The following is a 54,496-nucleotide window of genomic DNA, read 5'->3' on the forward strand; positions in this document are numbered from 1 at the left end:
TGATCGGCTTGTTGGTGATCACTCGAAGTCGGGGGACGCCTGCCCGTCGGGCGCCAGCGGAGCGGACGTCCCCTGTCCTGCCCAGGTCATCCGGCCGGCGATCTGAACGGCCCGGGCGCCACTCGCCGGCTGTCGCAGCGGTCCTACGACAACGGCCCTCGTAACGGCTGGTGAATGCCGCCCGGATCGCCGTCCAGCCTGGTCAGATGGGCACGGTGCACGGAACCAGCCCGATGAGGAGGGCGGAGCGGTGGCCGGGGCGTCGGGCGTCGGTCGCCCGGACCGGGGCGACGTAGTGGCTGACCCGGTGATCGACCACGGCGTAGGAGTCGAGGGGTTCGGTGAGGGTGAACCGGGCCGCCTACATGGACCGGTGTCTCCGTGGGCGTGCCTGTCAGGCCCGCGCGGTCGAGGTCGAACAGGATGAGGCTGGTCAGGGTGGGATCGGCGAGGAGCTTCCGGCTGGCGGTGTTGCTGCCCGCGTTCCCGGGCCGTAGCGGGCCGCCACCGGTTTCCCGCTCCCACCGCTTCCGTGATCGACGAAACCCATGAGGGGGTGATGTCCGAAGGTCTTCTTCCAGGTCGCGGTGGCGTCGTAATTGTCGGAGTGGGCGAGCACGAGCACTCCGGCCAGGTCCACGATCACCTGCCCGCCCGCGTCCGGTGCCGATGGGCCGGCCAACTTCCTGTCACGGCTCGTCGCCGGTGTCCGGGTCGCGCAGCGGGCGCAGGGCTCGGTGCGGCCGGTCCGGACGGCCGCCGCGGCGGCGGATGAGCCGGTGGCGCTCCTACGCGGGCATGTCAGGGGCGTGTGTTCTTGGCCGCGGGGCGGCGGCCGCGGCGGGTCTTGCCCCAGGGCTTGTAGATCGACAGTGCCGTCGCCGTGACCAGCAGCCCCAGGGCGATGCTCATGACGATCACCAGCTGCAGGCTGAGGGATTCAGTGGCCTTGCCCACCTCTGCCTGTTCGCGCAGCCAGTGCTGGAGGAAGAAGTGGCCGTTCAGCATCAGGGCGACGGTGATGACGAGCTTGGTCATGATCCAGTAGTGCTTCAGCAGGCCCCACTGCGTTGCCGCCGCGAGGAGCAGGCCGGTCAGCAGGGTCGTCCAGGCGATACCGGCGATCAGTTCGATCCCGAGGATCTCCATGACGACGCGGGTTGCGCGGACGACTCCGGCGTCGTCGGTGGTGAGGCCGACCAGCCCGAGGATGAGCTGGGCGATCTCGATTCCCACCCAGCCGACGGCCACCGTCACATGGAGGGTGAGGATCGCCTTGCGCCATCGCTGGGGCAGGCGCCGCACCTTTCCGGCGGCGGGCGGTGTCCGCGGTGTACGGGGGTGGGGTGCCGGGCGGGCTGCGGCCGCTGCGCTGCCCGCGCTCGCGACGGTCCCGGGGTGCTTCCTGCTCGCGGTCCGCGTCATGTGTCATGCCTCCGGTCGTCGTCGTCCTGGCCGCCGGCGAGGGGGGCGCGGTGCGAGCCATGGGTGGGTTCCCGGTTGCCGGGCCTGGTGGAGCTGCGGTTCTCACGTGCGCCCGGCGCTACGCCGAGCGCCAGGAACGCGCATGCGGGGGCCATCGTGACGCCCGCGCTCACCACGGCTGTGGTGGCCGGGGTGGCGAAGCTGAGGCCGGCCGCGGCCGCGGCGGTGACCAGCGCGACGACGGCACCGTACGCGGCGACGGTGAGGCGGATCAGGCGTAGCCGCTCCGCCTCCGGTCGTCGGGTACGGCTCAGAAGCCAGGCCAGGGAGGGCAGCAGCAGGACGGCGTGCATGGTGACGGCATGGGCGGGGCGCAGGAAGCCCGCCGCCTGGTAAGCCTCGGCCGTGCGGCCCGCTCCCTCCAGCGTCAGCCCGTAGGCGATCATCACCGCTCCGGCCGCCATGGAGCCGGTGAGCGCCACCAGTCCGGCGCGGAGCGCGAGCCGCATGCTGGGGGCGGCTCTCGGGTGGGGGCGCAGTGCGGCGACGGTGAGTGCGACGACGACCACGATGAGGGTGACGCCGCCGGCCGCGAGGGCGCGCGTGACGAAGGTGTCGAAGGTGGTCTCGGTGTTGAAGTGCGAGGGGACACCGCGCCACGCCTGCAGGGTGATCAGACCGGTCTCCAGCAGGGACGCCGCGGTGAACGCGCCCAGGAGGAGGGTGCGGGTGCGCGCGGCGAGCGGGAGGAGCCGGCAGATCCAGGTGACGGTCAGCACGCTGACACCGAAGGACAGCCCGAAGGTGATCGGCTTCCGCCAGGAGACGGGGCCGTCCCACGGGCCGCCGGCGAGCAGGAGGACGACCGTGTGGAAGGCGGCGGACGCTAGCAGGAGAAGGGCCGCGCCGACGGGGATCTGCCAGGCCGAGCGCGATCGTACGGGCGAGGTGGCGGTGATGCGTTCGTCCGCGGTCATGTGCTCGCCTGCGGTCGTGTACTCGCCCGCGGTCATGCGTTCGTCCGCGGTGAGGTCTGGCGCGCGCGGAACAGTGCGAACGCGGCCCACACCAGCCATGCCGTGCCACCGAAGCGGACGACGGGCAGTAGGTAGCCGAAGTCGATGGCGAGGAGCGTGAGGGTGGCGGCCAGTCCGGCGGCGGCGATGACCAGCCCGGTGGTGGCGCAGGCGCGCGGCAGGAGCCCGCTCTCGCGGGCTGCCAGGCAGGTGCCTGCGGCCAGGAGAGCGAAGGACACGGCGTATCCGACACCGCCGGCGAGGAAGGACAGGTCCGCCAGGGAACGGGCCAGGGCTGCGGGTGCGTCTTCCGAAAGCCGGCCGAGGGTCCAGGTGAGCGCGGCGCTGGAGGCCAGTGCGCCACTGGCCAGCAGTCCGCCGGCGAGGACTGTTGCCGCTGCGGCGCCTTGGTCCTGTCCCTGCCCCCGCCGCACCAGCCGGGCCAGGGTTGCGGCCACGGGCACCAGGAGAAGGGCGGCGACGACCAGCAGGAAGGCGCCCAGGTCGATCGCCGTGCCGTGGTCGCGTACGTACTGGCTCAGGATGTCGCGGCCGGAGGCGTCGGGCTGCGGGGTGTCGCGGTTGGTGACGACGTACGCGGCGGTGAGTGCGGCGTAGGAGAGCGTGCCGGTGAGCAGCGCAACGGTGCCGCGCGGGCGCGGGGCCGCGCCCCGGAGCGAGGTCGCGTGGGACTCATGTGCTGATGTGAGCATGACATCTCCTGGATCGACGGTGAAGGGATTCGGCGTGGGATCCCGGCGGGTGGTGTGGGCGTGGAACCCCGGTGCGCGACAGCCAGAATGCCGCTGCGGGGGCGCCATGGTCGTCCCGCAGCGGAAGGCGGTACGACTACTCCGTGGGGAGTAGCCGCACCGGGATGTCTCCACAACGCGGCGGGGTGCGGTGCCGGGCGGCGCGGGTCACGCAGGATCAGGAAGAGACGGCCTGGCGGCCGGCGCACCCGCCTTCGCCGGGACGGGGTCCTGCCGGACCGCCCACAGCCAGGCCGGCCCGTACCCGGCGAAGATCGCGTCGAAGATCCGGCCCAGGCTGTCCGGAGTCGGGCAGGCGTCGGCCTTGCCCGGAATCGCGGCATTGCCGCCGACCACGTGGAACGGCCCGATCGGCGTGCAGGCCAGGCCCATCACCCATGCGAACACCCGGAGTGCCTTGGCCATGACTCCACCCGGTTCTGTGCGAGAGCGTCGTCCAGCACTGCGATGTGATCGGCGGCGTATTGCTCCGGCGTTCCCGGGCCGTGAGCGCCCGGCCATGCCCTCACCGGTGTTGGCCAGGACACACCAGGGGGGTGGAACCCGAAGCCGCCTTTGTAGGTGGGTGCGGCTGGCCTGGTGTCGGCGTACTCGTGAACGCGGCTCTGGCAAGATTTTCGTAGCCGGAGATCATCCCCATCAGCGATCATGTGCTTCCCCAGCGTCAGTGTCAGTTCTTCGCGCGGACGTTCGGGCTCAGGCCCGTGGCTGCACTCCGCTCTCCGACCGAACAGCTGGCGAAGCGGTGCTAGGCGGATCAATCCCAGTCGGACCGCGGCTGGTCGACCCGGCCGCCCTTGTGCGGCGTGGGGATGTAGTCGGGTGCACCGCCAGGTAGCGCGGCGACACACTCCGACGAGCAGGCGTTCACCAGCAGGGGCAATACGTCAGTGGCCACACGCAGCGAGATCCACATCTGGTGGAGCCTGGACTGTCCGATGGGGCGGTCGCAGACGCTGCAGCTGTGGATGGTGGTGGTGGCCCAACGCCGGGGGGCCAGGTTTCCCAAGTCGGGATCTGTTACGGAGTCAGGGGAAGACTGCAGCCGCGGGAATGGCGGTCGCAACTTGCAGTTGCCGAACAACGCGCGGGTGCTCACCGTGCTGCGGGTCAGCTTCCGGCAACGGGTGATCTCGTAGGGGAACCAGTGCAGCCGGTAGGAGGTGTAGGGCGTGAACTCCTCCAGGTTGGTCATTGCCCCGATCTCGGGCGGGATCCGGACCAGGTTGCTGCCGTAGAGCACGAGGTGCTTCACCGCGGTCAGCCTGGCGATGCTCGGCGGCAGGGTGACGATCTGCCGCCGCTCTTCGGGGCTGAGCTCAATCAGGGGGCGGAACTCTTCGCGCCCATCGGCGGCGGCCTCGTCGATCAGCTCCAGGAGACGCCTCCAGCCCGGAGCGGAGTTGTCCTGGTGCTCGGTGTGAAATCCGACCCGGGCTCGCGGATGAGGCATCGCCTGGTCAAAGCACGCGCAGACGTCCTGGCGGGACCCGCGCCGCTCCGGCGCCGCATCCGATGTGTCGCCCCAGCGGTTCACATAGAGCCACGGCTCTCTCTCGCTCGTCATGACGTCAAGATATGAGGACTGCCGCAGACTGCCTCAGTCATTATTACGGTGAGCTCACGGAGGACATCGCCCGCCGCACTCGAACGTTGGACAGGGAAGCTGGCGCTGTAGATGGGGAGCTACGTGACGTTCCACAATCCCGGGCTGGTGGTCGCTCGGTCCGCGTAGCGGCGGCGTAGGTGGGCGATCAGGACGACGCGGTGGCGGAGGAGTGGGACGCCGGCACGTCCGGCCATGAGGCGTGACCGAGCCCGGCTACCAGGGACGCACGTATGCCTTGACCGGCCCAGAGCCGGTGACCGCCCGACAGCAGGTAGAGGCCATCGCGGCGGCAGTGGGTCGGCCAGTTCCCTTCGCCGAGATCAGCCGCCAGCAGGCCCACGCGCAGATGGCCGGGGTCTTCGGGGCCGAGGCCGCGGACGCGGTGCTCGACGTCACGGGCGGAGACGTGAACGACGAGCTGCTGATGGTGCGCGACACGGTTTCACAGATCACTGGAACACCGGCGCGGTCGTTCCAGCAGTGGGCATCAGAGAACGCCAACGCCTTCCACTGAATCGCCTGGGCCTGAGCACAGACGGTCCCGTACGCGTTCGTCGACAGCGGCCGGAAGCCGCCAAGCAGTCGGTGTCGAGGCGACCGGGCCGAGCACCTCGCCCTGGTCGCGCAGCACGGACGGATCCGTGATGGCCACGCCGCCATCAGCGAGCATCACCGCGAGGTCGGTGGCGATCCGGCCCAGGTTATGGCCAGTGCCGCGTGGCCGAAGTGGCCCCGACGCGGTGGAGTACGAGTTGGTCAGTCCGGTGGCATCGGCAAGATCAGCCAGTAGCCCGTGTTCCGGCGTGACCAACCACCCCCGCACCGACAGTGGAGACGTGGAGCCTGGGACGCGAACTGATACCCCGCACGCGGAAAGCGCGTTCCACTTGGACCGACAGAGTCCCTCGACAAGGTTCATCGTCCCAGCTGAGAAGGCAATTTCGAGTTCCCGGCCAGCAACCGGTCTCACGCCAAGTGAAACGGCGGGGCTAGGGCGTGTGTCGAAAGTCCCGCCTGCCCGGCGGGCAGACGGCGCTACTTTCGACACACGCCCTAGGCGGCGTCCCACACGCCGGTGCGGGCGATCTCGGCCACCCAGTCCGCGAAGTCGCGGGGCTTGCGGTGGAGGGCGCGCTCGACGCCGTCGGCCAGCGAGCTGTTGCGGCCGTCGAAGAACTCGGAGATGAGCGTGGCCAGCGGCTCGGCGAATTCGCGCGGGGCGCCGTCGTTGACGATGGCGTCGGCGAACTGGTCCCGGGTGATTGGCTCGTAGCGGAGAGCGCGGCCCGTCGCCCGGGCGATCTCGTCGACGCCTTGGGCGAAGGTCCACAGCCGGGGGCCCGTCAGCTCGTAGCGCTCGCCCACGTGGCCGTCCTCGGTGAGGGCCGCCACCACGACGTCGGCGATGTCGTCGGCGTCGACGAACGGGTCGGCGTTGCCGCCGGCCGGCAGGGCCAGCACGCCGTGGCGCAGCGGCTCCAGGAACACGCCCTCGTCGAAGTTCTGGTGGAACGAGGACGGGGCGACGATGGTCCACTCGACCGGGAGGCTCGTCACGGCGTTCTCACACCGGACGGCCTCGTCCTGGTTGCGGGCGGACAGCAGGACCAGGCGCTGGACGCCGGCGTCGACCGTCAGCCGGGCCAGGGCGGCGATGGCGTCGCCGGCGCCGGGCCACTCGACCTCGGGGTAGTACATCAGGTAGGCCGACCGGACGCCGGCGACGGCGTCGGCCCAGGTCGAGGGGTCCTCCCAGTCGAACGGGGGCTCACCGGTGCGAGAGCCGACCCGCACGTTCACGCCTCGCCCGATCAGCCTTTGGGCCACCCGGCGGCCGACCCGGCCGGTACCGCCGAGGACCAACGTCGTGTGCTCGTTCGTTGTCATGCCAGCAGTCTGAGCGACGAGGCGTCGACCCCGCCGCAGGTCATCGTGCATCCCGGCCAGCAGTGCGTCACGCCCGACGGCGTCGAGCTGCGTGAGCGGATGGCTCTGGGGGTGCGCACGTGGGGCAGCAACCCCGACGGGTCGGTGCAGATGCTGCTCGGCGTGTACGAGGAGGTCGGCGCCGTCGGCCAGCGCCTGCTCGACGTGCTGCCGCCGGCGCTGGTCGTGTCCGACGACACGTGGGACTCGACGCTCATCCCGGTGCTGGCCAAAGAGGCCACCAAGCAGGGGCCGGCCCAAGGCGTCATGCTCGACCGCCTGCTCGACCTGCTGCTCATCTCGGTGCTGCGAGTGTGGTTCGACCGGCCCGAGACCGAGGCCCCGGCCTGGTACCGGGCCCACACCCATCCGGTGGCCGGCGAGGCGCTGCGTCTGTTCCACGAGGACCCGGCGAACGACTGGACGCTGGCGCGGGTCGCCGCCGAGGTCGGCGTGTCACGGGCGACGCTGGCCGAGTGCTTCCGCAACGCCGTCGGCACGCCGGCGATGACCTACCTGACCGAGTGGCGCCTGGCCCTGGCCGCCGACCTGCTGCGCCAATCCGACGCCACGCTGAACACGGTCGCCCGGCAGGTCGGCTACGGCAGCGGATTCGCCCTCAGCTCGGCGTTCAAGCGGGTGTACGGCATCAGCCCACAGGAGCATCGCAGCGCCGCGCCAGCACAGTGAGCGCGGGGGCCACCGGGCTGAACACCTCCGGTTGGTCACGCAGCACGGCCAGGTCGTTGATGGTCTCGCCGCCGTCGACGAGCATCACCGCGCGGTCCGTGGCGAGTCGGCTCGGAGGGTATCCAGTTCCGCGTGGCCGCAGCGGCCCCAGCGCGGCACCGTACACGGCGGTCAGCCCGGTGGCATCGGTGAGACCGGCCGGCAACCGCGCGCCGGCTCGCCCGATCACCCCCCATCAGCGGTGACCTGGCTCCTGGGGGGCAACCCGATGGCCTGCGCGTAGCCATGGAGAGGCGGTGGTTGGGGTCAGGCGAGGGGAGCGGTGCTGTCGCGGGCGATGAGCCGGGGGCAGGAGGCGCCGCTGTGGCTCGTCGGACGACGGCGCGGTGCGCGAGGTGCACTCACTCAAGCGCCGTGCGGCTGCTGCTGACCCGGCAGGAGCGCAGACCGATGGCCAGACCGACGAACTGCCAGCGAGCGGTGGCGACGTACCAGCTGTCATCCCCGAGCCGATCCCCCTGATGTCCTGCACCTCGACAAGCTGTCTCTCGACGACGTCCGGGAACGCCCAGGCCCGGCCCCCTCGAGTTCGCCGCTCTGGGTCATGACCTGGAAGGCCGAGATGCCTCCCGAATTCCTCTGCGCTGCCTGGCCTGGCCCGACTGCTCAGAAATGGCCGACTGGGCGACCGCAGACTCACCCCCCGCCACGTTCGCCCCTCAGTGCGACGACAAGGCGGCCCGCTGGACCCGAGGGACGACGACGTCACACGGGCAAAGCGCCTGCGGGGTGGCCGTGTTCTCGGCCGCATGCGGTGAGGGCGAGGAAGCCTTGGCCCGAGGTCCTGGTGTGCGCACCCAGTGTTCCAGGATCGACCGAAAGTCGCGCTGCGATGTCGTTCGCGTAGCAGGTGTCGGGGATCTGGAGGTCTTCCTTGATCTGGCGGTACCGGGCGGTGAACGATCCTGAGTCTGTGGGGCTCACGCCGTCGAAGGCGTCTTCGGGGAAGCCGTCCTGGTGCGGCAGGAGGTAGCCGGCTTCGGCCGGGTGTGCGAATCCCCTGTCGTCGTCCTGCTCGGCGTCGTACGCGTCGTACGCGTCGTAGTGACGCAGGATCTCGCCGTCTTCGGCGATGCACCAGGCGGTCCAGTCGTCACCGCAGCTCATCCCGTACCACTGGGCGGATCCGAAGCGGCGGCTGAGGTCGGTGCAACGTTGGCTCACGACGAGGGCAAGGACCTCGTCCCGGTCGTCCGCGTCCTCGATGCGGTGGGTGTCCTGGGAGGAGTGGCCGAAGACGAGCGTCCAGCCGTCCAGAGCGGGACTGACGAAGACGCGCGAGCAGGCGGCGTGCGTGCCGCCCTGGCCCCAGTTGTGATGGTCGTGGTTCCAGGCCGCCGCGCCGGTTCGAAGCGTGACCGGCTGTGGGCTGCCGAGATCGAACGCTTCGAGTACGGCATCCTGGTCGTCGGTCGGCACCACGTACCAGGACCCGCACAGGTGCATGCCGTCCGGGACCTCGGCCAGCAGCTTGATCTTCGTCAGCCGGCGCCAGGCGTCCTGGTCCTTGGAGCTGAGGCCGTCGGGGACCGCGATGGCAGCGAGAGCCTCCAGCGCACCTGCCCGCACCCTGGGGCCGGGCGCCGGCAGGCGGCGTACGCGCTGCAGGTCGGGCACGGCTGCGGTACCGATCGCCTGGAATGCCCAGACCGCTCGTCGGCGGACCTCGGGCTCCGGGTCTCCCAGCAAGGGGATCAGCCGGGCGACGAACCTCTCTGCCGCCTCGCCGCGGGCCTGGAAAGCGAAGAGAGCGTCGCTCCGGACCCGCGGGTGCGCATGATTCAGCAGTGGTTCGTAAGCCCCTGGATCGTCCACCTTCAGCCGTCCCAGCGCCCACCCGGCTCTTCTCGCGGTCTCAGGCGAGTCCGCCGCCGCGGAGGCGTGTGCCAGGGGCTGGAGTGCGGGCTCCCCGATCCTGCACAGCACATCCGCCGAGACCGTCCACTCGACGGGCGACTGCTCGTCGCAGAGCAGGTCCAGTACTGCCCCGACGGCAGCGGCCCCCTGTTCCACAAGCGCGTCACGCGCAGCGCGAGTGTGCTCCCAGGATCCAGAGAGGGATTCGGTCAACAGTCCCATGTCCATGGCGGGCACCCTAACCGGGTGCACTGACACCCCGACTCCCGCTCAACGGCGACGGGCGTCGATCGTTTCGTCGTCGTTCCAGAGAGCCGGCATGGCGCCAGCGGGCCCGAACCGGATCAGTGGGAGCGTCGCTCTGGACCAGGTAGATCAGATTGCGGCGTAAAACCATCTCGACCACGACGAGAGGCCCGGACGGAGGTTCGTCGAGAGAGCGCGACCGCTCGGCATGGTCGGACTGCCAGCGGAACGCCGGCCAGTAGTGCTCGAAATCGGGGTCTGCCTCCGGCAGTACGCGAGCCCGTCCAACGAGGTCGATCTACTCGCCCCGTACCTCAATCCGGAGGCCGAGCCGCGGTGAACGTGCCGGCATCGCCGTTCGGGGCAGCCCACCCACCCACCCGACCAGCAGGTTGGCGGTGAAGACGAACTCCGGCCGCCAGCCGTCGCACTTTGCTGCTCAGCGCCGATGGGCCAGGGTAGGCGGTCCTGAGCCGGGTTTCGCCTCCCGGGACTCGCGCGGTCGTGCGGCCGGCTCACCCACCCCGCTCACGCGGGGACCACAGGACACGGATCCGCGTGCCATCACTCCTCGTCCTCGTCCTCGCCCCGGCACCGACGCTCGTAGTCGTCCAGTTCGCTGCGCAGCGAGCCCGGCCCGGCCGTGGGTTGCTCTCGGAGGAGGCTGAGGAAGCCGCTGTCCATCGGACCGTGGGGCTCCCGGGGGAAAGCACTGTGAAGCCGGCACGAATAACACGCCGCTGGCGTGCACTCAGGAACAGCCTGGTAGCGCTCGCCTGCGCCACTGTCATGACCCTCACCGGGCAGCCCGTCATCGACATCGCCGAGGCCGCGCCCAGGCCACCGAAACCCGGCAAGCGCTGTGACGAGATGTACGGGGTGAAGAACGTACCCACCGGCGGTCTGCCCCAGGGGGACGCCTCCCGTGCGGTGGACCGTTGGGACACGTACGACTACACCAACCCGGGTCTCCAGTTCGACGGCCTCAACCCCACCCAGGCCGAACTGGACGCCGCGGGCAGTGACTACAAGAAGTACGACCACAGCGACCCGCGCCGCATCTACGCCCGGTACAACGCGCAGAAGCGGTGGAAGAGCTTCAGCGACTACCTGACGAAGGTCTACATCCCGAACCAGGGATACGACGCCCGCGGCGAGGCGTTCATGGCCAAGGTCGTGCGCGAGATGGGTCTGACGGGTCCGGACCGGATCTGCGAGAAGGAGTTCTACTTCGTCGACCCCGACACCGGCGGACGCCACCTGCGCAGGCTGGACGCCTACAACAAGCGCACCCGGGAGATCGTGGAAGTCAAGTCCAACGGAAGCCCCGACGGCCGCGAGAAGCCCGCGGACCGGGCCTGGGCCAAGAACAGGGGCTGGCGCTCCTACAAGTACACCTACGTGTTAGCCGAGAACCAGACCGGCGACGCCAAGAACTTCATGAAGGAACTGAAGGACAGCGCGGGCAAGGACTCGCTCGGCCGCGACCGGGTCCGTTCCTACAACTACCAGTCCCATCACAGGGGATTGCCCCCCCAAGGGCACCGAGAACGGCCCGTACCGTGCGAACAGTACGACGATGTCGCCGGGCAACGGCACCTCCACCGGCTCCCGCGGCTCCGGCAACCAGGTGGTCAACCAGTCACCGCCGAACCCGCAGACCCTCAAGGAGCAGTTCGACCGGCTGGGCAAGACCGGGCAGCGGGCATTGATGAACCGTGGCCTCGGGGGCATCGACTTCACCACCCTCGACCTGCGGTACATCGGCAAGGGCAAGGGCAAGGGCAAGGGCAAGGGCAAGGGCAAGGGCAAGGGCAAGGGCAAGGGCAAGGGCAAGGGCAAGGGCGGTGAGGGCCTGGACTACGGCTTCTCCGCCAAGTCGGTGGAGGACGAGTACGCGGCCGGGTAGGGCGGCCAGGAGAAGGGCAACCTGATCTCCGACGCCTTCTTCACCTGGCTCGCCCTGGACCCGTCCACGTTCTGGGTGAATCTCAATCCGGACGAGCCGAACCGCATCATCGACGCCGATTTCGGCAAGACCGACGCCGGCCGCGTGCTTCTGGAGGCGGACCTGGAGCTGAAGCACGACATCTTCAAGGCCATGGACCCCGAAACGGAGGTCGGCCGCAACTTCATGAACGCCCTGCCCAAGCGCGACGGCTTCCCCTGCTGGGCCGGTTTCCGCTACTGGATCGAGCCGGAGACCGCCGTCGTGCGCGAGCAGGACGGCGGCATCCACATCCTCGACACCCCGCTGAAGCTGTCCACGGTGCCTCAGGAGACCGACACGCAGCCGCCCGGCGGCAAGGGCTGCGACCTCACCGAGGCGGAGACGCAGCAGTCCGACCGCGTTCTCGACCGCTACATCACCCCTCTGGTCGAGGAGAAGGTCAACAACGGCGACTACTACGCCGACCTGCGCCGCGTCTACACCGCCCGCGTCGCCGCCGAGTGGGTCCGTCAGAACGCCTCCGACATGCCCGCCGAGTACCGCGAGATCATCAACAGCAACGACGTGAAGCGCTGGTCACTGCGCGCCCCGCATCAGAACTGGACCGGAAAGCAGGTCTGGGACCGCTACTACAAGGCCTTCACCGAGGGCACCTTCAAGTACAAGTGGTCCAACGGCGAGGACGTCTACGTCTACACCGTGGGCGGGGTCGACTTCTCCAAGCAGCCCAAGCGCAACATGAACCCGGTGCGCTTCCGCACCGAGCAGCGCTACAAGCCCCGCACGGTCGGCTACGCGGTCGACACGATCGCGGACGACCCGCACAAGGAGGGCCACCTGATGTTCGGTGGCAACAGCGCCGGGCACTCCGATGGCGGCACCCCCACCCCCACCCCTACGCCCACGCCCACGCCCACCCCGACCCCGACTCCGACTTCGACTCCGACCCCGTCCCCGACCGGTACGGGGAAGCCGGAGCCGACCGGGACGCATCCGACACCGACGGTCAGCCAGTCCCTCGAACCCACCACTCCGCCGGGCCCGAAGGACCCTGACGGCGACCTCGCCGACACCGGCAGCGACACGCCCGTGGCCCTGATCGGCGGCATCGCCGCGGGTGGCGCGCACTCGTGTGGTGGCGCCGCCGCCGGACGCACACCGAGAGCTGACCTGCGCGGCATCTGTGGAGCACCGGAGGGGCCCTTCCCGGGTTGGGGAGGGCCCCTCCTCGTCTGTCGGAGCCGGCCGGCGCGGCCCGGGTCGGGTACGGAGTGCGAGACCGGGCCGAGGAGACCGGGCTGGGGCACACGTACGGGGAGGAGGCTTGCAAGGCCTCCGCCCCCTGGACGGCGACTTCGACGGCGAATGAGATCATGACGGCCGGAAAACGTCGCTGTGCGGAGACGTGGGAAAGGACCGAGCGTGGCCCAGGGACAGATGGCGTACAACGTGCGGTACGGGACGTCCTCACCGGTCGTCGTCCGCTGCGGCGCCGGCGACGGACGCGAAGGAGACATCGCCGTCGGGCTGCTCTGCCGCGTGCCCGACGGCCATGGGGGTGCCGCGCACCCCTCCGCCCGCACTTTCGACGTCGTCGGTGAGGGGCAGACCGCGATAGCCCGGGTGTCGACCGAACGGACCGGCTCACGCGCGAGCGGAAGCCCCGCCGTATATCGCGTCGACGACCCGCACGGCGCCCCGCTGGGCCGCGTCACGTACCGGCGCGGACGCGCCCTGCGCGGCACCCGGGCGCGCTGGACCGTCGAGTCGGTGACCGGGCACTCCGTGCGCGGCTTCCGTGGGCGCCTGTTCTGGTGGGTGGTGTGGTGGCCCATCGGCCTGCCCGTGAGCATGCTGTGGCTGATCCTGGCCCTGCTCGGCGAGGGCGACGACGCCTTCGGCAAGCCGCGCCGGGTGATCTGGCGCGACTCCTCACGCCGCGCGCATCTTGTCTTCCGCGGGGTCGCGGACGAGTACCGGGTGCTCGACGGAAGCTGGGACCCCCGGCTGGTGGCCGCGCTGCTCGGACTGCATCAGTCGTACGACCCGTCGGAAGGCGGCGGCGAGAACGGTTGGTACGCCCGGTCCTGAGGCGTACGGGCGGCACCGGGGCTCCGTTCCCCGAGGTGTGCGCGGGGACCGGGGGAGTGCCAGGCAAGGTGACCGGGACTCGCCTCTGCCCAGAGCCGGGGGGGAGCGTTGGCGGGACCCCGACCCGACCCGAGCCGGTGCATGGATACGGCCCGGCGCAGCCCGTCGGCCGTCCGATCGCTCACCCCTGACGTCGGCCTCCACCGCGGACCCGAATCCGAATCCGAACCCGAATCTGCACCGCACCCGCACCCGCACCCGCGTCTGAGCCCCGAAATCGAGTTACGGCCCGCGCCAGAGGTTGGCAAAGGCCGCGTTCTCGATGGTCCGCCTCTGACGTACGGCCTCCAGCTCCATCACCGCGTCGTGGACGGCAGCCACCACGGTCGTCACCCCCTCCTCGTCCAGGCCGGGCTCGTCGTCGGGTCGTCCGCCGCCGATGCCCACGACCGAGGCCAGGGCGGCCAGGACGGGTTCCTTCTCCTCCCAGCGGTCGGCTGCCCGGCGCCGGGTGGGCGTGTCGACAGGTTCCACGCGTTGTGAGCCGAAGGACAACCGGCCACTTCGCTTCCGCGTCAGCTCGCCGTCGCCTTCCAGCGCGGCCTGGTACGTGGCCGAGAGGTCGCGGCCCCGGCGCCAGAGCCAGTCCTCGATCCGCTCGTAGGGCGTCCTTCGAGTGAGCTGTGCCGCGGCCTCGCCGAGGAGCCGGTCGTCCGGTGTCGGCGGCTCGCCCGGCACGATGCGGTCGCCGTCCACTGTGACGGCCCCCGAGGCGATGAGATCGATCAGCTCGGCTCCCGCGAGCGCGAGCGACAGGTCGCCCTGTCCCACGGCATGCTCCGGCCTCGGGTCCATGGCGATGATGAACAGGTCCTTCGCCGTGGTCATGAGCGGCTCCCCTCGGAAACATCGACAAAGGTGCGTCCCCACCGGCCCGGCCCGTATACGGAGCTGATTCGGCGACGGGACGACTGTCACGATCAGTATCGCCCCGCCCGGGCGGCCAGAGCTCTGTGGAAAAGCGGGAGTTCCTCCCGACGACGCCGGAACGACGGGTCCTCGCTGCACTGGATACCGGAGCCGGGGACCGCGGTCGTACGGCTGTCAGGCCGCCGAAGCGGGCGCGGCGGGCGCTGGCGCAGCCCTCGAGAACACCATCGTGCCTGGCGTGGCAGCTTTGCCCCGACGTTCGGCCTTGGGAAGCGCCGGAGATCGCTGAGGACGAGTCCACCGTCATCTGGCGGTGGACCGTCGCCAACAGGACGCCTGAGACGGTGAGCAAGGTCGTCTTCAGGTAGAGGCCATCGCGGCGGCAGCGGGTCGGCCAGTTCCCTTCGCTGAAATCAGCCGCCAGCAGGCCCACGCGCAGATGGCCGCGGTCTTCGGGGCCGAGGCCGCGGACGCGGTGCTCGACGTCACGGGCGGAGACGTGAACGACGAGCTGCTGATGGTGCGCGACACGGTTTCACAGATCACCGGAACGCCGGCCCGCCCGTTCCGGCAGTGGGCTTCGGAGAACGCCGCCGCCTTCCACTGAATCGCTTGGGCCTGAGTGCGTTCGTCGCTGATCAGGCGGGTACTCGCACCCGTGTCCCGGTCCACAACCCGCACGGGGACGACGGAGTAACGATCGCCGACCCGGGCCCAAACGCGGTCACTTGACCACCAGACAGGGCCTACTCACCTCACCGCTGCCGCCCCCAACCACTCACCCGATCGAAAGAACAACATGAACCTCACCGACCGCCGCGTGGTCATCACCGGGGCGGGCCGCGACTTCGGCCGCGCGCTCGCCCACCACTTCGCCGGCCTCGGCGCCGAACTCTTCCTCGCCGCACGCAGCCTGGAAGCGGCTGAACGCACCCGCAGCGAGATTCGCGACCGCGGCCACGACCGCGTGCACGCCTTCGCCTGTGACCTCGCCGACCCCGCCTCGATCCGTGAGTTCGCCGCGGCGGTCGGCCGCCGCACCGACCACGTCGACGTGCTCGTGAACAACGGTGCCCGCTGGCTGGAGGGCCCGGACCTCTTCTCGGTCTCCGACGAGGACGTGGCCGACACGGTCGCCTCGGGCAGCACCGGCACCATCCTCGTGACGAAGAACCTCTTGCCGCTGCTTCTCGCCTCCGACCACCCCGACGTGGTCACGATGGTCTCCGTCTGCGGTGTTCCCGGAGCCCAGCATCCCGTGGCGCACGAGGCCTATTACGCGGCCAAGCACGGCCAGAGGGGCTTCACCGAAGCGCTCTCGCGCCGTCTGCGCCCCCAGGGTGTCCGGGTGATCTCCCTGTTCCCGCCGGACTTCGACAGCGGCCGTGACCCGCTGTCCCCGGAGTGGGACGCCACCCCGCGCGGAGCTCAGGACCCGCTCGCGGCACAGTCTGTGATCGACTGCATCACCTTCGCGATCCGGCAGCCGCGGGACTGCTACATCAATGCCTTCCACTTCGAGTCACTGCACCCCTCCGCCACGGCCGGCAGCACGTCGCCGCACTGAGCAGCCCTGCCCTGTCCCCAGCGCCGCACCAACGGGCGAGCCCGCTCCGCATGCAGCAGTCAGACCGGCTGACGTACGGCTGCCTCGTCCACCGCTCTGCGGGACACGGCGCGTTGCTTCCGCCCATGTTTCGTCAGACCCCAGGGCTTGAGGATCGAAATTGTCATCATGAAGACGTACGAGGCCAGCGAGACCATCGGGCCGAGCAGTACATCGCCGGCGTCGGCCAGCGGGTGGCCGGCGGTCACGTCGGTGTACGTATTGACGATGGCATCACGGAACCCGAAGAACGTTCCAGCAATCATGGCGAGGGTCAGCCAGAACTTCGTGTAGATCCAGCGGTGCCGCGCCAGTCCCCAGTTCGATGCCAGCGCCATGAGGAGCCCGGTGAGCAAAGTGAGCAGGGCAACGGGGAAGACCAGCCAGTCGACCATGGTCTTCATGGAGCGGACGGAGGCCTCGAGGACCGGTGCGGATTCGGTCGTGGCCGCAGTGATGCCCAGAGCAAGCAGCCCGAGTGCGAGCCCGAGCCAGCTGGCGGCGGAAACTACATGGACAACGAGGGTGGCCCGGCGTGCGGGACGCTTGAGTCTCACCCGAACACCGTGCCGTGCAGGTGCCGTTGAGGGCGTCCGCCGGGGGGAGTATGCGTGTGTACTGGCCTCGGAGTACATGGCGCGGCGAACGGGATGTCGCCACCGACCGTGGCGTGGGCGACGCCGGTCGGCCATGGGACCTGGACCGGGGTGAGCCGCGCCTGTGCGTTGCCGTGCCGGAGTTCGCCATTGCTGTTGCAGCCCCACGGGCTGATCACGTCGTTCATTCTTCCCTCTCGACTTTGGGCAGCTTTCGGCAGGTCCGGCGTATGCGGGGTGCCCGGGCCCCGGGACGTCCGGGGACGCGGACGGTTCGGCTGGCCGGCGGGTACGACAGTGGTGTCGCCCCAAGCCTCACCGGTCCGGTCCCCGTCGTGGGCCGGCGGTCCCGGCAGCCCGGAGAAGTGCCGGGGGCGGCGGAAGATCAGGAGCGGGCCTTGCCTAGCTTGCGCGTGACCACGATGGTGGCCGTGAGCAGCCAGGCCATCGAGGTGAACCGGCCTATGGGCAGCAGGATCATCATGTCGACGCTCTCGGGCAGCACCGAGCAGAGGGCGGCCAGGTCGATCAGGCCGATGACGACGCCGAGGCCGCCGAGCCAGGTGGGCAGCAGCTTCGCGCGCAGCAGGGAGACGGCGCCGACCATGACGAGCAGCGCGCTGCCGACGACCACGACGGGGCCGCCGAGCACGAAGAGCATCTGGTGCAGGAGCTGCGCCGCCTGGTCGTTGGCGAGCGTCTCGGGCCGCTCGGCGACCCACTGCAGGGCACCGTTGAGGAACAGGCCGAGCGCGGAGAACAGACCGCCGGCGAAGACCACCAGGGAGTCCTGGGCGCGGCCGACGCTGCGCACCACCGAGGCGAGCCAGGCGCTGAACGCGGTGAAGACCAGGGCGGAGGTCATGAAGATGGCACCCGCGAGCCGGATGGCGGAGCCGTTGTCCCCGCGTCAGTCGGTGATCTCCTTCAGCGGCGCGTCGGGCTGGGGGATCTCGGCGTTCAGGAAGCCGCCGACGAAGAACAGGACGATGAACAGTGCGATGGTGATGACGCCGCCGGTGGCTGCCGAGGCGGACAGCCCCGTCTCGCGCTCGCCTACGGGTGGGGTGGTCTGAGCTGACATCTCACGTGCCTCCAACGGCATTTCGTTTGGGGATGGGACGGATCGCGGTACGGACGGGGGTTCTGAGTGCGGCTCGGGTGTGCAGGTCCCGGGCCGGGTAAGCGGGTTCGGTCAGATGGGGGTCCCTTACTCCCGGGTGATGACGCGCAGGAGATAGAGCCGGGCCGCGTGCTGAGCCGGCCCGCAGGCCCGCCGGCCCGCAGGCCCGCCGGCCCGCTGGCCCGCTGGCCCGCTGGCCCGCTGGCCCGCTGGCCCGCTGGCCCGCCGGCACACCGGCACACCGGCACACCGGCACACCGGCACACCGGCACACCGGCACACCGGCGAGGAGGCCCACCGCCAGGATCAGCGTGAGCCTCAGAGCCGGGAGGGCGAAGGCGCTGGTGCCCTCGGTGTCCGAGGCCCGTGCGAGAGTCCAGGCCGTGTCTTCCGGATCTTGCCGGTTGAGCCCGCGTCGTCAGGCGCCGTGCATCACAAGGCGGCGAGACACCCGATTACTGGACGTACTCGGGTGTCTCCACAACGCGGCGGGTGCGATGCCGGAGGCGCGGGTCAGCCAAGATCCGGAGAAGTCGGCCTGGCGGCCGGCGCACCCGCGGGCCGCCGCTCCCGGGACGCACGCTCGTCGGCATCCGCCAGCCAGAACCAGACTGCCGGGAAGACCAGCTCGATCACGGTCAGCGCCACCTGGAACGAGTGCGGCCACCCGTGCACCGCCAGGGACAGCAGCCGCCCCACGCCGCCGAGCAGGAACACCGCCGCGAGCCACCGCACCACCGTCGCCGGGACGGGGTCCTGCCGGGCCGCCCACAGCCAGGCCAGCCCGTACCCGGCGAAGATCGCGCCGAAGAACCGGCCCAGGCTGTCCAGAGTCGGGCCGGCGTCGGCCTCGCCCGGAATCGCGGCATTGCCGCCGACCACGTGGAACAGCCCGATCGCCGTGCAGGCCAGGCCCATTACCCATGCGAACGCCCGGAGTGCCTTGGCCATGACTCAACCCCACTTAGTCGACGTGTGTTTATGCGCCAGGTTCCGGGGCGGTGAGCCCGTAAGCGGGGTGGAGTCGAGGTACCTGACCTCGTAGACGCGTTCGCTGAACTTCCAGCCGTCGGACGTGCGCTGGTAGCGGTCGTGATAGAGGGCGTAGTTCAGGTGCGAGCTGCCGTCGTGCATCCGCCCGAACTCCTCGATGTACACGCGCCCGACCGCGGTGTCGCAGTCGAGCCGGATGACGCCGGGTGGACGTGCTGCACGAAGAACTCCCACAGCCCTTGCCCCCATTCGATCCCCGCGCGGATCTCCTCGCGGCCGACGAATTCCTTGTCGATGTGCGGCCATCGCATGGTGCCGTCGGGCGTGAACAGCGAGGCGACGCGGTCGAAGTCGCGCATCATCACAGCGTCGGTGACCTCGGCGCGAAGCTCCTCGATCTCGAAGCGATCGACGACGTTCTGCACTGCGCACATCGGGTTCCTCTCCCTTATCGATGCGTCGGTCAGGCGTCTGCCGCCTGCCTGATGGGTGATGAGTCCAGCATCGATGCAGGTCAGCGGCGGAACAATGTAGAGTCCATGAAGCTATCCATAACATGGGAGTTATGCATGGAGCTGCGCGACATCGAGATCTTCCTGACGCTGGCGGAAGAGCTGCACTTCGGCCGCACCGCCGAACGGCTTCACGTGTCCCAGGCCCGCGTCAGCCAGGCCATCCGCAGACAAGAACGCCGCCTCGGCGTGGCCCTGTTCGATCGCACCAGCCGACGCGTGGCCCTGACCCCTGTTGGCCGGCGCCTGCGTGAAGACCTCCAGCAGGCCCTCGACCTCCTCCACGCAGGACTCGCGCGCGCCCAAGCAGCCGGCCCGGGCGCGGGCCGGACCCTGCGGCTGGGCGTCTTCGGTCACGCCGGACACGAACTACGCCCTCTCGTCGACGCGTTCCGCACCCGCTACCCCGGCAGCGACATTCAGTTCGGCGAGATCAACGGCGCCGACGCTTTCACCGCCCTGCGCGCCGGAGAGCACGACGCCCACGTGCTGTGGCTGCCCGTCGCCGAACCGGACCTCACCGTCGGCCCCACCGTGCTCACCGGAGGCCGCGTGCTGGCCGTGGCCGCAGACCATCCGCTCGCCCAACGTGGCACCGCGTGCCTGGAAGACCTCGCCGACAACCACGTCGTCGACCTCGGCCCCGAAGCCCCCGAGTACTGGGTCGCCTCCATGGTCCCCACCCGCACCCCGCTCGGCCGCCGTATCCCCCGCGGGCCCGCCGCGCGGACCTTCCACGAGATCCTGTCGCTGGTCGCCGCCGGACGCTGTGTCCACCCACTCGGCGGAATCGCCGCGCGCTACAACAAGCCCCCGGGCATTGTCTTCCTGCCGCTCCACGACGCCCCCACCGTCGAATGGGCGCTCACCTGGCGTACCACCAATGACAGCCCCACCATCCGCGCGCTGGCCCAAACCGCCGCCGACCTCGGCCCCATCGCCATGTGACTGCGACAACGGGCATCCGCCGATATCTGCCCGGGTCGAAGGAGAGCGGGCTTCCTGAGTCGCCGCGGCCCGCACCGCGTCCCCGCCGGGTGGTCCGCTGGATCATGACCGGCCCGGTCCGGCCCGGTCCGGCCCGCCTGACCGTCGGCGATGCCCTGGAGCTCAAGGAGATCCGGGCCGCCTGTCCCCACCTGGACGCCGCAGCCAGACACGTCCGTGACTTAGCGACCATGCCCCACGACCGACGCGGCGACCTGCTGCCCGACTGGATGGACCGCGTCCTCGCCGACGACCTACCGGCTCTGCACTCCCTGGTCACCGGCCGCCGCCTGGACCAGGACGCCGTGACCGCCGGCCTGTCCAGCTCCTGGAGCTCGGGCCAGGTCGAGGGCCAGGTCACACGCATCAACCTGATCAAGAGGCAGGGCTACGGGCGGGCTGGCCTCGACCTTCTCCGCAAACGGATCCTTCTCGATCTCCGACCGTCGTCGCAGCCTGTTCTCGTCTCCGCCCGCCCGTCTCAGGCCACGGAGGCCCGCTTTGGATCGACGGGGTCGATCGCATGCTCAGGTAGTGGTCGCAGTCGGAGCCATCGAGCCACGGTCGGCCAATGGGGACGGTGTGTCCGACGTCGAGTCGCTGGTGTACCGGTCCGCAGTAGCAGTACGCGTTGACAGTGACGCTCTCCAGGTTGATCCATTCGTCGCGAGGTGCCGCGAGAAAGAACTCCGTGCCATGGCCGTCGAGCTGAGTCGCCTCCCAACATACTTCCCCATGGGGATCCCGGGGCCGACCCCGTCGGCATCATCCGCCGATCGGAGCGGCCTTCCTTGCGGAGGGTTTCGGCTGCCCGGCCTACATCTGGATCGACACATCGCGTCCGGCCGCCTTAGCTGTTGCTGACGGTTGGCACTTTCGCTCATCTTTGCCCCGAAAGGTCTGCTTGCATGGTCCGACGTTGGCTTACCGCCGCCCTAGGCGCGCTCCTGCTCCTCACACCCGGGTCACTCACGGTTGCATCGGCCGCTGACGCTCCGGCCCCTTTGCGGGTCATGACCCGCAACCTCTATCTGGGCGCCGACCTCGCGCCCGTGCTCGCCGCCGGTAACCCGCAAGCGCTCGTCGCTGCGGTGACCGCGGTATACGCGAACGTCCAGGCGACGAACTTCCCCGAGCGCGCCGAGGCTCTGGCCGATGAGATCGCCGACAGCGACCCCCACCTCGTGGGCCTGCAGGAAGCCGCTCTGTGGCGCAGCCAGACCCCCGCCGACCCCTCCAGCCCCGCCGAGAACATCGAGTACGACTTCCTGGAGATCCTTCTCGACGAGCTCTCCGCCCGGGGCAAGCATTACGAGGCCGTGGCCACCGTGACCGTCGGCAGCGACTTCGAGGCACCGCGAATCATGCCCGGCGGCGGTCTGCAGGACATCCGCCTCACCGACCGCGACGTACTCCTGAAGCGCACCGACCTGCCCGCGCGCGTCTTCTCCGTGGCGAACGCGCAGGCGGCCCGGTTCCAGAGGCACGTGGAAGTCTGCGTCCCGTCCCACTGCCCGCAGGGTGCACTCCGTATCCGGGTCGAGCGCGGCTGGGTCGCAGCCGACGCCACCGTGCGCGGCCACACCACCCGCGTAGTCAGCACCCATCTGGAGCCCGCCTCTCCCGCCGTCCGAGAAGCGCAGGCCGACGAACTGCTCGCCGGCCCGCTGAACACCGCACACCCCACCGTGTTGTTCGGCGACCTCAACTCGGCCCCCGGTACCCCGACCTACAACCGCTTCCTGGGCGCCGGCTTCACTGACGCCTGGACCGCCACCCGCCCCCGCGATCCCGGCTTCACCTGCTGCCAGGACGCCAACCTGCGCAACCCCACCTCCAAACTCACCCAGCGCATCGACTACGTGCTCTTCCGCGGACGCATCAACGCACTGGCGAGCCAGCGGGTGGGCGACAACCAGGCCGACCGCACTCCTTCAGGCCTGTGGCCCTCCGACCATGCCGGGGTCAGGAGCGTGCTCCTGCTGCGGTGAGTGACACCCGCACAGGAGTAGGGCTTCATGAGGGGTTACCCAGCACCCCTCCAAACGGGCATACCTTCGCCATGGGGACCTCCGCCTGGTGAACTACGTGACGCTCAAGACCCCGATCGTGGGGAGATCCCTGAACGCTCACAGTTGGCCTGCAAGTGCTGCGCTTGCGCACGCTCACGCAACACCCGCAGCCCCGGAGAACCCCCTGTGCGTGACGTGCCTCCAGGAGGTCCGCGGCGGGCAGAAGGTCAACGTGGCGGCCGTCGTCTGACCGGGGCGGGCGGGTCCGGTTCGGTGTCCGACCCGGGCGCTAGTTTCGGTCCTGTCCGGCCTGTCCGGCCTGTCCGTGCTGGTGCTACTCGGACCCCTGTGCGTCTCGTCCGGCGGTGGAACCCGGGCGGGGCGCACTGCTGCGTCCGGGCAGGCTGTCCGCGTCGGTCGTTCGGCTGTCCGGACACGGTGTGCTCGGCGGCCCCGCCTGCCGCTTCTGGCCTGCGCGGACACTGGCCGGGCAGGGCGTCCGCCGGGGCGTCCGGGCACCCTGGGGGCTACGTGTGGCCGCGGCCCACTGGACCAGGAGGCGCCGGTACTTCTCGGTGCGCAGCTCCTGGTCGGGCTCCTCGGCCATCAGCCGGCGGATGGCGTGGTTGATCTCATCGGCGGCAGGTCGCAGAGGGCTGCGGGGCCTGGAGCGGGGAGGCATGTCCATCACGGTAGGGGGCGGGTCTGACATCCAGCGGTGATCAGCTCAAGCCGCCTCGTACTCGTGCGCGCGGCCACCCCTCCATTTCACCCAGGCGGGGTCATCGAGCAGGTCGTCGGCGTCTGGGAGTCCAGCGCGACGGAGGAACTCGACGACGTCCCTGTGGCTGTGGGCGAGGCCCAGGATATTGCCGCCATGCACGGTGACTCGCCGGCCTCCGGTGGGGGAGGGCGGGTGGACCACTATTGGCGCGCCGTCCATACCTCCAGGGTGCATCGGGTCATTCGAGGATGCCGAGCTCGGCGTCCGGTCGGCAGATCTCGCACGCGCGGAGCCCGTCGGCGGCCACGGCCCGACGGGCCTGCTCCTCGGTGAGTGACTAGGTGTGCTTGGCCGCCATACGGCAGCCGCCGAGGTGAATGCTGTCTGCGACGGCCCGGCCGCCCTCCCGCAGGTAGGACAGGATCAGAGCCGGCCCCTCCGGTAGAGGGCGGCGCGCAGCCCTCTCGCGAAGGAGGGTGAGCTCCGTGTCGATCCAGCGCTCCGTCTGCTCCAGGTGTTGCAGCTGGACCAGGTACAGGAATGCAGCTTCTCCAGCTCGGACGACGCCATATCTCGTGCACATGTTCGATTCTATCCGGTCAGGCGTGGCGGCAGGATGCCGCTGGAGCTGACGAACAGGTACCGCCCGCAGTCGTACATGCGCTCCAGGAGCGCGAGGTCGACGGCCTACCGGGTGTTGTTCTGCCGTGCCGTCAGCTCTGAAGTGGGCAGCTGCCGGTCCGCCGCCGAGGCGCCGAGGCCCAGGCTGGAACCGTCGAACATGGCCTGGTGCAGAGGCGCGTGCCGCCCCAACAGCGTGGCGTAGTCAGTGGGGAGCGCGGCCAGGGCCGTGTGCAGGGGCTTGGCGTCGGGCGTCAGGCCGGAGGCCGCTGGGCGGGCGAGTGCCCGCGTCACGGCGGGTTCGGTCCGTGACTGCCTCGGTGCGGGCCGCCCAGGCGGTCAGGCCGAGGGTGTCGGTCCAGATGTCGCCGATCGGGGCGCCATCGAGGTCGAGCTGGTCGTAGCCGAATGTGGCGGGGAGCAGTTCGGTGGTGAGCAGCAGGTCAGGGGTGCTGTCCAGTGCGGTGCTCCACAGGGCGTGGAACTCCGCGCGCTGGGCGGGGTCGACGGCGGGGACGGGGTCCTGGACGTTCTGCCCGTTGTTCAGGCGGAGGTGCAGTTCACCGCAGCGGCGGGCCAGGGTGTGCAGGGCTTCTGCCCAGTCGGGGGGCCAGGGGGCGCGCAGTTCGGCCATGACGGTGTAGTGGCTGAAGTCGCCGCACAGAAGGAGGTCCGGGTGACGGTCGAGCAGGCCGAGGGTGCGCCTGAGGTCCTGGGTGAGCCGGTGGCGGTGGGTTTCGAGGAAGAACGGCAGGGCGTACATCTCGCTGAGGGTGAGCAGTTCGCGGATCCGGGCGTCCTGCCAGGAGTCGTCCCGCCAGTAGCCGTCCACCTGGGCGTTCAGGCTCATCATGCCCGCTGCCGCGGCGTGTTCGAAGAGCGGTTCGGCGGGGAGGTCCTCCGGGAGGTGGGCGCAGCCCGACAAGGTCAGGCCGGCTTCCGCCGCCGCCGAGAAGTCCGGCAGGCCGGAGGCGACGGGGAGCGGTATCTGCACACCGTCGAAGCCCGCCTGCGCGATGCGGGTGAGGCGTTCGGTCAGGGGCAGGTCCGCGGGCAGGGTCAGGAGGCTGCAGTGCAGGCGGGGCATCACAGGCCGTCCTGGTCGTGCCAGTGGTTCTGCCATCGGGTGTCGATCGGGTCTGAGGCTGCCTGGTAGCGGATGTCGGTGGAGAGGCGGAACCGTCCGGCGGGGTCCTGGTTGTCGAGGGAGGCGTGGATGATGTGGGCGCTGTGCACCATGAGGTCGCCCGCGGCGAAGTCGGTGACGAGCCACCGGGAGTCGTACTCCTCGGCCAGGGCGGGCAGGTCCGCGGTGATCGATGCGGCGGGGCGGCGCAGGCGACCGGCTGCCTCGTCCGCCAGGACGCGGTGGTGGCTGCCTTCCAGGTAGACGAGAGGGCCTTGGGCGATGGGGCAGTCGCCCAGCGGAATCCAGGAGGAGACGACCCGGTCGGTGCCTTCGCGCAGGTAGACGAGGTCGTAGTGGGCCTGCGTGGCGGTGCCGATGCCCGTCTCGCCGGGCCCGACATGGCGGATGATCTTCCTACGGTGCAGATGGATGTCGTCGGTGCCGAACAGCTCTCGGTAGAAGGCGACCAGGTCCGGGTGCCGGCAGAGGGTTTCGTACTCCTGGCCTGGGACGATCTGCTGGAACAGCAGGTGGCGCAGGCGCGATCGGTCCAGGTCTGCGGCGGATCCGGCGAGCCCGTCGAGCGGATCGGAGTCCGGTCGGGTCAGCCCGGTCTCGGCCAGTGTGGCGAAGTAGTGGCGGCGGAAGCCTTCGATCGTCGTGCGGTCGAAGAAGCCCGGCAGGTAGAGATAGCCGTCCTGGACAAGGCGGACCCGCAGGGCGCGCAGGTCGTGGCGTTCGGCGTCCGGGACCGGGTCCAGGCGCCCGAGTCTGCGCTCGCTCGCGTCCAGGCGGTAGCCGTTGGAGCTGAGGGCGGCCGGTAGCGGCCGGTCCAGCTGTCTCGTACTCATGACGGAATCGTCGGGCCCGGCGCCGAGAAGGCACAATGCACGGATTCCGAGGAAACTTGGACGATTGTCGACGGAGGTGCGGCGAGTGGCGGCTGACGAGGGCGAGGGCGGGGCGGACTCCGTGGCGCGGTACCGCACTCCGCCGGAGGGCGTGCGGGCGCTGGGGATCGCGGTCACCGGGGCCGGGCGGATCCTCGGCCAGCATCGCCTCCAGGCGGAACGCGTCCTGAACTGCTACGCCGGTGTCCTCGTGCTCCGGGGGTCGGGGTTCCTGGAGCTCCAGGGCCGGGGCCGGCACGAGGTGCGGCCGGGGTCGTTCTTCTGGCTGCCGCCCGGGATCAGCCATCGCTACGGCCCGTCGCCGGACGGCTGGGACGAGTACTGGGTGCTGTTCGAGGGGCCCGCCGCGGCGGGCTACCGGGATCTCGGCTACCTCGGCGCGGAGCACCCGGTCGCCCAGCCCGCCGATCCCGACGAGGCCCGTGGGTTGTGCGTCCGGGTCCTGGATCTGCTCACCGGGCCCGAATCACTCGACAGCCACATGGCCGCCACGAGCTCCCTCCACGCCCTGATCACCGCGGTGGGCAGCGGCCGGCGGAGGTCCGCGGGTCCAGGCCGCGCCCAACGCGACATCGGCCGTCGTGCGCTGCAACTGCTCGACGCCGCCGACGGCCCGGTCCGGATCGGTGCCATCGCCCAGGAGCTGGCGGTGTCCCGCGACACCCTCATCACCGCCGTCCGCCGGATCACCGGTTCCCCGCCCACGGTGTATCTGACGCGTCGCCGGATCGACCGGGCCAAAGCCCTGCTCACCGACACCGACCGGCCCGTCTCGCTCGTCGGACGGGACGTCGGATACCCCGACCCCGCCTATTTCACCAGGGTTTTCACCCGCCACGCGGGCGTCGCGCCCTCCGTCTTCCGCAAGCAGCAGAGGCGCTGACGACCGGGGCCGTCCTACGCCCGCCAGGTCCATGTCCGTGACCGGGCGCTCGCCGGTTGGTACTGCCGGAGTCCTTGACATGCTCCGCGAGTGGCTCCCAAACGCGTCACGCCACCCCCGGTGTTTACGCAAACAGCCCGACTGCGTAAACAATCCGTCGCGTAGGCGGACCGCTCACGCAAGCAGTCCGGAGTGGCACAGCGGACGCGTGCACGGCATCCACGCGTCGCATCCACGCATCCCCCGAGCGCCGACAACGGCACAAGCACGCTCCTGAGCGACACACAGGTGCGGCCGGTCGCGTGAGACGCGGGGCACCGCCCCTCGCCGCAAGATCCTTCTCGCTCCCTGCTCGGCAGCCTGTTCGCCAAGAAAGGCCAGCTGTGATCACTCCCCCTCGCCGCACGGCGGCATCTCCCTCCGTATCGCCATCGGCGTCGGCGTCCAAGCCGTTCTTCCGGCGCAGCGCCCTCAAGGGGCTGGCCGCCGCGGGGGTCGTCGCCATCGCCGGCGACATCCTCCTCGCCGCACCGGCGGCCGCGGCCACCGCCCCGCCTCTCATCCCTCCGCTGCCCGAGAGCGTCTCGGGCGTGGCCAACCCGCGGATCCCCGTCGCCTCCGGCTGGCGCTACACGACCGCCCCGCCGGCCTCCTTCCGGACGACCGGCACCGACACCTCCTCCTGGGACGAGATCAGCGTCCCGGGGGAACCCGCGCTGCAGGGCCACACCGTGCCCTCCGGCACCGAATGCGCCTACTCCGTCAAGGTGGCCGTGCCCGCGGACTTCGCGGGCCGGAAGATCATGCTGTGTTTCGACGGCGTCTACAGTTTCGCCCGCCTGTGGGTCAACGGCACGGCCGTCCGCACCCACGACGGCGGGTGGTGAAGGCTCCGCTCAAGTGGGACGCGGAGCACCCGAACCTCTACACCCTGCGCGCGACGTTCACCTCGGACGGCGTGACGCAGACGGTGTCCCGGGCCATAGGCTTCCGCCAGGTCAAGGTGGAGGGCAACCAGCTGCTCGTCAACGGCAAGCCGGTGCATCTGCTCGGCGTCTGCCACCACAGCATGACCGGGACTCACGGCCGGTCGGCGGACGCGGCCATGGAGGAGCAGGCCGTCCGGCTCTACAAGGAGGCGAAAGTTCGCCGAGAAGTTCCGCACCACGAGCGGAGTCGTCGGCGGCGCCATCTGGGCGGCCATCGACGAGGTGTTCAACCTGCTGTCCGGCCCGGTCGGCTACGGCGAGTGGGGCGTCATCGACCTGTGGCGCCGGCCCAAACCCGAGTTCTGGCTGACCAAGAAGGCGTTCTCGCCGGTACGGATCGCCGACGGCGTCCTGCAGGGACTCACCCCGGGAGCGGCGATACCGGTACCCGTCCAGAACTGGCACGACCACACCGACCTCGGCGAACTGACCATCACATGGCGGATCGGCACACGGTCCGGGACCCTCACCGATGTGCGCGTCCCGGCACGTCAAGCCGGCACCCTGACCATCCCGGCCGGGGCATGGGCCTCCGGAGACACACTGCAGCTGACCTTCCGCCGCGGCCCCGCACTCGTCGACGACTACCGGCTGTGGCTCAACACCCGCAAGGCGCCGCCCCTCACCGCCCCCGGAGGCACCACCCCGGCCGTCCAGGAGACCCCCGACACCATCACCGTGTCAGGAGTGGACACGCCCTTCACCGTCGTCTTCGACAAGCAGACCGCCCGCCTGACCGAGGCCACGGCAGGTGACGAGAAGGTCCTCAGCGGCGGCCCCGACCTCGTGCTCTCCCGCGCGGTCCCCGGCCGGTGGACCGGCACCTCGGGCCACCGTGACCACCAACGGCGGCCAGGCCGTCGTCACGCTCACCGGACGCTTCGGCACCCTGAACACCACCATCGAGGTGTCCGTGGACGGCCGGGGCCTGCTCACCACGACGTACACGATCGCGAACCCGCCCTCCGAAGCGCTCACCGACGTCGGCATCCGCTACACCCTCTCCAGCAGGACCGACACCCTGACCTGGGACCGGGACGCGCAATGGACGGCCTACCCCGACGACCACATCGGACGCCCCACCGGCACCGCCGTCCGCACATGGGCGGCGGGCGCCGACGCCTACCGCACCCGGCCGACCTGGCCCTGGGCGCAGGACACCCACAGCTGCTGTCGGCTGGTGTGGCGCTATACCGCATCCTGCGCCCCGGCAGAGGCGGCATCGGCGGCCGTGAGCAGGTCGGCCGCGTTCGGGCACACAGCTGTTGACGTCCTCCGTGATCTGGTGCGGGGAGTGCCCCTGGGGCACTGTGCGGGTGCCCCAGGGGGTGGGTCACTCTCCGGGGAAAGTGACGTTGAGATCGCGCCGTATGCCGTCCAGGACGTGCATGATGCTCAGTGTCTCGGCGAGCGGCATCAGGTCGGATTCCAGCCGCCCGGCGCTGATGCAGCGGGCCGCTTCGGCGGCCTCGTAGCACAGCCCGCCGTCGAGTTGCGGGGGGACGAAGGTGCCGATCAGCTCGTTGTCCCGGCCGATGAGCCGGACCGCGGCGGGTCCGTAGAAGGAGCCGTCGATCTCCAGGCGTCCATGCGTTCCGGCGATCGATGCCGTGGTCGGAGTGCGGGCGAAGAGGGTGGTGTTCAGCACTCCGTGGGCTCCGGATTCGGCGGTGACGAGGATCGACGCCTGGCCGTCGACGCCGGTGTACGTCTTTGTGCCCACCGCCTTGACCGAGGTGAACGGCCCCAGCACCATCGAGGCGAAGGAGACCGGGTAGATGCCGAGGTCCAGGAGTGCTCCGCCCGCCAGCTCGGGGGCGAAGTGGCGGTGCTGCACCTCGGGTGTCATCGGCTGTCCGTGGTCGGCGATGACGGTGTGCACCTCGCCGAGCAGCCCGGAGTCGAGCACCTGGCGGACCACGTCGATGTGCGGCAGGAAGCGTGTCCACATCGCCTCCATGAGGAACACCCCCCGCTCCCTGGCGGCTTCGATCAGCTGCTCGGCCTCATGGGCGTTGCGGGTGAACGCCTTCTCCACGAGTACGTGCCGGCCGGCCTCGATCGCCTGCAGGGCCTGCTCGAAATGGCCTGAGTGCGGCGACGCGACGTAGACGATGTCCACAGCGTCGTCTTCGACGAGTTCGGCGTAACTGCCGTAGGCCGCCGGGATGCCGAACCGGTCGGCGAAGGCGCGGGCGCGCCCGGCGTCACGCGAGCCGACCGCCACCACTTTCTGCTCGGTGTACTTCTGCAGCGCTTCGACGAAGTAGGCCGCGATCCAGCCCGGGGCTATCACCCCCCAGTTCAGAGCCGGTGCGTCACGAGGGGAAGGCGTCCGGGGTGCGGGCAGCACCATGCGTGCCGCCTCGTGGGCGTTGACTGACTGGTTCTGCGTCATGGGGTTCCTGTCGGCTCGGATGCGAATGCGGTGTGCGCGGGAACGGCGACGCTGCCCCGGGTCTCGCGGTGTGCCTCCCCTCGGCGACCTGCGGGGGACACCCGGCATCCGCCCAGCGGGGACGCTGAGCAAACGGTGTGCAGAAGTGGGGTGGCCCTGCTTCTTCGTCGTGGGTGGACCTCTGAGAGGTAGCCGGTCCAAGTTCTCGCGCAATCGATTGCGCCACGATATGTCGGGAGCGCCGCAGCTTGTCAAGCCTGACGGCCGACTGTGCGGGGCCGCCGCGAAGACGATCAGACGGACTCGCGCAGGACGAACTGCGTGCGCAGGGCGACCTGCGACAGGCTGACGCGGCCTCCCAGGCGTTCCAGAAGCAGGCGCCCACACGTCGATCCCACCTCGTAGGCGGGATAGCGGATCGTGGAGAGCCGGGGGCGCACCAGGGAGGCGAGCTCGATGTCGTCATGGCCGATCAGCGCCACGTCGGACGGGACCGCGAGGCCCATCTGCTCCGCCGCTTCCAGGGCCCCGATGGCGGTGCGGTCGTTGACGAAGGCGACCGCGGTCGGCGGGTTCTTGCGGCTCATCAGTCGGCGCAGGCCCGCGGCGCCGGCTTCGCGGGTGTGCTTCCCGCGCACGACCAGGCCGGCCGGCAGCTCCAGCCCGTGACGCCGGGCGGCGGCGCGGAACAGTTCGAGGCGAGGGTCACCGCCCGGCGTGCCCGCCGGCCCGACCAGCATGCCCAGTCGTTCGTGGCCCTGCCGCGCGAGATGGCCGACGGCCTCGTCGACGGCCTCGTGGGAATCGGCGCGCACCTGGTCCAGGTCCCTCCACTCGCTGTCGGCGCTGACCACGACCGGGATGCCCGCTTCCCGGACGGCGTCGAAGTCCTCCGGGGTCAGCCACGAGGGGGTGATCACCACTCCGTCGAGGCAGCGCTTGACCACGTCGTCGAGGTAGTGCAGTTCTTCCGCGCGCTCCGCGTTCGTGCTGCAGACGACGACGTGGTACTGCCCCGGGCGCAAGGTGTCCTGCAGCCCGCGGGCCAGCTGGGCGTAGAACGGGTTGGCGATGTCCGGGATGATCAGAGCCACGGTGCTGGACCGCCCCGTGCGCAGGCTCTGCGCCACGGTGTTCAGCCGGAACCCCAGCTCGGCGATGGCCGCCTGCACCGCTTCCCTCTTGGCGGGAGCCACCGGGCGCTTGCCGCTCAGCACGTAGGAGACGGTGGTCACCGAGACCCCTGCGGCACGGGCCACATCGCTCATCGTCACAGGCTGGTGTTGCATCTTCGAACTTCTCCTTCTGTGACCGGACGCCACGGGCCCCTGCCGGAGGCATCGTCGGCGTTCCAGCCTATGCGTGCCCCACGCCTATGCTTGCCGCAATCGATTGCGTACTATCGACGGGCGAGGCCGGGCGCACCACCAGTGCGATCGGGCCGCCGGGCGACCTCCGGGTGGTGTATTTTGTCAACTTCCCGTGCGCTGGGCGAGTCCGGTGGCCTGAACGAGGCCACCTCCGACAACTTCGCCGCCGCCAAGATCTGGTACCGGGCGCTCACCACCTACATGACCTCCTCCACCGATTACGCCGGTGCCCGCACCGCCACCCTCCAGGCCGCCGCCGACCTCTCGCCTGATCTCCGGCACCCCGACCACGCTGGGCACCAGCAACGTCACAGCCACGGTGAAGGACTCCACCAACGCCACCGGCACCACCTCCTTCACCTGGAACGTCGTCAGCGTGATCACCGTCTTCGAGAACACCACCGACGTGGCCATCCCGGACAAGGGTGCCGCGGTGTTCTCCGACATCAGCGTCACGGGCCTGAGCGGCAACGTGTCGAGCGCCCTCCAGGGTCGACGTCGACATCAGGCACACCTTCCGAGGTGACCTGGTCATCGACCTCCAGGCCCCCGACGGCACGCTGTACCGCCTGAAGAACTCCGACATCTACGACTCGGCCGACAACGTGATCGCCACCTACACGGTGAACGCCTCCAGCGAGGTCGCCAACGGCACCTGGAAGCTCAAGGTCCAGGACATGTTCAGCTCCGACAACGGCCGCATCAACGGCTGGAAACTGACCTTCTGATCCACGGCGGTCACCCGCCTGCGGACCGGTGAGACCAGTGACACCCACTGACCACGACGCCGCCCACCTGCTGGGCCGCGAACGACAGCGGCGACGCCAGAACGGCCAACAGCGTGAGCCAACTGATCGTTTCAGAATCAGGTTCGGAGCCGTCTCAGGCAGAAGATGGTGCAGGCGAGTTGGAGCAGGCCGCGGTGGAGGCCGGCGCGGATCTCGTAGCGGATGCGCAGGCTTGAATTGGTGGAGCCAGGCGAAGGTCCGCTCGACCACCCAGCGGGTCTTGCCCAGGCCGGAGCCGTGAGCAGCGCCGCGACGGGCCCACGTGGGCGTCGCGCCCTCCGTCTCGGCGAGCAGCAGAGGCGCTGACGGTCGGAGCCGCCCTCCGCCCGTCAGGTCCATGTCCGTGGCCGGACGCTCGCCGGCCAGTACTGCCGGAGTCGTCGAGCTTGAGGGTGAGCGCTGTGAGGGGCTCGGCGAGACCGGCGGCATGTACGGTGTGCCCGCACACGACCGGTATGCGAGGATTTCGGACCGAGGCGGCCACAGACGTGTCAAGCCATCCGGATTTCGCCGCGGTGACGGTCAATCCAGACATTTCGTCGACGAGGCCCGGGACTGCGATGCCCACGGCCTTGGGCTCGCCTGCACCGCAGGTCCCTGTTCCTGGGGGACGGCTCGGGCACTCGCGGGCGGGGAAGGTGGGTGATCCCGCGGGCACCGGCCGTACCGGGTCGGACCTTGGTGCCCGTGGAGGGTTCGTCAGCTGGCGGTGACCCGGACCTGGTCGATGGCCCAGTACCAGTTGTTCTCACCGGTGTAGCGGAAGCTCACCCGGACGTCGGTCGCACCGGCCGGAACGTTCAGCTGGAGCTTCTCGGCGCGGGATATGACGTCGCTCGTGTACGTCTGCACGCTGATGGGGGTCCCGCCGTTGTAGCTGACGAGGACCTCGCCCTTCTGCGGGCTTTCCTGCCGATAGTGGGTGACATAGCTCAAGGTGGCGGTCTTGCCGCCAGTGACCGGCCAGGCGGGGCTGACGAGGGTGGAGTCGAAGGTTCCGGTGAGGTCCATGTCGTACCACTCGTCGCCGTCGGCGACCGCGAAGACGTTCCGTGCGCGGACGTTGGACTCGCGTTCCTGGTCGGGGGCCGCCTTGGTCCAGAACTCGTCGGTGGTGAAGGTCCAGCCGCGCCACTCGGTGACTCCGGCCGCGCCCATCGAGGAGTTGTCGACGGACCAGCCCGGAGGAGGAGTGTGGGTGAAGCCGACGACGTCCGTGCCGAGGAGTGTCTCGTCCATCGGGCCCTGGAGTTGCGTGCGCAAGGCGTCGAAGTCGTCCGGGGCGGCCTGGGAGAGGGGGCGGCCGTCGAGCGCCCAGGCCGGGTTGATGGGGATGCCGAGGTGCGCGAGGGCCGAGGCGGCGACATCGGGAAGCTTCACGTCGTATCGGACCGAGCCCGGTGTCGTGGTGCCGCCCGTGGCGATGACGAAGGTCTGCCGCTCGGGCCAGCTCGATCCGCCATGACCGCCCGCGTCGGTGTGACCGTGGTCGGTGGTCACGATGATGAGCCAGTCCTCGGAGGCATAGGTGGTGCGGGATTTCACGGCTGTCACGATCTCGCCCACCCTGCTGTCCACGCCGTGGATGGCGTCCAGGTATGCCTGGCTTGCGGCTCCCTGGCTGTGGCCGGCGTGGTCGACGTCGTCGAGGTGGACGAAGACGGCGTCCGGGTTGGAGTTCCGGAGCCGGGCGACGGCGCGGGAGGTGGTGCCGGCGTCGTACTCGGCCGCAGGCGTGGAGATCCGGGTGTCGACGCGGGAGGAGAGGATGGTGTCGGTGATGGAGTTCCAGGAGGCGACCGCGTACGTGGACAGGCGGGGCTTGGCGGTCTCGATGCGGGTGAGGAAGTCCGGGTACTGGGCCAGGCTGTGGCCCCCGAAGGAGTTGTCCTTGACGTTGTGCTTGTCGGGCCAGACGCCGGTGAGGACGGTCGACCATCCCGGGCCGGACAGCGTGGGCGCCAGGGGCTCGGCGTACAGGGAACTGGTGGCGGTGAGGCCCTGGGCCATCAGGGACTTGAGGTGTGGGGCGTCGGCGTCCCTGACGCGGCTGAGCAGGACGCCGTCGAGTCCGATGACGAGCACCTTGCGGGTACGCGTTGCGGCGCGGGCCAGGGTGCTGAGTGGGCCGGCCGAGATTGCGAGGGCTGCGGCACCGGCGAGTAGCGAGCGGCGGGTCAGATCCATGATGTGTCTCCTGGGGGCTGCTTCCTCCGGCACGAACGGAGGAGCGAGTAAGGGCGGGGGGAACGGCGGCCTGGGTGTGCGGAGACACCCGGGCAGCCGAGTGGGGGGCCTGGAAGACGTATGCCTCGATCGACCACGGCGAGTAGCCGAACGAGCGTCCTCGCTCGGTTCCGTACGCGCGCGGGTAGCGTCCGGGACCGTGGAGGTTGATCAGGCGGCGCGAGTCCGACGCACTGGGGGCGGCCGGCTACGGCGGGGGCGCGCCCTCGCCGACCGGTCGGTCACGGCCTCTGGGTGCAGCGCAGGGACCCACCGTCGGTGAACTCGCCGTCGGCGCCCCAGAAGTCACCGGCCAGAGCCCGGTCCCGCGCCGACTCCAGACGGTCCGACAGGACCGGGGGCTCCAGGTGGCGGGTGCCGTTGGGCAGCACGAACCGGTGATGATTGAGTACGACCTTCCCGAGCTGCGGTGCGCCGTGGAGCACCGCGCCGTACTTGCCGTTACCGGTGACGAATCCGTCCAGGGCCAGGCGGGAACGGTGTCGTACATGCCCTGCCGGGGCAACGTCGCCGGGGGCGGCACGGCGGCTGCGGCCGTCGACGAGAGGAAGCCACCGGGAAGCGCGGCCGCACCTGCGGTCGGTGCGGTCGCCGTGATGAATCCTCTGCGGCCGAGAGGGGTGTGCGGGGAAGGCATGGCATGAGTCCTTCAATGCAAGCAGGACGGGGAGGCTACGACGAAGGAGGCGGGGGCGGCAGGCGTCGCAGCAGTGTCCCGTCCGCTGCGGTCCCAAATTATGGGAACGTAAACATTTGTGCCGGGTCAGTGCAGCACGCGGTGCTCAGGAGCGTCAATAGCCTCGTCAACGCCTCCGGGAATCAACTGATGAGTCTCGGAATCACCCCGCTCACCGCCATTCCGGTTCCGCCCGCGCTCGCGTCGTCGCGCGCCTGTGGCGGCGCATCAGGGGCACCGGGTTCGTCCGTCTCGCCGGCCGCTCCACCGTCCGTCCGGATCCACGCCGGTGAGGGCCGTGGCCCACCCGCACGGACCTGTTCCAGGACCGCCGCAACTACGTGTGGGACAACCACTCCGACACCGCGACCCTCCGCGACGACCGCGGCCGCACCGCCGACACCGAGTCCTGGGGCCACCACCACCGCTGACCCCTCCCGTTGATGCCCGTCTTCCGCCACGTCCACAGCGGAGGACGGGGCATCGGCCTGCGTCCGGGCGGGTACGGCAGAGGCGTTACGCGGGCCAGCCAAGGTCGGGCGGGCCGTCTCTCGTTCCGGGCTCGTCCGATTGGTCGGATCTTCCGGTGATCGCGCTGGGCGCGGCAGAGCTGAGGTTATGGATGCGTCACCGGACCATCCATGAGCATCAACCTCAGGAGCCACTTGATGCGCCCCATCAGAGCAGCCTGTCTCGGCACGGCCACTGCGCTGGTTACTCTTCTCGCCTGCGCACCTGTCGCGGCTGCCGCCGCGACCGACACCGGTTCGGCCCACGCCAAGGGCAAAGACAAGGTCATCACACTCATCGGCCGACTCGCGGAGCAGACGCGCTTCCCCGTCAACCCCGGCGGCAGCCCCGCCCAGGGTGATCGGACCGTCTTCCGCTCGATCCTCTTCGACCAGGACGGCAACCAGGTCGGCGAAACCGGCGGCACGTGCACCACCACCCGGGTCGAAAACGGCGGAGCGGAGGTGTGCGTCGTGACCTACACCCTCCCGGGCGGCCAGCTCTCCGTACAGGGGATGGTCTTCGGCATTCTCAACCCGGGCCCTCCCCCTTCGTTCGACAACGGGATCACCGGCGGCACCGGGGAATACGACCGGGCTCGTGGCTCGGTCCACGCCGACACGATCGCTCCGGGCACGAGGCGCTTCACGATCGACCTCGACTGAAAGATGGGTGCCACCGGGCCCGTTCAGGGTGGCATGGGGCACTGACATGTCTTCGTGGTGAGCTTGTCTCCCCGTACGCGCCGACGGCCTCCCGTGGGGAGCCGGGAGGCGGGCGCGGCCCTGACCCCTGCGGGCGACGCGGGGCAGGGCCGACGGCCGGGTCCGCGGGGGAGCGGTGCGGAGGGCCGCATGCTGTTCACCCTGCCACCGGGCCGTTGGGTACGCCAGAGGCGTGCACGAACCGGCCTCCGGCATATGCGTCAAGGGTCGGCGTCGGCCGGCGAGCCGCTGGTCGTTGTACGAGTCGGCCCCGGCCGGGGTCGCTGCAGGGTCAGCGATCTCGGTGAGGGCGTGGACGGCGGCGTCCATCCGGTCGGGGGAGTCCATGCCGTCGCCGCTCCGCCCCGTCCCCGACCGAGGACGGCCACGTCTACCTCTCCGTTCGGGCTACCGCCCCCGCCACCGGCCCGTGGACGGAGGAGGTATGGCTCGACCGCCCCGGCGAGGATGGCATCAGCCATCCCCACCGGGAGGGCGCCTGCACCGCGCTCGACTACGCCGACGGCGACCTCGACCGTCTCCCCGGCAACGGACCGCGTCTGCCCGGCGGTCCACGAGCCGGTCACCGCGACCGCCCACGGCAGCTACGAGGGCGTGGAGATCCACTGGGAGCGGACGTTCCCGAGCAACTGCGAGCTGCTTCGCGTGATCCGGCGTCGTCTTCCTCTGCTGACCCCACCCCGGACGCCTCCCGACGGGCTGTCCGGCCCATCTGGCGCCCCGACCGCGCCTGCCCTGAGCGCGGAGCGGTGAGCGCCCGGTCAGCGCATCACATCTCTCTGTGGCACCCTCCGCGCCGATCCCCCGTCCACCCCTGTGCGGGGGATCGGTCATCTCCGGGCCTGCATGGTCACTCGTCCCGGTGGACGCGGGCCGCGCCGCTCACCAGGCCACGGCCGGCTCCGGCAGCGTGGTGGACATGAACCCCCGACCTGCCGTGCTCCTCGCACTGGCCGTGCTCGTCACCAGCGGCTGCGTGGCCGTCCCCCATACCTCGGCGCCGCCCCGTCCGCCGACGGCCCGCGAACTTGCTCCCGCTGCGGACCGGCTCCCGGCTCCGCTCCCCACCTGGCCTGCCCCGACCCCGGCCGCGCCCCGCGAGGAACTCGCCGCCGTCGAGCCCCTTCCTGCCGCGCCCCCCCGCAGTCCGCCCCGACCGCCGAGGTCCCCGCCACGAGGGCCCGACTACGAAGGCCCCGGCAACGGACCGAACGGCAGAGGAACCGCGCCGCGGCCCAGCCCACCGAGCAGCCGTCCCGCAGCGCCCGAGCACCACGCCGAAGAAGCCGAAGGCGCCCGCCGTCCGTAAGGGCAGCGGGAACCCAATCCCCGGGCCTCGAAGAGCTCGAAGAAGCAGCAGTCGCCCGCGCCAGTCCGCCGCCGGCAGCCGCTGAACGGGCAGCCCCCCGAAATGCGGCAGCTCTGCCGTGAAGCCCGCCGCATCGACGCCCCGATGGGCGCCGCCGACCTGTGCCGCAGCATGTATGGCCGCTGACCTGAGCTCGGGCTTCGGGGGCTTTGGCCCCTCGGGGGCCAAGACGTACAGAGGAGACCGTCGTGACCGCCTGACCCGCTCGTGCCGGGCCGCGTGCACTCGCAGACGACAGGAACGACCGCTTGGGGAGGCCACAGTGACGACACGTGAGACGTGGACGGTGGACAGGCTTCACCACACCCTCCCGCACTCCGCCTCGCGGCAGCAGCTGCTCACGGGCGAGGAGGGCGGTGCGGCGGAGGTTCATGGCTGCCACGCTGCCGGTCACCACCGGGGTCTGGTGAGCGGCGCGGACCGCCTCCACTGGAACGAGTGATCTGGCCGCCCGGACATTGATGCAGATCTCGAATCTCCCCAGTGCACAGGCACTGGTGGTCCAACATCTCGGACGACGACGTATCAGCCGTCGTGGGGTGGAGCGTAGAGGAAGTCAGTCGGCATCGGGAGTACGCCTGACCGCGGCGAGCGCAACGACGACGTGGGCCCCGTCATCAGCCGGTGGCGGGCCCGGAAGGCCGGCTGGCTCAGGCCGCCCCTTCGATCTCCTCGACCGCTGCCTGAGCCGCACGGACGAAGGACGCCCGGACCTCACTGACGCGGGCAACCGCTTCCGCTTCGGCCCTCTCACCCCGTGCAGTACGGAGCAGGGAGACAGCGAGTGCGGCTTCGTAGGCCGCCTCAGAGAGGCTGGAGGGACCCTCGAGATCGACCGCACCCTGCGCCTGGAACAGGCGAGCACCAACAGCAATCGGATCGTGCCCGCTCCCGCCGTAGGCAGCAAGATGAGCCTCCTCGACCGCAGCAAGGAACTGTGCGTACACCTGACGACGTCGGTCGGACGCACGCGCGCGGCGCTGCTCGTCGAGGGTGGCCTGGACGGTCGCTATCAGCGCGTTCGCCTGCGCCTGCCCCGCGGCCTCCGCTGCGGCGGCTTGTCGGTGGCCGGCCTTCCACGCGAAGAACCCCGTCGTGATGCTGCCCAAGATGGCCGACCCGGCGGCGATCAGGGCGATCCCTCACTCACTCATTCCGGGATCCTGCCACGAGGGGCTGACAGGACTCCGATCTGCTCGCCGTCCTGGCGTCGGGGTCTGAGGAATGTTCAGCCCGCGAACAGCGCCCATTCGCATGCCTCGCCCGGCGGCGTCGGCGCGCGTGGCGATGCCCCGCGCCGTACGTCGCGCGGGGCGTCGTTCCACCGGCCCACCGGCCCACCGGGCCCGCCAGGCCCGCCAGGCCCGCCGGGCCGGGTGGGCAGCCGTCAGCGGTGGCCGCGCAGCTTGGCGAGGAGGCGCTGCGCCTGTGTGCGCCTGCGGGGGTCGGCGGCGGCCCGGCGGACGGATGCCGCCGCACTACGGCCCTGAGGGCTGCGGGCGAATCGCTTGATACGGGTCAGCAGTGCGGTCATGGGATTCTCCTCGGATCGAAAGGGCGGGACGTTCCTGCGGGGGATCGCCTATCGGAAGAACGCCAGGTAGCAGTCGACGAGCCTCATCCGGTGCGGCTGCTCGTCGTCTCGGTCGTGGTCGGGGCCGGGTTCGAACGGCGGGGCCTCCTCGATCTGCTGCCTGGTACAGCCGATGCGGAGCCTCTCCGTGCCGGGGTCGACCGCGGTCACGACCCCCGCCGGAACGATGACGCGTCTACCGGGGATCCAGGGAGCCGTGTCCACCACGACATGGCCGCGGCCGGCCGTGGGCTCGTACGTGTCGACCGTGCCCGCGAACCCGTCCCTGGCCTCGACCCTGTACCCGGTCAGGTCGAGATGTGCCGCATGGGCCGCGGTCTCCCTGTAGGTCCAGATGTCGTGCGCCATGTCCACCTTCCTTCCGTCGAGGGCGAGTTCCACCGGGCTTCGTGTTCTGTCACTCCGTGTTGCCCGTTGGCGCCGTTCCCACACCATCCGGATCTGCCGGACCGCGAAGCTCTCCGGGTCGATGCGGCCTGCGCACCGGCTTCCTGATGTTGCGTCAGGGGATCGTCCGGAGATCGTCAGGAGGTCGGGTGGGGATAGTCCGTGCACAAGTGGTGCCGGCGTGGTCGTCCGGGTGGCGTCGGCCGACCCCACGGGCGTGCACATGGGCGAGAGCCGAGGCCAGGGCCGTCCCCATCCGGCAGGTCTCGGCGGGCGTGAGGACCGTGCGGGCCACACGCCGTTGCAGGGTCGTCCCCCGGACGAGCTGCATCACCAGATAGGGCAGGCCTTCGTCGTTGCCCGTGTCGTAGGGCGTCACCAGGCCGGGGTGGTGCATCCGCGCCAGGAGCCGGGCCTCCTCGCCGCATTCGCCTCGGTTTGGCGGGCGTCCTCGGGGCGGACACTTTCACCGCCACCGGGCGCCGCAGCCGCAGATCCAGCGCTTCGTACAGGTCGGCCGCGCCGTCGCGGCCCAGGACCGCGCCTCAGGAGAGCGGCATGACGCCTGAAGACCCGGGTACGCGGACGCTGTCCAACCCGTATGGGAGGGAGCAACCATGGGTCTGGGACTGTTCATCATCATGATCGCCGTCGGCGCCGTCCTCACCTTCGCGTCCGACTGGGAGCTCGAAACGGTCGACCTCGATCTGGTCGGTCTGATCCTCATGGCGGTCGGTTTCCTCGGAACCGCCGTGTACACAAGCGTCCTTCGCCGCCGCCGGATGGTGGTCCCGCCCGTGGCACCCACGGTCACCGACGACGACCGGCGTGACCTGCTCTGAGGCGGCCCGCACCTTCGGTGCCGCGACGTACACGACGTACAGCGACAGAGGAGTGACAGCGATGACCGATCATCTCTGGTCCTACAGCACGGAGTCCGGCCACCTGGCGGGCACCGACCTCACCGGATGGCGGGTCGAGGCGTCCGACGGGCACATCGGCAAGGTGGGCAAGCACTCCGACGAGGTGGACGACGCCTATCTGGTCGTGGACACGGGCGTCTGGATCTTCGGCAAGGAGGTGCTGATCCCGGCGAGCGCGGTGACCCGCGTCGATCTGGAGGAGCACACGGTCCACCTCGCCCTGGCCGAGGAACAGGTGAAGGACGCACCCGAGTTCGTCTCCGACAAGCACCTCGCAGACCTGCAGTACCGCGAGGAGATCAGCCAGTACTACCGCACCGGCGGACCCTTCTCGGGCGGCATGGGCGCCATCTGACAAGTCGTGGCCGGGGAGCGAAGCCATAGCCAGGAGAAAGGTGTTGACATGTCGAAGTTCGAGGAGTCCGTCGAGGTCGAGGTTCCGGTCCGCGCCGCGTACGACCAGTGGACCCAGTTCGAGACGTTCCCGCGCTTCATGGACGGCGTGGAGCGGATCGAGCAGCGTACGGACACGCTCACCCACTGGGTCACGGAGATCGGCGGTGTGCGTCGTGAGTTCGACGCCGTCGTCACCGAGCAGATCCCGGACGAACGCGTCGCCTGGACGACCATCGAGGGCGAGGCGCGACAGGCCGGCGTCGTCACGTTCCACCGTCTCGACGAGACCCGGACGAAGGTCATGCTCCAGATGGACTTCGCCCCCGAGGGACTGACGGAGCAGGCCGGCGACAAGCTCGGGTTCGTCAAGCGCAAGGTGACCGGCGACCTCAAGCGGTTCAAGTCGTTCATCGAAGAGCGAGGCGGCCAGGAGACGGGCGCCTGGCGCGGATCGGTCTGACGATCCGACACGGGTGCTGACGCGCGACCGGGGGACCGGAAGCGCCCAGCGGCACACGACGGCGTGGGCCGGACGACTTTCCGTCCGGCCCACGCCGTCGTACGTCGTCGGAGGGCGCAGCGGACGGGCGGGCGACCGGCGCCGCGGAGAAGCCGGGCTGCGGCTCCCCCTGCGCGGGGCCTCCGAACCGGCCACCGTCCTCCGAGTTGTCCTGGGCGGCGGAACAGGACCGTCACCGGGACCGTGTGTGGCCGGCTCGCTCTTGGCCTTCGTCTTCTGCTCGCCACGGACCGGGAGGGGGCCTTCGGCATGTTCGGTGGCGGGTACGGCAGTTCGGCGTCCTGCGGCTGGCACGTTCCCACCGGACGACTCAGATCCGCATGACAGCCACCGACGCGAGGGTTCCTGCCGCCCACGCCAGCAGCGTGGCCTGTCCCGTCGTGAGGCCGTTGTGTCAGCGCGGTGAACACGCCCGCGTCACGCCACTGGGCGAAGCGGTCGTAGACCGTCTGCCAGGCACCGAACTCCGCAGGCATCTCCCGCCACTGGCCACCGCTGCGGAACCGCCAGATCACACCCTCGAACTGCTCACGAAGCCGATGCGGGTAGGGGCCGTACCGGCCGACCGGCAAGAACGGCCCGATCAACTCCCACTCGCTGTCGCTCAGTTCGCGTCGCGTCACAGCAGCGTTCCACCAGCGTCCGAACCGGCCGCGGCCCGAAGTCCGCAAGACGACATCACAGAACCAGGCACGGCCACACTCACCAGGCAGAGGAACCCGATCTCAGAAGCTTCACGTACTGTCGGACGCGCAGCACGTCATCGGGGAAGCAACTCTCCCAGCCCTGGTCCAGCCGCATCCAGGCCGCGTGCTGCCCGTCCTCCGCGATCAGCGGCTGTTCCGGGTCGCCGATCGCGGCATAAGAGAGGGACAGCGTCTCCGGCAAACCCGGGCCGAACGACCGCACCGCCACCGCGGCGGGCCGCTCCAACAACCGTGGCCGGAGCCCAGTCTCCTCGGCCAGTTCCCGGGCCGCGCCATCACGCGGACACTCTCCGGGCTCAACCTTGCCACCTGGCGGGACCAGCCCGCGCCACGGATGCCTGACCAGCACGATCTGCTCCAGGGCTGTATCCAGGACCCACACCTCGGCGCCCAACGGCTCCACGGCGCCAACCAGCGCAGAGCGCAACCAGGCCCTGGCCCGGTCGAACTCCATCGTCGCGCTCCCGGCGTCAGCGACGGCAGCATCAAGCGGACGCTGCTCAAACACACTACGGATCATTGCGACAGGCTATAGACCGCCACCGACACCACCGGGCTGCAGCGGCGGGCCGCAGCAATGGCCGTCGCCGCGGCGGCCGCGCACACCGCCACGCCACATCGAACAATCTCCGACACCGATCACAACTCCAGACAGGCCCTAGGTGGAGGTGGTGGTGCTGGTCGGCAGAGCATGCTGATAGAGCGCCACCAACACACCATGCACGGGCTGGTCCTCTGCATGCTCCTCGGCCTCATCGACCAGCCGGGCGAGGGCCTCGCCGAGTTCTCTTGCCTTCGCAGGGCTGAGACGCAGGTGACGCAGTGTCAGGTGGGTCTCGGCGGGAGAGCGGTCCAGCTCCTGGGCGACCGCGGCGAGCATCGCGGCGGTGCCTGCCGCTTGAGGCTCGGCGACGACCATGTGACGGGCCGTACGCTGGTAGTACTGCTCGGTGCCGCCGCGGACCTGGCGGGTCTCGGCGACATGGACCAGCCCGGCTTCGCGGAGCACTTTGACGTGGTGGGCCACGTTGCCCTTCTTCGCGTCGAGCTGCGCCGCAAGCCGGCTGATGGTGGCAGGCCGGTGGCCCAGGGTGAAGAGCAACCGCTGACGCAACGGGTGAGCGAGCGCCGCGAACTGCTCAGGCGCACCGATCTCCAGGACATCCTGAGGAGGCGGCCGATAGGAAGGCTGATCACGCATTCCGAAAGTGTCTAAACTCTTTGACGCTTTCGCAAGGGCAGTGCTCTACTCCCTGCCATGACGACTCCAACGAAGCTTGCGCCGGCCCCTGTCATCGACGAGACAGCCCGGCTCGTGATCGAGCACTACGTTTTCCCGGAGATAGCCGAGCAGCTCGCCGACCTGCTGCAACGACGCCTCACCGAGGGCGCCTACGACGTCGACGACGCCGAGGAGCTCGCCCGTCTGGTCACCGCGGACCTGCAGTCCGTCAACGGCGACCGGCACCTGAGGCTGAAGCACCACGCCGACCCGGTGTCCCCGAAGCAGGGGGCGGCCACCCTGGACGCCATGCGCCGGGACTTCGACACCTCCCTGGGCGGTGCGCCCCGGGTGCAGTTGCTCGACGGAGGGGTCGCCGTGGTGGAGCTGGCACCGATGCTGTTTCCGCTGGAGTGGGCCGCCGAACCGCTGAGCGCCGCGCTCACCCTGGCCTCCCGCGCCCAGGCGCTGATCGTGGACCTTCGCGCCAACCGGGGCGGCGACCCGGACACGGTCGCCTTCGTCTGCAGCTACCTACTGGACGAGCGCACCCACCTCAACACCATGTACTGGCGCGGCGGCGAGCGCAGAGAGCAGTCCTGGAGCCTGCCGCACGTTCCCGGCGCGCGCTTCGGCGGTACCAAGCCGTTGTATGTGCTGTCCAGTGACAGCACCTTCTCTGCCGCTGAAGAGCTGGCGTACAACCTCCAGCAGCTCGGCCGCGCCACAGTCGTCGGCGAGCCCACCCGCGGCGGCGCGCACCCGTGCAAGGGCTGGACCGTGCACCCACACCTGGAAGTCACCGTCCCCTTTGGCCGCGCCGTCAACCCCGTCTCCAACACGAACTGGGAGGGCACCGGTGTGCAGCCGGACGTCCCTTGCGCTGCTGCTGACTCCCTCGACCACGCGCACGGACTGGCCCTCGCCCGACTGGCAGGCTGACCCGGTCCAGCACATCGACAGCACTGCGCGCAACGCCTCCCCCTGCAGCTGTGTATGGCACGACATGGGCGCGGGCACGGAAGTACGTCCTGACCCGTATGGAGCCCACCTCCGGGCTGGCCAAGCGGCCCTACGATCTCAGGCACGCCGACATCTCGTTCTGGCTGTACTCCGCTGTGGACCCGGCTGAATGTGCCCGCCGCGCCGGGCAGAGCATCGAGGTCCTCTTCCGCCGCTACGCCAAGTTCCTGGACGGCAGGTCAGGAACGGGGTAGCTGCGGGAGGAACTGGGAGTTTCGATGCAGACCCGGCCGCTCCATAGGGGGCGGGTGAGAGGCGCCTGACGGGTAAAAGACCAATTCAGGCGCCTCTTTTTGCGCTTCTAGAAGAAGCCGAGCTTCTTCGGCGAGTACGACACCAGCAGGTTTTTCGTGTGCTGGTGGGACAGGGGGCCACACCCTGGTTGACCTGTAGGAACGCCAATCCGAGCCTCAGGGGAGCGGTGTGGTCCGCGTATGGCCCGGATGTTGATCATGGCAAGGCTCCGGTGTGATTGCCGCCAGGGACTGGGGTGCACTGGTGCGGCGCGGCGGCTTCCTCGGTGAGGTAGGAGAACCGTGCGGCGTCGAAGATGAGCCGCCTGTCCGCTCCGTAGAGCTTGTCCGGGAAGGGGTTCATGAACCCCCGGTCCGTCTTCCGCTTCACCCGCGAACACATCGTCATGACGGCGCTCCAGAGCTGGCCGCTGCGGCAGGAGGAATCGCCCCACCGCGCGGTCGAGGTGGCGCAGCGCCACCGGCAGACCGAGGGGTGCGGGAGCGGGTGGCCTTCCGTTCCAAGGCGAGTTCACGCACGGCGGCCATGTCGTTGAAGGGCAGCAGTTCCTCGCCGACGATCTGGTATTGCTCGCTGCCCTTGCCGGCGATGAGGACGGTGTCCTCGGGGCCCGCCGCGGACAGGGCGAACGAGATGGCCTCGCGGCGGTCGGCGATCCGCTCGAACGGAGTGCCGGTCGAGGCGAGGCCGGGGGCGATCTGGTCCAGGATGGCCTGGGGGTCCTCGTTGCGCGGGTTGTCCGAGGTGAGGACGCACAGATCGGAGTGGGCCCCGGCGATCCGCCCCATGTCGGCCCGCTTCGTGGTGTCCCGGTCGCCGCCGCAGCCGAAGACGGTGATGATCCGGCCTCGCGCGTATCCGCGGATGGTGGTCAGCACCTTGTCCAGGGAGTCCGGGGAATGGGCGTAGTCCACGATCACGGAGGTACCCCCTGGGGTCTCGACGCGTTCGAACCGGCCGGGGACGGGCGGCATCCGGTCGAGTGCGGTCACCAGGTCGCCCAGCTTGTGTCCGAGGACGTGGCAGGTGGCCAGGGTGGCGAGCGCGTTGGACACGGAGAACCGGCCCGGGACCGGGATCGACGCCGGATACGTAAGTCCGCCGTGGTGGAGGGTGAACCGCGTGCCAGATGCGCTGACGGCGAGGTCGGTCGCCCGGTAGTCCGCCGGCACATCAAGGGCGTACGTGGTCACCGCACCCGGCATCATCGCCACGATCCCGGCGCCCACCGGGTCGTCGGCGTTGACCACCGCGTGCCGGCACAGCCCCTGGAAGAGGCGGAGCTTGGCGTCCCGGTAGTTCGCCATCGTTCCGTGGTCGTCGAGGTGGTCCTGCGTCAGATTGGTGAACACCCCGACGTCGATGAACGTACGGTCCACCCGGTGCGTCAGCAGGGCCATCGACGTGGCCTCCAGCACCACGCTGCCGGTCCCGCGGTCGCGCATGCAGCCCAGGAGATACTGCAGGTCCGGCGACTCCGGGGTGGTCAGCACCGATGGTGGCATCGGGATCAGCTCGTCGCCGATCCGGCTGCCGGCCGTCCCGATGACTCCTACCTTCGCGCCCTCGGCGATCCGCAGGGCGGACTCGACCATGTACGAGACCGATGTCTTGCCGTTGGTGCCGGTGATCGCCACCACGTCCATCTGCTGCCCGGGTTCGCCGAAGTAGCGGGAGGCCACGATCGCGGCCGTCCTCCGGATGTACGGAACGCGCACGGCACACGCGCCCGGCGGCCACGCCGAGGCCGAGAACGCCGGTTCCGTTCCGTCGACGAGTACAGCTGCCGCTCCGCGCGCGAGCGCGGGCGCTACGGAGCCGGGCCCGCCCTCCCGGTGCCCGGGCACGGCGATGAACAGGCAACCCGGCGTCACCCGATCCATGTCGAAGGTCGTCCCCGCGGTGATCAGCGTTCTGCGCGGGTCACCCTGGAGCACGTGGTGCTCCTGCCCGGCCAGCAGCTTGCTCAACTTCACAATGATCCCTTCGAGGTGGCCCGGCCCGGTCGTGCGGCCGTAGCCAGGCGGCAGCGCCGGGCGAGTGCCGGAACGCTGCTGTGGTGACGTGGAGCGGGGCGGAGACTGCCCGGCAAGAGGCGAGCGAGGCGGGCACGGCCGGGGAGGGGGCCGATGTACGCGTGGAGAGCGGCGCGCCGGGGGAGAGGAGGCTAGCCGTGGCCGTGCAGCGCGATACGGCGGGACGGGGGCGCCCCGACGTCAGCGGTGGTGGCCGGGTCGACGACGGCCGGACGCACTCCGGAGGCGGCCTGCCGCAGGCACTGCCTCGCCGAACTCGTGCGACCCATGGAGCGAGTGTATGGCCATCCCGGCGGCCCGCCGGACCGCTGCCTTGCTGCGGGCAGCCGGCGAGCCCCCACGGGTGGGCAGACGCATGCGCTCCCGGTGGATTCGGACTGTCGCACGGGCGCTTCGCCGGAAGGGGGAAGCGAACGGGCGAACGAACGAGTCGTCTCCACCCACACACCTGGCACCGGGCTCGGTGCCAGGCTGCTGCTCGCGGTCACGGGGGACCTGGCCGACGGCTGCTGCCGGCTTCCGAGCTCGGTCGCCGCGCAGGGCGCCTGCGACTCCTACGAGCCGGCCGGCTGGGTCAGCGCGGCGGGCCTGTCCCGGATGCGACGCGTGCCGAGGGTGGTGAGACTGGTGCCATGGCACACAAGGCATTTCTGGAGGGTGGGCCGGACGACCTCCCCGAGCGGATCGTCCCGGTCGAGACTCCCGGCGAGGACCTGAAGATCCCACATCTCGGCGGCTACGAGCACTTCAGGGAGACCTCACGCCGAGAAGACACTGCGGAGGGGACCCTTCGGGTGTACGAGTGGTGGGAGCGTACGGAGATCGCCGAGTAGCGGGGCCAGGCGGGCTCGGGCCGGGAACCGCGACAAGCGCCGGCAGTGCCGCTTCTTGGAGCGAGCTGGTCCGGGATTGGTCCGGATCTTGGCGCGTCCCATGCCGGAGGCTGGGACGACCCGGGCGCGACCGTGTGCCGACTCGAAGGGCGACTGTCACAAGAGGACTGCGGCGCGCCCCTCCCGGTCGGCGACGGCCCAGGAGGGCGTCCACGGCCCCTGCCCCGCCGGACCGGTGCGGCGGGGACCGTGGAGTGCGCGGCGCACTCCGGCATAGGAGCCTGGTGGTGTGGTGAAGCCAAGGAAGGCGGCGACCGGCGCGTACCGGCGGAGCTGGTTGCGCGGGGCCCCGCCGCCCCGCTGGGTGCGGGTCCTGCCCGTGCTGCTGCTCGTCGGGGTCGGAGCGGCCTCCCTCACCGACTCCGTTCCGCTGGACATCGGCTTCCTGCTCGGCGCGGTGCCTCCGCTGGCCGTCCTGGCCCACGGACCATTGGCCACGGCCTTCCTCGGCGCCGCGACGATCGGGCTGCTGACCATTCCCCTCTTCCATCTGAACCAGCCCGGCAACACCGACCTCTTCACCCTCGGCTTCGTCGCGACCCTGAGCGTCTTCGTCTCCTTCGTCCGCGGGCGCCGGGACGAGCAGCTCGACCTGGAACGTACCGTCGCCGAGACGGCCCAGCGGGCCATCGTCCCGGACGTACGGCGGCGGGTCGGGCCCGTGCGCTGCGCGAGCCTGTACCGCGCCGCCGAGCGCGGCACGCTGGTGGGAGGCGACTTCTTCGACGTCCGGCCCGGTCCCCACGGGGTGCGGGCGGTCCTCGGCGACGTGCAGGGGCACGGTCTGTCGGCCGTCGCGACGGTCGCCTCCGTCCTGGGGGCGTTCCGCGAGGCCGTGCTGGACGACGTGGACTCGGAGTCGATCGCGGCGCGGCTGGACCGCAGGCTCGTGGTCGACTCGGCGCGGACGGAGCACGCGGAACTCTTCGCCACGGCCGTCCTTCTGGACTTCGCGCCGTACGGGCGGGAGGTCCGTGTCCTGGCCTGCGGCCATCCGCCGCCGGTCCTGCTGCGCGGCGGAGCCGTGAGCACCCTGGAACTCGCCCCCGGCCCGCCCCTGGGACTGGGCCTCGCCGATGTCCTGCCCGGAACCGCCGGGACGGTGTCGCTGCTGCCCGGGGACCGGCTGCTCCTGGCGTCGGACGGTGTCCTGGAGGCACGGGATGCCTCCGGCGCCTTTTACCCGTTCGTCGAGCGTCTGGCCCGTATGACCGGTGTCGGCCTGGACGAGTTGCCCGACGAGATCTGGGCCGACCTGAGCCGCTTCGCCCCCAAGATCCAGGACGACGTCACCCTCCTGATCCTTACCTTGGACACCTCCGTGCCGGGCTGACGGGACAGGACCCGGGCGCTGCGACCGACCGGCACCCGCGCGCCGTCCGGAGAAGGTCATGACCTCCGCGTCCCTCAAGGACCCGCTGCAACTCAGGAAGACCCTCGACATCTTCACCGAGACCGTCAGCTTCGGCGACGCCGAGATGCGTGAGCTGGTCTGGAAGCTGCGCGAGGTCCGCGCCGGCGACATGACCTTCATGACCGCCCCGGTGAAGGGGAGCGGCGGGGGAGCCCGGATGGGCCGTACCTCGCCCGGCCCTGCCCTGTATGGCGCACCGAGTTCGTCCTCTCGGGTGATTCCAGTGGCGCGCGTCCCGCGAGCACGGGTGTCTGGACGAAGGAAGCGCAGGGAGGAAGCGAGAGACCGTGGAGCGGAAGCACAAGCGCCTCGCGACGCCGTGGGCCGCCGGGGTGGCAGGAATGGTGTTCGCGATCCTGACGGCCACGGCGATCGTCCTGGTACGCATCGCCCTGCCGAGCGGCGCCAACGGGGCCGAAGTGACCGTGGACGCAGGGCAGCGGAGCGCCGTGCGGACGGCGCTGGAGCTGGTCCCGTACGCCGGGATCGCGTTCCTGTGGTTCATGGGCGCTCTGCGCGAGCAGGTGGGCGAGCGCGAGGACAAGTTCGTCTCCACGGTGTTCCTGGGCAGCGGTCTGGTCTTTGTCGCCACGCTGTTCGGTGCCGCCGCCGCGGCCTGGAGCGTGCTCGACGAGGGCGGACCGGGCTCCTCCTTCGGCCGCGATGTCGCTTACGCCCTGCTGACCACCTACGCCATGCGGATGGCAGCGGTGTTCATCATCACGACCTCGACCATCGGCCACCGGCTCGGCGTCCTCCCGCGCCCACTCACCGCCTTCGGCTATCTGGCGGGCCTGACGCTGCTCGTGGTGGGAGCGAACGTGCCCTGGTCGGAGCTCGTCTTCCCGGCCTGGGTGCTCGTGCTCAGCCTGAACACCCTCCGGGGCCGGCATTCCGCCGCGTCACGGTCCGCCGCCTCGACCTGATCGGGCAGCACCGCTCACTCGATCGGTCCGCTCCCGTCGCTGTGGCCCTCCCGGCCGACGAGAGTGGGCGCAGGGGGCTTGACCGGCCATTGGAGAGGACCGATCCCGTGGTGAGCATTGCCGTCGATCTGAACCGCTGCCAGGGGTACGCGCAGTGCGCGTTCCTCGCTCCCGAGATCTTCACCATGCACGGCGACGAGGCGCTGCTGTACAACCCGGATGCCGACGAGGCACAGCGCGAGAAGCTGGCCCAGGCCGTCGCGGCCTGCCCCGTGCAGGCCATCCTCGTCGATGCCGTGGACGAGCCGGCCGAGGCGGTGCCCGGTGCTCGGTGACGGAGCCTTGGAGCAGCTCAAACGCGAAGGCCGCATCGTCGTCGTCGGCGCCTCGCTGGCAGGCCTGCGGGCTGCCGAGACCTTGCGTGCCAAGGGCTTCGCGGGGTCTCTGACCATGATCGGCGACGAGCCTTACGATCCGTACGACCGGCCCCCGCTGTCCAAGGGGGTGCTGCTGGGCAGGGCGCGCGCCGACCGCACCGCGCTGCCCCGGCTCCGATCCGTCGACGCGACCTGGCGGCTCGGCGTTCCCGCCACCGGTCTGGACATGGCCGCGAGGAGGGTGCGGCTGGCCGACGGCGACGAGGTGCCGTACGACCGGCTGCTGATCGCCACCGGTGTCCGGGCGCGGCCGTGGCCGCGCGAAGAGGAGGCGGAACTCGACGGCGTCTTCGTGCTGCGCACCCGTGACGACGGCGCCGCGCTCGCCCGGCGGCTCGACGAGGGACCCAAACGGGTCCTCGTCATCGGGGGAGGGTTCGCCGGCTCGGAGGTCGCCTCCGCCTGCCGCGAACGCGGCCTCCCCGTCACCGTCGCCGAACGAGGCGCCGCGCCCCTGGTCGGCGCACTCGGCGGGGTGGTCGCCGCGGTGGCCGCCGACCTCCAGCGCGAGAACGGTGTGGACCTGCGGTGTGGGGTCATGGTGACCGCTCTGGAGGGCGACGCCTCGGGACGCGTGCGCGCCGCGCATCTGTCCGACGGCTCCACCGTGGAGACCGACGTGGTGGTCGTCTCGCTCGGCGCCCTCCGCAACACCGAGTGGCTGTACGGTTCCGGGCTCGGCGCCGGGCCCCGCGGCATCGCCTGCGATGCCGGCTGCCGGGCCTTCGACATCCGGGGAATCGTCACCGACGACATCTACGCCGCGGGTGACGTCGCCCGCTGCCCCCATCCCCTGTTCGGGTACCAGTTCCTGGCACTGGAGCACTGGGGCAACGCCGTCGCCCAGGCCGGGATCGCGGCGCACAACATGCTCAGTGAGAGCGTCGACCGACTGCCGCACATGGACGTGCCGGCCTTCTGGTCCTCCCAGTTCGGCGTCAACATCAAGTCGGTCGGAGTGCCGTCGATGGCGACGGAGATCCTGATCTCGCAGGGCTCACTGGACAGCCGTCGGTTCATCGGCGTCTACGGATACCAGGGGCGCGTCATCGGCGCCGTCTCCTTCGACCACGGCCGGTGGCTGCCGTTCTACCAGGAACTCATCGAGAGCACCGCGCCGTTCCCGCCGCAGTTTCCCACGGTCGACCGGCACGCGGACGGACAACGGCCGATGGACGCGGACTTCCCCGACCCGTCGGTCCCCAGCCACGGCCCCACCGTGTCCCTCAGCGGATACTCGCCGGCCGACCGCCGGATGACCTTCACCCCCGCGCACTGATCCGCACGGCCACGAGGACCTGCCATGACGCAAACCCTGCTGCACCAGATCCTGGACTACGCCAACCGGGCCGACCCCTACCCGATCTACGAAGAGCTGCGGAAGACACCGGTCCATCACGAGACCGACGGGCCGTACGTGATCAGCACCTACTACGAGATCCGCAGCCTTCTCCACGATCCCCGGATCAGCTCCGACGCCCGCAACCTGGCGTCCGGCAGCGCTGACCCGCTGGCGGAGCCCGCCTCCGAGGAGAGCGCCCTGCCGCCGGGCTTCCTACGGCTCGACCCGCCGGAGCACGACCGGATGCGACGCATGACGAACCGGCACTTCGGCCCGCCGCACTCTCCCCGCCGGGTCGACGGAATGCGCCCGGAGCTCCACGACATCGTCGACGGCCTCATCGACGGCCTCGGCGACCCGGGCCGGATCGACCTGGTGGAGGAGTTCTCCTACCCGTTCCCGGTGACGGTGATCTGCAGGCTGCTCGGAGTGCCGCGCGAGGACGAGGCACGCTTCCACACCTGGGCGGACACCCTCGCCGCCAGCCTGGACCCCGACCCCGACCCCGACCCGGACGCCGATCCCGCCGAGCGCGGCAAGGGCGCGCATGAGGCCCGGATGGCGTTGGGCATGTATCTGGCCGGTCTGATCGAGGAGCGACGTAAGAACCCCGGGGACGACATGCTCTCCCAGCTGGCGACGGCCAAGGGCCAGGACGGTCCGATGACCACGATGGAACTGCTCAGCACGGCGGCTCTGCTCCTGATCGCGGGGCATGAGACCACGGTCAACCTCATCAGCAACGGAATGCTGACCCTGTTGCGGAATCCCGACGTCCTTCAGCGCCTGAGGACCGAACCGCGACTGGCCGTGCCCATCGTCGAGGAACTGCTCCGCTTCGAGCCGCCGGTGCAGCTGCTGCCACAGCGCACCACTCTCGCCGACATCGAGGTCCGCGGCGTCACCATCCCCAAGGGCTCCACCCTCTGTCTGGTTCTGGCGTCCGGCAACCGCGACCCGCAGCGGTTCGAGAACCCGGACCGCTTCGACCCGGACCGCCCGGACATCCAGCACCTCGGCCTGGGCAGCGGCATCCACAGCTGCTTCGGCGCACCACTCGCCCGATTGGAAGCCCAACTCGCCCTGTCGGAGCTGGCCCGGAGACTGGAGAACCCACGCCTGCTGGACGACCCGCCCCAGTACCGCCAGAACGCCGTACTGCGCGGGCCGCGCCATCTGCGGATCGCCTGCGACGGGATCCGACCCTAGGGCGTGGGCCCCGCACAGCCGGCGCGGATCGCGCGCCTGGGCGGTGCCGCGCAGGCCTGGCGGCACATCGCTGGGAGCGAAGCGCGGCCCGGGTTCGGCCACGCTGGGCGGCGGCAGATCGCTCTGGTCCTCGTCGCCTTACAAGTTCCGGAGTGCCGTGTACGCAGCCCAGGCGTCCAGCAGCGGCGGGGTCACCGAACGCCGTCGGCCGGGTCCGTGGGTGACCGCGTACCGCACCGCCGCCGGGGTGGCCTTCGGGAAGGCCGAGAGGAGGAGGGCGACCGTACCCGCGACGAAGGGCGCGGCGGCGCTCGTGCCGCTCAGGACGAGGGGGTGGCCGTCGGGGCCCAGGCCCGGGACGCGGTCGCCGGGGGCGCCGACTCCGTGGCGGCCGATGGACACGCCCCGGTTGGACTGAGGCATGGGGTGCCCGGCGCGGTCGTAGGCGATCACCGGGATGACCCACGGGTGGTCGGTGAGTACGGTGGAGCCCACCCGGCCCTGGTTCCCGGCCGCGACCACGACGATCACGCCCCGGTCGGCGGCGTGGCCGAGAGCCGCCTCCAGCGCGTGGTCGCGGACACCGGAGGGTGCGGGCTGAGCCATGCTGAGGTTCACGACATGGGCGCCCGCGTCGACGGTCTCCGTGATCGCCTCGGCCAGCTCTCCCGTCCGTACGCCGGAGAAGCAGGTCGCGGGACCGCCGTCGGTCGGATGATCCGTGAAGAGGGGCCGGGATATCAGCGTGCAGCGGGGGCAGACGCCAGTTCCTCCGGTGATGATCCCGGCGACAGCGGTCCCGTGCGCGCAGCACACGTCGGCGCCGCTGCAGGTTCCCGTACCGCCGGTCGGACGCAGTTCCCGGACCGGGTGGCCCGCGAAGGCGGGGTGGTCCAGGGCGACGCGGCCGTCGATCACGCCCACCACGACCGAGGACCGGCCGGAGGCGCGCGCCATGAGCGGCGTGAGGCCGACCAGGTCCAGGGGGTCCATGGGTACCCTCTCTCTCCCCTGCCCACCGGGGTGTGGCGACTCGACTACCCGAGCAGATACCGGGGTGGCTCGCAGTCGTTGAGGCACATCTCCGTACAGCGGTTCAGGCAGTCGCCTGCTTCGTAGGAGGGGGCGTCCCGGCACTCGTCGGCACACGTATGGGTGCACGACGTGTCGCAGTGCGTATCGAGCTGTGGATGCACCTGGTCACCGGGTGTGTCCCGTCGGGCGGGCGGGGTGGAGGCTGCGGGGGCGAATCCGGGGAGGTTCATGGCGTACCACTCCACCATGCGGGGTCCCGGCATCGGTCCGCCAGGCAAGAGGCGTAGCACTCGTCGAAAGTGTCGAGCCCTTCGCAGCGCCAGCGGCAGTGCGGGCCCTCGACACTCTCGCAGGTGATCTCCTGCGGGTGGAGGAGGTTGCCGGGGGTGTCGGGACGGGGGTACGGCGCGAATCCGGGCACGGTCATGTCGGTT

Annotated in this window: 54 protein-coding genes and 11 pseudogenes; 28 read left to right on the plus strand and 37 right to left on the minus strand. The window is 70.3% G+C overall.

Going from position 1 to position 54,496, the window contains the following annotated elements; translation table 11 throughout:
• Nucleotides 1-202: 202 nt before the first annotated feature.
• The 7 genes and pseudogenes from OG361_RS38530 to OG361_RS38560 all read right to left on the minus strand — a co-directional run.
• Nucleotides 203-346 (minus strand): annotated as a pseudogene (locus OG361_RS38530) (2OG-Fe dioxygenase family protein); the annotation flags it as partial.
• 114 nt (nt 347-460) lie between these two features.
• Nucleotides 461-697 (minus strand): annotated as a pseudogene (locus OG361_RS38535) (transposase); the annotation flags it as partial.
• Nucleotides 698-801: 104 nt separating this feature from the next.
• Complete coding sequence (locus OG361_RS38540) at nt 802-1,425, minus strand: hypothetical protein (RefSeq protein ID WP_405861204.1); 624 nt, start codon at nt 1,423-1,425, stop codon at nt 802-804.
• Nucleotides 1,422-2,438, minus strand: coding sequence for a hypothetical protein (locus OG361_RS38545; RefSeq protein ID WP_405861206.1), 1,017 nt, complete (start codon nt 2,436-2,438; stop codon nt 1,422-1,424). Before OG361_RS38545 ends, OG361_RS38540 begins: the two co-directional genes overlap by 4 nt.
• The gene (locus OG361_RS38550; protein WP_405861208.1) at nt 2,435-3,154 is read right to left on the minus strand and encodes a DUF4386 domain-containing protein; all 720 of its coding nucleotides are present in this window, start codon (nt 3,152-3,154) and stop codon (nt 2,435-2,437) included. The genes OG361_RS38545 and OG361_RS38550 overlap by 4 nt, the downstream gene beginning before the upstream one ends.
• A gap of 207 nt (nt 3,155-3,361) precedes the next feature.
• On the minus strand, nt 3,362-3,619 hold the full coding sequence (locus OG361_RS38555; protein WP_405861210.1) for a DUF4345 family protein: 258 nt from the start codon (nt 3,617-3,619) through the stop codon (nt 3,362-3,364).
• A gap of 352 nt (nt 3,620-3,971) precedes the next feature.
• Nucleotides 3,972-4,781 carry a leucine-rich repeat domain-containing protein gene (locus OG361_RS38560; protein WP_405861212.1) on the minus strand — a complete coding sequence of 270 codons (810 nt, stop codon included), beginning with the start codon at nt 4,779-4,781 and terminating at the stop codon, nt 3,972-3,974.
• A 241-nt stretch (nt 4,782-5,022) separates the two neighbouring features.
• Between OG361_RS38560 and OG361_RS38565 the strand changes: the two are divergent.
• Nucleotides 5,023-5,337 (plus strand): annotated as a pseudogene (locus OG361_RS38565) (capsule biosynthesis protein CapD); the annotation flags it as partial.
• Nucleotides 5,338-5,876: 539 nt separating this feature from the next.
• Here the strand turns inward: OG361_RS38565 and OG361_RS38570 are convergent.
• Nucleotides 5,877-6,710: an NmrA family transcriptional regulator gene (locus tag OG361_RS38570; RefSeq protein ID WP_405861214.1), complete on the minus strand. Its 834-nt coding sequence runs from the start codon at nt 6,708-6,710 to the stop codon at nt 5,877-5,879.
• Between OG361_RS38570 and OG361_RS38575 the strand changes: the two genes are divergently transcribed.
• On the plus strand, nt 6,693-7,439 hold the full coding sequence (locus tag OG361_RS38575) for an AraC family transcriptional regulator (protein WP_405861216.1): 747 nt from the start codon (nt 6,693-6,695) through the stop codon (nt 7,437-7,439). The genes OG361_RS38570 and OG361_RS38575 overlap by 18 nt on opposite strands.
• Nucleotides 7,440-8,204: 765 nt before the next feature.
• Here the strand turns inward: OG361_RS38575 and OG361_RS38580 are convergent.
• Both OG361_RS38580 and OG361_RS38585 read right to left on the minus strand, forming a co-directional pair.
• Complete coding sequence (locus OG361_RS38580; RefSeq protein ID WP_405861218.1) at nt 8,205-9,584, minus strand: HEAT repeat domain-containing protein; 1,380 nt, start codon at nt 9,582-9,584, stop codon at nt 8,205-8,207.
• A 169-nt stretch (nt 9,585-9,753) separates the two neighbouring features.
• A pseudogene (locus tag OG361_RS38585) lies at nt 9,754-9,894 on the minus strand (pyridoxamine 5'-phosphate oxidase family protein); the annotation flags it as partial.
• Nucleotides 9,895-11,181: 1,287 nt separating this feature from the next.
• Between OG361_RS38585 and OG361_RS38590 the strand changes: the two are divergent.
• From OG361_RS38590 to OG361_RS38600, 3 genes are all read left to right on the plus strand, one after another.
• Nucleotides 11,182-11,511 carry a hypothetical protein gene (locus OG361_RS38590; protein WP_405861220.1) on the plus strand — a complete coding sequence of 110 codons (330 nt, stop codon included), beginning with the start codon at nt 11,182-11,184 and terminating at the stop codon, nt 11,509-11,511.
• A gap of 75 nt (nt 11,512-11,586) precedes the next feature.
• On the plus strand, nt 11,587-12,930 hold the full coding sequence (locus OG361_RS38595; protein ID WP_405861222.1) for a hypothetical protein: 1,344 nt from the start codon (nt 11,587-11,589) through the stop codon (nt 12,928-12,930).
• A gap of 45 nt (nt 12,931-12,975) precedes the next feature.
• Entirely contained in the window at nt 12,976-13,644 is a 669-nt protein-coding gene (locus tag OG361_RS38600) for a hypothetical protein (protein WP_405861224.1), read from the plus strand.
• 282 nt (nt 13,645-13,926) lie between these two features.
• Here the strand turns inward: OG361_RS38600 and OG361_RS38605 are convergent, their stop codons facing one another.
• A complete protein-coding gene (locus tag OG361_RS38605) occupies nt 13,927-14,532 on the minus strand; it encodes a GPP34 family phosphoprotein (RefSeq protein ID WP_405861226.1) in 606 nt (201 codons plus the stop codon).
• 397 nt (nt 14,533-14,929) lie between these two features.
• On the opposite strand from OG361_RS38605, the pseudogene OG361_RS38610 reads away from it, so the two are divergent.
• Together OG361_RS38610 and OG361_RS38615 are read left to right on the plus strand one after the other, a co-directional pair.
• Nucleotides 14,930-15,181, plus strand: a pseudogene (locus tag OG361_RS38610) (hypothetical protein); the annotation flags it as partial.
• Between the two features lie 192 nt (nt 15,182-15,373).
• Nucleotides 15,374-16,141: an SDR family oxidoreductase gene (locus OG361_RS38615; RefSeq protein ID WP_405861228.1), complete on the plus strand. Its 768-nt coding sequence runs from the start codon at nt 15,374-15,376 to the stop codon at nt 16,139-16,141.
• A 59-nt stretch (nt 16,142-16,200) separates the two neighbouring features.
• Here the strand turns inward: OG361_RS38615 and OG361_RS38620 are convergent, their stop codons facing one another.
• The 6 genes from OG361_RS38620 to OG361_RS38645 all read right to left on the minus strand — a co-directional run bounded on the left by OG361_RS38620 (nt 16,201) and on the right by OG361_RS38645 (nt 19,317).
• A complete protein-coding gene (locus OG361_RS38620; RefSeq protein WP_405861230.1) occupies nt 16,201-16,737 on the minus strand; it encodes a DUF2269 domain-containing protein in 537 nt (178 codons plus the stop codon).
• A gap of 424 nt (nt 16,738-17,161) precedes the next feature.
• Complete coding sequence (locus OG361_RS38625) at nt 17,162-17,641, minus strand: hypothetical protein (RefSeq protein WP_405861232.1); 480 nt, start codon at nt 17,639-17,641, stop codon at nt 17,162-17,164.
• A gap of 45 nt (nt 17,642-17,686) precedes the next feature.
• Nucleotides 17,687-17,860: a hypothetical protein gene (locus OG361_RS38630; RefSeq protein ID WP_405861234.1), complete on the minus strand. Its 174-nt coding sequence runs from the start codon at nt 17,858-17,860 to the stop codon at nt 17,687-17,689.
• A gap of 552 nt (nt 17,861-18,412) precedes the next feature.
• Nucleotides 18,413-18,850: a DUF4345 domain-containing protein gene (locus OG361_RS38635; RefSeq protein ID WP_405861236.1), complete on the minus strand. Its 438-nt coding sequence runs from the start codon at nt 18,848-18,850 to the stop codon at nt 18,413-18,415.
• Nucleotides 18,851-18,853: 3 nt separating this feature from the next.
• Nucleotides 18,854-19,126: a nuclear transport factor 2 family protein gene (locus OG361_RS38640; protein ID WP_405861238.1), complete on the minus strand. Its 273-nt coding sequence runs from the start codon at nt 19,124-19,126 to the stop codon at nt 18,854-18,856.
• Nucleotides 19,009-19,317: a YybH family protein gene (locus tag OG361_RS38645; protein WP_405862668.1), complete on the minus strand. Its 309-nt coding sequence runs from the start codon at nt 19,315-19,317 to the stop codon at nt 19,009-19,011. The genes OG361_RS38640 and OG361_RS38645 overlap by 118 nt, the downstream gene beginning before the upstream one ends.
• A 144-nt stretch (nt 19,318-19,461) precedes the next feature.
• On the opposite strand from OG361_RS38645, the gene OG361_RS38650 reads away from it, so the two are divergent.
• Together OG361_RS38650 and OG361_RS38655 are read left to right on the plus strand one after the other, a co-directional pair.
• Nucleotides 19,462-20,352: a LysR family transcriptional regulator gene (locus OG361_RS38650; protein ID WP_405861240.1), complete on the plus strand. Its 891-nt coding sequence runs from the start codon at nt 19,462-19,464 to the stop codon at nt 20,350-20,352.
• Nucleotides 20,353-21,404: 1,052 nt separating this feature from the next.
• The gene (locus OG361_RS38655) at nt 21,405-22,382 is read left to right on the plus strand and encodes an endonuclease/exonuclease/phosphatase family protein (protein WP_405861242.1); all 978 of its coding nucleotides are present in this window, start codon (nt 21,405-21,407) and stop codon (nt 22,380-22,382) included.
• A 748-nt stretch (nt 22,383-23,130) separates the two neighbouring features.
• On the opposite strand, the gene OG361_RS38660 is transcribed toward OG361_RS38655, so the two are convergent.
• From OG361_RS38660 to OG361_RS38680, 5 genes and pseudogenes are all read right to left on the minus strand, one after another.
• Nucleotides 23,131-23,346: a hypothetical protein gene (locus OG361_RS38660; RefSeq protein ID WP_405861244.1), complete on the minus strand. Its 216-nt coding sequence runs from the start codon at nt 23,344-23,346 to the stop codon at nt 23,131-23,133.
• A 19-nt stretch (nt 23,347-23,365) separates the two neighbouring features.
• Nucleotides 23,366-23,449 (minus strand): annotated as a pseudogene (locus tag OG361_RS38665) (DUF6233 domain-containing protein); the annotation flags it as partial.
• Between the two features lie 15 nt (nt 23,450-23,464).
• Nucleotides 23,465-23,710 carry a hypothetical protein gene (locus tag OG361_RS38670; protein WP_405861246.1) on the minus strand — a complete coding sequence of 82 codons (246 nt, stop codon included), beginning with the start codon at nt 23,708-23,710 and terminating at the stop codon, nt 23,465-23,467.
• A gap of 243 nt (nt 23,711-23,953) precedes the next feature.
• Nucleotides 23,954-24,835 carry a sugar phosphate isomerase/epimerase family protein gene (locus OG361_RS38675; RefSeq protein WP_405861248.1) on the minus strand — a complete coding sequence of 294 codons (882 nt, stop codon included), beginning with the start codon at nt 24,833-24,835 and terminating at the stop codon, nt 23,954-23,956.
• Nucleotides 24,835-25,728, minus strand: a complete 894-nt coding sequence (locus OG361_RS38680; protein ID WP_405861250.1) for a phytanoyl-CoA dioxygenase family protein — start codon at nt 25,726-25,728, stop codon at nt 24,835-24,837. Before OG361_RS38680 ends, OG361_RS38675 begins: the two co-directional genes overlap by 1 nt.
• Before the next feature lie 85 nt (nt 25,729-25,813).
• Between OG361_RS38680 and OG361_RS38685 the strand changes: the two genes are divergently transcribed.
• From OG361_RS38685 to OG361_RS38700, 4 genes and pseudogenes are all read left to right on the plus strand, one after another.
• Nucleotides 25,814-26,671, plus strand: coding sequence for a helix-turn-helix domain-containing protein (locus tag OG361_RS38685; RefSeq protein ID WP_405861252.1), 858 nt, complete (start codon nt 25,814-25,816; stop codon nt 26,669-26,671).
• 383 nt (nt 26,672-27,054) lie between these two features.
• Nucleotides 27,055-27,558 (plus strand): sugar-binding domain-containing protein, encoded by a 504-nt coding sequence (locus OG361_RS38690; RefSeq protein WP_405861254.1) that lies wholly within the window; start codon nt 27,055-27,057, stop codon nt 27,556-27,558.
• Nucleotides 27,555-27,611: pseudogene (locus OG361_RS38695) on the plus strand (hypothetical protein); the annotation flags it as partial. The gene OG361_RS38690 and the pseudogene OG361_RS38695, both read left to right, overlap by 4 nt.
• Before the next feature lie 271 nt (nt 27,612-27,882).
• Nucleotides 27,883-28,929 carry a hypothetical protein gene (locus tag OG361_RS38700; protein ID WP_405862750.1) on the plus strand — a complete coding sequence of 349 codons (1,047 nt, stop codon included), beginning with the start codon at nt 27,883-27,885 and terminating at the stop codon, nt 28,927-28,929.
• 64 nt (nt 28,930-28,993) lie between these two features.
• Here OG361_RS38700 and OG361_RS38705 read toward each other — a convergent pair whose 3' ends face one another.
• Both OG361_RS38705 and OG361_RS38710 read right to left on the minus strand, forming a co-directional pair.
• The gene (locus OG361_RS38705; RefSeq protein WP_405861256.1) at nt 28,994-30,058 is read right to left on the minus strand and encodes a Gfo/Idh/MocA family protein; all 1,065 of its coding nucleotides are present in this window, start codon (nt 30,056-30,058) and stop codon (nt 28,994-28,996) included.
• A gap of 293 nt (nt 30,059-30,351) precedes the next feature.
• Nucleotides 30,352-31,347 carry a LacI family DNA-binding transcriptional regulator gene (locus OG361_RS38710; protein ID WP_405861258.1) on the minus strand — a complete coding sequence of 332 codons (996 nt, stop codon included), beginning with the start codon at nt 31,345-31,347 and terminating at the stop codon, nt 30,352-30,354.
• Between the two features lie 246 nt (nt 31,348-31,593).
• Between OG361_RS38710 and OG361_RS38715 the strand changes: the two are divergent.
• Nucleotides 31,594-32,156: pseudogene (locus OG361_RS38715) on the plus strand (proprotein convertase P-domain-containing protein); the annotation flags it as partial.
• Nucleotides 32,157-32,293: 137 nt separating this feature from the next.
• On the opposite strand, the pseudogene OG361_RS38720 reads toward OG361_RS38715, so the two are convergent.
• From OG361_RS38720 to OG361_RS38730, 3 genes and pseudogenes are all read right to left on the minus strand, one after another.
• Nucleotides 32,294-32,492: pseudogene (locus OG361_RS38720) on the minus strand (transposase); the annotation flags it as partial.
• Between the two features lie 423 nt (nt 32,493-32,915).
• On the minus strand, nt 32,916-34,403 hold the full coding sequence (locus OG361_RS38725) for an alkaline phosphatase family protein (RefSeq protein WP_405861260.1): 1,488 nt from the start codon (nt 34,401-34,403) through the stop codon (nt 32,916-32,918).
• A 281-nt stretch (nt 34,404-34,684) separates the two neighbouring features.
• A complete protein-coding gene (locus OG361_RS38730; RefSeq protein WP_405861262.1) occupies nt 34,685-34,888 on the minus strand; it encodes a hypothetical protein in 204 nt (67 codons plus the stop codon).
• 521 nt (nt 34,889-35,409) lie between these two features.
• Between OG361_RS38730 and OG361_RS38735 the strand changes: the two are divergent.
• From OG361_RS38735 to OG361_RS38745, 3 genes and pseudogenes are all read left to right on the plus strand, one after another.
• Nucleotides 35,410-35,570 (plus strand): annotated as a pseudogene (locus tag OG361_RS38735) (lamin tail domain-containing protein); the annotation flags it as partial.
• Nucleotides 35,571-35,807: 237 nt separating this feature from the next.
• Nucleotides 35,808-36,314: an allene oxide cyclase barrel-like domain-containing protein gene (locus tag OG361_RS38740; RefSeq protein WP_405861264.1), complete on the plus strand. Its 507-nt coding sequence runs from the start codon at nt 35,808-35,810 to the stop codon at nt 36,312-36,314.
• 1,691 nt (nt 36,315-38,005) lie between these two features.
• A complete protein-coding gene (locus tag OG361_RS38745; protein WP_405861266.1) occupies nt 38,006-38,185 on the plus strand; it encodes a hypothetical protein in 180 nt (59 codons plus the stop codon).
• A 208-nt stretch (nt 38,186-38,393) separates the two neighbouring features.
• Here the strand turns inward: OG361_RS38745 and OG361_RS38750 are convergent, their stop codons facing one another.
• The 4 genes from OG361_RS38750 to OG361_RS38765 form a co-directional block, all read right to left on the minus strand.
• Entirely contained in the window at nt 38,394-38,852 is a 459-nt protein-coding gene (locus tag OG361_RS38750) for a hypothetical protein (protein ID WP_405861268.1), read from the minus strand.
• Between the two features lie 278 nt (nt 38,853-39,130).
• Nucleotides 39,131-39,277 carry a hypothetical protein gene (locus tag OG361_RS38755; protein WP_405861270.1) on the minus strand — a complete coding sequence of 49 codons (147 nt, stop codon included), beginning with the start codon at nt 39,275-39,277 and terminating at the stop codon, nt 39,131-39,133.
• A gap of 48 nt (nt 39,278-39,325) precedes the next feature.
• On the minus strand, nt 39,326-39,685 hold the full coding sequence (locus tag OG361_RS38760) for a PRC-barrel domain containing protein (RefSeq protein ID WP_405861272.1): 360 nt from the start codon (nt 39,683-39,685) through the stop codon (nt 39,326-39,328).
• 154 nt (nt 39,686-39,839) lie between these two features.
• Nucleotides 39,840-40,121 (minus strand): hypothetical protein, encoded by a 282-nt coding sequence (locus tag OG361_RS38765; RefSeq protein ID WP_405861274.1) that lies wholly within the window; start codon nt 40,119-40,121, stop codon nt 39,840-39,842.
• A 220-nt stretch (nt 40,122-40,341) separates the two neighbouring features.
• Between OG361_RS38765 and OG361_RS38770 the strand changes: the two genes are divergently transcribed.
• The 3 genes from OG361_RS38770 (at nt 40,342) to OG361_RS38780 (ending at nt 41,503) form a co-directional block, all read left to right on the plus strand.
• Nucleotides 40,342-40,566, plus strand: a complete 225-nt coding sequence (locus tag OG361_RS38770; RefSeq protein WP_384577929.1) for a DUF6458 family protein — start codon at nt 40,342-40,344, stop codon at nt 40,564-40,566.
• Nucleotides 40,567-40,627: 61 nt separating this feature from the next.
• Nucleotides 40,628-41,002: a PRC-barrel domain containing protein gene (locus OG361_RS38775; RefSeq protein ID WP_405861276.1), complete on the plus strand. Its 375-nt coding sequence runs from the start codon at nt 40,628-40,630 to the stop codon at nt 41,000-41,002.
• Nucleotides 41,003-41,050: 48 nt separating this feature from the next.
• Nucleotides 41,051-41,503, plus strand: a complete 453-nt coding sequence (locus tag OG361_RS38780; protein WP_405861278.1) for an SRPBCC family protein — start codon at nt 41,051-41,053, stop codon at nt 41,501-41,503.
• Nucleotides 41,504-41,952: 449 nt separating this feature from the next.
• Here OG361_RS38780 and OG361_RS38785 read toward each other — a convergent pair.
• From OG361_RS38785 to OG361_RS38795, 3 genes and pseudogenes are all read right to left on the minus strand, one after another.
• Nucleotides 41,953-42,186 (minus strand): annotated as a pseudogene (locus OG361_RS38785) (transposase); the annotation flags it as partial.
• A 79-nt stretch (nt 42,187-42,265) separates the two neighbouring features.
• Complete coding sequence (locus tag OG361_RS38790; RefSeq protein WP_405861280.1) at nt 42,266-42,790, minus strand: NUDIX domain-containing protein; 525 nt, start codon at nt 42,788-42,790, stop codon at nt 42,266-42,268.
• Nucleotides 42,791-42,928: 138 nt separating this feature from the next.
• The gene (locus OG361_RS38795; protein ID WP_405861282.1) at nt 42,929-43,471 is read right to left on the minus strand and encodes an ArsR/SmtB family transcription factor; all 543 of its coding nucleotides are present in this window, start codon (nt 43,469-43,471) and stop codon (nt 42,929-42,931) included.
• A 57-nt stretch (nt 43,472-43,528) separates the two neighbouring features.
• On the opposite strand from OG361_RS38795, the gene OG361_RS38800 reads away from it, so the two are divergent.
• Both OG361_RS38800 and OG361_RS38805 read left to right on the plus strand, forming a co-directional pair.
• On the plus strand, nt 43,529-44,434 hold the full coding sequence (locus tag OG361_RS38800; protein ID WP_405861284.1) for a S41 family peptidase: 906 nt from the start codon (nt 43,529-43,531) through the stop codon (nt 44,432-44,434).
• A gap of 98 nt (nt 44,435-44,532) precedes the next feature.
• A complete protein-coding gene (locus tag OG361_RS38805) occupies nt 44,533-44,709 on the plus strand; it encodes a hypothetical protein (protein ID WP_405861286.1) in 177 nt (58 codons plus the stop codon).
• A 444-nt stretch (nt 44,710-45,153) separates the two neighbouring features.
• Here OG361_RS38805 and OG361_RS38810 read toward each other — a convergent pair whose 3' ends face one another.
• Entirely contained in the window at nt 45,154-46,746 is a 1,593-nt protein-coding gene (locus OG361_RS38810) for a UDP-N-acetylmuramoyl-L-alanyl-D-glutamate--2,6-diaminopimelate ligase (RefSeq protein ID WP_405861288.1), read from the minus strand.
• A 191-nt stretch (nt 46,747-46,937) separates the two neighbouring features.
• Entirely contained in the window at nt 46,938-47,075 is a 138-nt protein-coding gene (locus OG361_RS38815; protein WP_405861290.1) for a hypothetical protein, read from the minus strand.
• 363 nt (nt 47,076-47,438) lie between these two features.
• On the opposite strand from OG361_RS38815, the gene OG361_RS38820 reads away from it, so the two are divergent.
• The 6 genes from OG361_RS38820 (at nt 47,439) to OG361_RS38845 (ending at nt 53,027) form a co-directional block, all read left to right on the plus strand.
• Nucleotides 47,439-47,639 carry a DUF5988 family protein gene (locus tag OG361_RS38820; protein ID WP_405861292.1) on the plus strand — a complete coding sequence of 67 codons (201 nt, stop codon included), beginning with the start codon at nt 47,439-47,441 and terminating at the stop codon, nt 47,637-47,639.
• Nucleotides 47,640-47,928: 289 nt separating this feature from the next.
• Complete coding sequence (locus OG361_RS38825) at nt 47,929-49,032, plus strand: PP2C family protein-serine/threonine phosphatase (protein WP_405861294.1); 1,104 nt, start codon at nt 47,929-47,931, stop codon at nt 49,030-49,032.
• Between the two features lie 368 nt (nt 49,033-49,400).
• On the plus strand, nt 49,401-50,039 hold the full coding sequence (locus OG361_RS38830) for a hypothetical protein (RefSeq protein ID WP_405861296.1): 639 nt from the start codon (nt 49,401-49,403) through the stop codon (nt 50,037-50,039).
• Nucleotides 50,040-50,149: 110 nt separating this feature from the next.
• Complete coding sequence (locus OG361_RS38835) at nt 50,150-50,374, plus strand: ferredoxin (protein WP_314617106.1); 225 nt, start codon at nt 50,150-50,152, stop codon at nt 50,372-50,374.
• Nucleotides 50,331-51,755 carry an NAD(P)/FAD-dependent oxidoreductase gene (locus OG361_RS38840; protein ID WP_405861298.1) on the plus strand — a complete coding sequence of 475 codons (1,425 nt, stop codon included), beginning with the start codon at nt 50,331-50,333 and terminating at the stop codon, nt 51,753-51,755. The genes OG361_RS38835 and OG361_RS38840 overlap by 44 nt, the downstream gene beginning before the upstream one ends.
• A gap of 24 nt (nt 51,756-51,779) precedes the next feature.
• Nucleotides 51,780-53,027: a cytochrome P450 gene (locus OG361_RS38845; protein ID WP_405861300.1), complete on the plus strand. Its 1,248-nt coding sequence runs from the start codon at nt 51,780-51,782 to the stop codon at nt 53,025-53,027.
• A 138-nt stretch (nt 53,028-53,165) separates the two neighbouring features.
• Here OG361_RS38845 and OG361_RS38850 read toward each other — a convergent pair whose 3' ends face one another.
• On the minus strand, nt 53,166-54,020 hold the full coding sequence (locus OG361_RS38850) for a S8 family peptidase (protein WP_405861302.1): 855 nt from the start codon (nt 54,018-54,020) through the stop codon (nt 53,166-53,168).
• Nucleotides 54,021-54,496: the final 476 nt, after the last annotated feature.

Source organism: Streptomyces sp. NBC_00090, from assembly GCF_045160815.1.
Classification (GTDB): domain Bacteria; phylum Actinomycetota; class Actinomycetes; order Streptomycetales; family Streptomycetaceae; genus Streptomyces.

Excerpts from the sequence above, each read along its gene's own strand:
- OG361_RS38540 (WP_405861204.1), bottom strand. The coding sequence starts at position 1,425 with ATGACGCGGACCGCGAGCAGGAAGCACCCCGGGACCGTCGCGAGCGCG.
- OG361_RS38545 (WP_405861206.1), bottom strand. The coding sequence starts at position 2,438 with ATGACCGCGGGCGAGTACACGACCGCAGGCGAGCACATGACCGCGGAC.
- OG361_RS38550 (WP_405861208.1), bottom strand. The coding sequence starts at position 3,154 with ATGCTCACATCAGCACATGAGTCCCACGCGACCTCGCTCCGGGGCGCG.
- OG361_RS38555 (WP_405861210.1), bottom strand. The coding sequence starts at position 3,619 with ATGGCCAAGGCACTCCGGGTGTTCGCATGGGTGATGGGCCTGGCCTGC.
- OG361_RS38560 (WP_405861212.1), bottom strand. The coding sequence starts at position 4,781 with ATGACGAGCGAGAGAGAGCCGTGGCTCTATGTGAACCGCTGGGGCGAC.
- OG361_RS38570 (WP_405861214.1), bottom strand. The coding sequence starts at position 6,710 with ATGACAACGAACGAGCACACGACGTTGGTCCTCGGCGGTACCGGCCGG.
- OG361_RS38580 (WP_405861218.1), bottom strand. The coding sequence starts at position 9,584 with ATGGACATGGGACTGTTGACCGAATCCCTCTCTGGATCCTGGGAGCAC.
- OG361_RS38590 (WP_405861220.1), top strand. The coding sequence starts at position 11,182 with ATGTCGCCGGGCAACGGCACCTCCACCGGCTCCCGCGGCTCCGGCAAC.
- OG361_RS38605 (WP_405861226.1), bottom strand. The coding sequence starts at position 14,532 with ATGACCACGGCGAAGGACCTGTTCATCATCGCCATGGACCCGAGGCCG.
- OG361_RS38615 (WP_405861228.1), top strand. The coding sequence starts at position 15,374 with ATGAACCTCACCGACCGCCGCGTGGTCATCACCGGGGCGGGCCGCGAC.
- OG361_RS38625 (WP_405861232.1), bottom strand. The coding sequence starts at position 17,641 with ATGACCTCCGCCCTGGTCTTCACCGCGTTCAGCGCCTGGCTCGCCTCG.
- OG361_RS38630 (WP_405861234.1), bottom strand. The coding sequence starts at position 17,860 with ATGTCAGCTCAGACCACCCCACCCGTAGGCGAGCGCGAGACGGGGCTG.
- OG361_RS38635 (WP_405861236.1), bottom strand. The coding sequence starts at position 18,850 with ATGGCCAAGGCACTCCGGGCGTTCGCATGGGTAATGGGCCTGGCCTGC.
- OG361_RS38650 (WP_405861240.1), top strand. The coding sequence starts at position 19,462 with ATGGAGCTGCGCGACATCGAGATCTTCCTGACGCTGGCGGAAGAGCTG.
- OG361_RS38655 (WP_405861242.1), top strand. The coding sequence starts at position 21,405 with ATGACCCGCAACCTCTATCTGGGCGCCGACCTCGCGCCCGTGCTCGCC.
- OG361_RS38660 (WP_405861244.1), bottom strand. The coding sequence starts at position 23,346 with ATGGACGGCGCGCCAATAGTGGTCCACCCGCCCTCCCCCACCGGAGGC.
- OG361_RS38670 (WP_405861246.1), bottom strand. The coding sequence starts at position 23,710 with ATGTGCACGAGATATGGCGTCGTCCGAGCTGGAGAAGCTGCATTCCTG.
- OG361_RS38675 (WP_405861248.1), bottom strand. The coding sequence starts at position 24,835 with ATGCCCCGCCTGCACTGCAGCCTCCTGACCCTGCCCGCGGACCTGCCC.
- OG361_RS38680 (WP_405861250.1), bottom strand. The coding sequence starts at position 25,728 with ATGAGTACGAGACAGCTGGACCGGCCGCTACCGGCCGCCCTCAGCTCC.
- OG361_RS38705 (WP_405861256.1), bottom strand. The coding sequence starts at position 30,058 with ATGACGCAGAACCAGTCAGTCAACGCCCACGAGGCGGCACGCATGGTG.
- OG361_RS38710 (WP_405861258.1), bottom strand. The coding sequence starts at position 31,347 with ATGCAACACCAGCCTGTGACGATGAGCGATGTGGCCCGTGCCGCAGGG.
- OG361_RS38725 (WP_405861260.1), bottom strand. The coding sequence starts at position 34,403 with ATGGATCTGACCCGCCGCTCGCTACTCGCCGGTGCCGCAGCCCTCGCA.
- OG361_RS38740 (WP_405861264.1), top strand. The coding sequence starts at position 35,808 with ATGCGCCCCATCAGAGCAGCCTGTCTCGGCACGGCCACTGCGCTGGTT.
- OG361_RS38755 (WP_405861270.1), bottom strand. The coding sequence starts at position 39,277 with ATGACCGCACTGCTGACCCGTATCAAGCGATTCGCCCGCAGCCCTCAG.
- OG361_RS38760 (WP_405861272.1), bottom strand. The coding sequence starts at position 39,685 with ATGGCGCACGACATCTGGACCTACAGGGAGACCGCGGCCCATGCGGCA.
- OG361_RS38765 (WP_405861274.1), bottom strand. The coding sequence starts at position 40,121 with ATGCACCACCCCGGCCTGGTGACGCCCTACGACACGGGCAACGACGAA.
- OG361_RS38770 (WP_384577929.1), top strand. The coding sequence starts at position 40,342 with ATGGGTCTGGGACTGTTCATCATCATGATCGCCGTCGGCGCCGTCCTC.
- OG361_RS38775 (WP_405861276.1), top strand. The coding sequence starts at position 40,628 with ATGACCGATCATCTCTGGTCCTACAGCACGGAGTCCGGCCACCTGGCG.
- OG361_RS38780 (WP_405861278.1), top strand. The coding sequence starts at position 41,051 with ATGTCGAAGTTCGAGGAGTCCGTCGAGGTCGAGGTTCCGGTCCGCGCC.
- OG361_RS38790 (WP_405861280.1), bottom strand. The coding sequence starts at position 42,790 with ATGATCCGTAGTGTGTTTGAGCAGCGTCCGCTTGATGCTGCCGTCGCT.
- OG361_RS38795 (WP_405861282.1), bottom strand. The coding sequence starts at position 43,471 with ATGCGTGATCAGCCTTCCTATCGGCCGCCTCCTCAGGATGTCCTGGAG.
- OG361_RS38800 (WP_405861284.1), top strand. The coding sequence starts at position 43,529 with ATGACGACTCCAACGAAGCTTGCGCCGGCCCCTGTCATCGACGAGACA.
- OG361_RS38805 (WP_405861286.1), top strand. The coding sequence starts at position 44,533 with ATGGAGCCCACCTCCGGGCTGGCCAAGCGGCCCTACGATCTCAGGCAC.
- OG361_RS38815 (WP_405861290.1), bottom strand. The coding sequence starts at position 47,075 with ATGGGTCGCACGAGTTCGGCGAGGCAGTGCCTGCGGCAGGCCGCCTCC.
- OG361_RS38820 (WP_405861292.1), top strand. The coding sequence starts at position 47,439 with ATGGCACACAAGGCATTTCTGGAGGGTGGGCCGGACGACCTCCCCGAG.
- OG361_RS38840 (WP_405861298.1), top strand. The coding sequence starts at position 50,331 with ATGCCGTGGACGAGCCGGCCGAGGCGGTGCCCGGTGCTCGGTGACGGA.
- OG361_RS38845 (WP_405861300.1), top strand. The coding sequence starts at position 51,780 with ATGACGCAAACCCTGCTGCACCAGATCCTGGACTACGCCAACCGGGCC.
- OG361_RS38850 (WP_405861302.1), bottom strand. The coding sequence starts at position 54,020 with ATGGACCCCCTGGACCTGGTCGGCCTCACGCCGCTCATGGCGCGCGCC.